We start from the raw sequence: 57,671 nt of genomic DNA on the forward strand, positions 1-57,671 counted from the left end.
CATGCCCAGAGTTCCTCACGTAAAATGTAATCATCCAGCAACTGCTTGCCGTCATCCTGAAAACTTCCATTTTTATTGATATTTTCCCCTACTTCTTCAAGTCGGTCGCGGGTATCCATCATGATCTTTCTTGGAGAAAGAAGTTTGCCGGTATTATTGGCAGGACATTCTGAAGTACATCTACCGCATTCTGTACAGGTGTAAGCATTTAATAACTGAACGCGATTAAGGTCAAATACATCTGAAGCTCCAAACTTCTCCGGTTCTCCTTCTTCCGAAGATTCTTCCTCGGCAGGTGCTGCGAAAGGATCGGCGTTGGGATCCATCATTAACTGCACTTCTTTAGTCACAGCATTAATATTGTCAAACTCTGCCTGAGGCTTTAATTTTGAATAATATACATTTGGGAATGCCAGAAGGATATGCAGGTGCTTTGAATAATAGAGATAATTCAAAAAGAAAAGGATTCCCAGTATGTGCAGCCACCAGGCTGCTCTTTCTATAATTATTAAGGTTGATACGCTAAGACCATCAAAAATGGGCAAAAGCACCTGACTTATTGGAAAATAGCCTGCAATTTGTCCTTCTTCAGCAATAGCATAATGCTCTGCTCCAATAAGTTGTAATTGAAGATCTGCTCCATTCATGATAAAAAACAGCATCATGAGTGCCATTTCAAAATATAAGATATAGTTGGCATCGTTCTTTGGCCATGAAGTCATTTCCCGGGACATGAACCTGTAGATGTTTGAGATGTTCCTACGGGTCCAGAAAATGATCACGCCTAGTAAAACAAGCAACGCAAGAATTTCAAGCGTACCAATTAAAAAGCTGTAAAATCCGCCAGTAAAAAATAAAACCCTGTGAGTTCCAAAAATACCATCAATAACGATTTCGAGAACCTCTATATTGATAATGATAAAACCAAGGTAAACGATAATATGCACAATCCCCGAAACTGGGCGACGCACCATTTTATACTGGCCAATGGCGATCTTTCCCATTTTCTTCCAGCGTGCCGCAGGATTATCACTGCGGTCTACTTCTCTTCCTAATTTGATATTCCTAATGAGACGCCGAACGTTTCTCGCAAAAAAGCCTATTCCAAAAAGGAGAGCAATTACGAAAATAACTTGTGCAAAAATCTGCATATATTGGTTGGTTGTTGTTTATTCTTCTTCCTCGGGTGGTGAATACGGCCCGGGATTCTTTCCAAAGACTGAAAAGTGTACGTAACGTTTTGGATTAAGCTTTACATCTTCAATTAATTGATCAAGCTGCCGTGTTGCTTGCTCCAGATTATCGTAAATACTTGGATCATTGATTAATTTAGCCATTGTTCCATCTCCATTATTGATCTCGTTAGCAACATTTTCAAAACTGGCAACCGCATGCTCAAGATCATTCACTATTGTTGCAATGTCGACCTGAGTCAAAGTATCAGAAAACTTGTTGAGATTGGTAGACATTTCGTCCAGGTTAGTAAACGTTCTGTTCAACTTTCCTGAATTTTCATCAAGAATACCATTAATTGATTGGGCTGATCCTCTTAAAGAATTTGCTGTAACGCTAATATCCTCAAATGTTTTTCGTATATTATTTCTAGTGTCAGAATTGAGTATCTGGTTAAAAGACATAATAAGAGAATCTGCATTAACAATAGCATCTTCAACTTTCTCCTGAAGCGGAGTGAGACGGTCATTCACAAGCTCAAGCAAACCTTCTTCTATCTGGCTTGGGAGTGTATCTCCAGATTGCGCTAGTTTTCCAGGTTCATACTCTGGCAGGATTGCAAGACTCTTACCGCCTATAAAACCCCCACCATATATTTGAGCAATACTATTTTCAGAAAAAGGAAATTCATTATCCACACTAAAGGTTACTATTAATTGCCCCGAAGTGTTCAAAAAACCTATTTCCTGCACACTTCCCACTCTTAAACCATTAATAGTAACAGCCGATGAGGGCGTGAGTCCTTCTACGTCATTGTACACAGCATAAAAAGTCCTGCTGGAACTGAGTAAATTTTGTCCTTTTAGAAAACTGTATCCAAATATCAATAGAATAACAGCAGTAATTGCCAGGAGCGCAGTTTTAACCTCTTTAGTAAATTTCACGAATATCCCTTCTTTTTTTGTGGAAGCACAAATTTAGAAATAAATATAGAAAAGTAACGGCAAATCACTTTTGTTTTAACGCGTCATTAACGCTAATCTTAGTCCCATCTTTAAAAGCAACAATATAACTGGTACGATATCCTCTGTTTTTGGCTTCTTCATGAAGTTCCTTGATCTTAAGGTAACTTGAAGTTGCTCCATAGTAATACTTGAACAATTTACCTTCTTTATTTCTCGTAATGTTCGCAAGTCCTTTAAAATTCTTTGGAGCAGGATCTAATTTACGGCTACTTGCAGCCAGTTGCACTTTAAAGGTAATGCCGTCATAAACTTGTACAGGAGCCTCTTTGGTGGAGGTTAATAGATCAATATCAGTTCTTTGAGAAAGATCCTCGAGTACGTCCAGGTTCAGGCTGTTCTTATAACTGTTGACCGCCTTTACCACGGCATCAGAAATTTTATCCTGGCCTGACCGACTGTTGAGATAGGCTCCTTCTTCATTATTTGAAAGAAATCCTGTTTCAATAAGTACGCTGGGCATATAAGTTTGCCGCAATACAAGGAAACCGGCCTGTTTTACCCCCCTGTTCTTCCTGCGAAGGTCATTCGTAAATTTTTTCTGAATAAAATCTGCCAAAAGTATGCTTTGGTCCAAATATTCTTCCTGCATGAGCGTAAGACCTATATAAGATTCGGGGGAATTGGGATTGAAGCCGTCGTAGGTAGCTTCATAATTTTCTTCCAAAAAGATTACAGAGTTCTCCCGCATTGCCACTTCCAGATTATCTTCATTCCTATGCAATCCAAGTACAAAAGTTTCGGTTCCCGAAGCTTGGGAGTTATGAGCATTACAATGTACAGAGATAAATAAGTCGGCATCTGCATCATTTGCAATTTCAGCCCGGCCTGCGAGGGTAACAAATACATCTGTCTTACGAGTGTAGATCACTTCTACATCTGGCAGTTTTTCAAGTTCTGCACCAATTTTGAGAACAATATTCAGCGCAATATCTTTTTCAAAATAACCATTACCTCGGTTTCCCGGGTCATCTCCTCCATGACCTGCGTCGAGTACGACTACAAATTTTTCCCGGGGAGTAGAATTATTTTCAGCAGCAAAACCAGTACAGAAAATTCCAGTGAATAATAAGACTAAAAGTGTTAGCAGGTTCGTTCTCATACAGAAGTAACGCTTCTTTAGGATTGATATTTTATTTTTCTTTAAACCGAAAAGGTAGCTTAAAAAATATATGTAATTTTGGAACTCCAAAAAATGAGCCACAGGTTACAAAATTAGCACATATAGCATTGCGAACAAATATACATTATACTCTTTCCTGCTGTATTTTTCTACTATTGAGCTGCATCAATGCAACAGCGCAGGAAATAGAAGAAAATGAAGGAATTCGCATTCCTGCAGAAAGAGCACCTGTAACACCTATTTTAGATTCTATTAGAATCCAGGCTCCTATCCCGGTGATCAATCCAGTGGGAGCTAATGCTGTGGCAACAGATACTGTTCGTCCACAAAACCAACTGCTCACAAATAGGGTAGTTTATACCGCTCAGGATTATATGCGGCTTAGCCCAAAAGAAAACAGGATGTATCTATATGACAATGCAGAGATCACTTATGGTGATATAAATATAACCGCAGGGCTTATTATTCTGGATAATGAAAGAAATGAGGTATACGCATATGGTATTCCCGATTCTACAGGAGTATACACTCAGACTCCGGTATTTACGCAAGCTGAAAGCGTAGTTCGTCCAGATTCTATACGTTTCAATTTTGATACGGAAAAAGCACTTGTATTTAAATCAAGGACAGAGCAGGGCGAATTCAAGGTGCTTGGTGAGGTAACCAAGCGCCAGAACGATTCTGTATACTACATGAAGAATGTGAAATTCACCACTTCTGAAGATGCTGAAAATCCCGATTATTACTTTTTCGCCAGACGAATAAAATTTGTTCCCGATAAGAAGATCGTTTCAGGATTGGTGAACATGTATATTGCTGATGTGCCAACACCGTTAGGGCTTCCTTTTGGGTACTTTCCAATGACAGATGAAGAGACTTCAGGTTTTGTTATTCCTACTTTTGGAGAAGACAATAACCGGGGTTACTTTTTGCAAGGTGGAGGGTACTACTTTGCCCTAAGTGAATATATGGACCTCCTGGCTCTGGGAGATTACTATACAAATGGGAGCTATGGCCTGCGGCTGGAATCTTCTTATTCCGTACGCTACAGGTTTAGAGGGAATCTTAGCTTCAGGTATGAGAAATTGATTAACAGCGAACGTGGTTTCCCTGATTTTGCAGAAACAACTATTTATAACCTGCGCTGGCAACACAGCCAGGATTCCAAAGCCAATCCATCCTCCAGATTTTCAGCATCGGTGAACCTTGGAAGTAGCGATTATTATCAGGCTTCCACAAACCAGGTCAATGCAGGAAGCAGACTTACAAATACTTTAAGCTCCTCTATTTCCTATTCTAAGACCTTTAACTGGGTGCCACAGGTTAACCTTAGTATTGCCGCAACTCACTCCCAAAATACTAATACGCAGCAAATCAATATGACATTACCCACCGTACAGGCGAGTGTAGACAGGATCTATCCTTTTGAACCGGCCATAGGTACCAAGAAGGGAATTATTGAGAACATCAACCTGCAATATAATTTTAGAGGAGAAAATCGCTTTAACACCACAGATTCTTTGTTTTTTAAGCCAGAAATGTTTGAAGCTGCAATTCTTGGGGCTCAGCATAGTATTCCTTTAAGTACGAATTTCAAAGTTTTAGATTATTTCAGCGTTAGTGCAAACTCTACTTTTACTGAAAATTGGGTGTTTAAAACTTACGAACGTGCGTACGACGAAAACCTGGAAAGGGAGGTGGTAGATACCATTAATGGTTTTGACGCCTACAGGACCTACAATTTTAGCACCGGCGTAGGAACTACAATTTACGGAACCGTAAATTTTGATGAGGATAGTAAGATACAGGCGATAAGGCACGTGATACGACCCAGCATAAGCTACAACTACAATCCCGGCTTCGATTACTATTATGATAATTACATTATTCCAGAAGGCCCTGGCCGGGAAGAGAGAGAGGTCATTTATTCCCGTTTCCAGAATACACTTTATGGAGCACCGGGAAGGTTCTTTTCAAGTTCTATTGGCTTATCGCTAAGCAACAATTTTGAAGCCAAGGTGAGAGACTCAGTGGGGGCAGAACCGCGAAAAGTTGTTCTCTTAAACAACCTTAATGTAAGCACCGCCTACAACCTCGCAGGAGATTCTTTAAAACTTGCACCAATAAGCATTAGAGGAAGCATCCCGGTGATTCAAAATAAATTATCCATTAACTTTGGAACAAACCTCGATATTTATGCGCTTAACAATAACAACCGAAGAATAGATAAGCTCAATATCAACAACGGCGGAAGCCTTTTTAGAATGACCAATGCCAACGTGAGCTTTGGGTATTCTTTTGCCAGCACAGATTTTACAGGCGGTAGTGACAACCCAAACCGAATGGACAACGAAACTTATCGCAATGGCGGGCGACCAGATGATCTCTTTGGAAAAGGCATGGAGACCGATGGTACTTTCTATGACGAATTTGAAGACGAAAATGAAGAGGAGGAAACAGAAATTGAAAGTGAACTATACAATTACAAAATCCCATGGAATATAAGGTTGCAATATGCAATGAACTACTCTAATAATGCCCGGCAAAGCGATATTACCTCGCATTCGCTGATGTTCTCGGGCGATGTGGAACTTTCTCCTAACTGGACAGTAGGTGCTTCCTCGGGTTATGATTTCGTAAACAATGGTTTTACCCTCACACAATTAAGGTTCTCAAGAGATCTACAAAGCTGGCGCATGACTTTTAACTGGACACCCTTTGGAATTTATGAGCAATGGAATTTCTTTATCGGGATCAAATCGAACTTGTTGAGGGATATCAAATATGATAAACGAAGACAAAGAGACCGCCAACTATAAACTAATCGATATGAAAAAGATCATTAAAACCGACAATGCACCGGCTCCCATTGGTCCATACAACCAGGCCATCTTAACCGAAAACACTTTATATATTTCAGGGCAAATCGCGATTAACCCGGTAGACAATCAACTAGTAATGAGCTCTATAAAAGAGGAAACTGAACAGGTTTTAAGGAATTTGAAAGCCATACTTCAGGCCGCGGAAATGAGCTTTGAAAATGTCATTAAGAGTTCTATTTTTATAAGTGACATGAACAATTTTGCAAAGATTAATGAAGTATACGCGAAGTATTTTGATGAAGAAACTGCGCCGGCCAGGGAAACAGTTGAAGTAGCTAATCTTCCGAAGTTTGTAAATGTTGAAATAAGTATGATCGCGGTAAAATAGCTCCTGAAGAATGAACTGCAGAAAGACCTTCTAAAAAGGCATTTTTGACAGGTTATTCTTTGGAAGGTTACCTCCTACTTCAAAAGTTTATCTACCGTTCTCACCGGGAAATCTTATATAATCTGGAGCAAGATCTTTCTGCACTTCTCCTTCTTCCTCTTCTTTGCGAACGGGGCTTTGTTCAGCTTTGGTGATTTTCCGGATTAGTTCCTTGAAGGTATTGAAATCTACCTGATAAGAAAGCCCTACTCCCTGTGTAAAACCTAGTTCTTCCCCGAAATACTGAATGTTATTCTCCCTGTTAAAGATTTTTGCCCGAAGGTTTCCTTCTTCATTCAGAAGAAATTCAATTTCAATATTTCCTACGATTACTGTTTCGGTCACACCACCAACAGGCACTCCTACCTGGCCGTTGATCAAAACCCGCTCACTAATTTGTGTTGAAAGCGTGACACCAAACCTGTCGGCAGTAGTTTGCTCTGGAGTACGTGCGCCCTGTTCGTAATTCAAACCAACCTGGAAAACACCACTATCATCAGAAAGAAGGCTGTTAAAGAAACCTGAAGCACTTTCAAAGAGGTTTCCTGCCACCGCGGTTCCACTATTTCCTGCCAGGACATTTGGAGTATAAAATTGTCCCAAAGTGATAAGAGAAAAAGCCTGGATGTCTTTTGTTGTTCCTGTTTCAACCCTGTATTCCAGTTCTGAACTTACGGCCGAAGTCGCATTTGGATATTCGAGATCAAAAGTAATATCGGGTTGTAAAAGTTCTCCCTGTAAATTAATCACCACATCTACAGGAATCCTTCGGCTAATGGAAGGGTTGTCCAGGATGATGGCGGGGTTTGCATGCGCCTCATACACAGCACTAATGTTAAGGTCGGCCTGTGCAGGGTTACCGCTCCAGTTGATACTTCCACCCGGCCTTACGTCAAAACGTTTTTGCAAGGCTCCATAATTGAAAATATATTCCCCCGTGTTGGCAATAAAATCCCCCCACATCTTAAATTTTCCCAGAGTATTTATTTCTATAAGTAGGGTTCCTGCACCTTTTCCACGAAGAATACTTCCATCCAAATCCAGTTCAACAAGGGCATCATTGGTAACATCAAGATCAAAATTTAGCTCCAGTCCTTTTACCTCTTCGATCTCTATTTCACCTCCGGCAAGGCGTGCAGCTTTTTCCTCAGGACTTAAGAAGTGGATAAAGGAATTGTCTCCCACAGTTTCTGTGTCTGAAATAGGAATTTTAAACACCGTCCCATTTTCGGTTGCGCCAATCACATCAATCACCAGCTCATCTGTAGGTCCATAAATAGCGGCGTTACCACTTATAAAAGCTGTCCCGTAATAGAGCGCATCTTCACTCTGATTTGTGTTAAGCACCAGGAGCCTGTCTGTAGATATATTAAGGCCCAGGTTCCAGTCCGAAAAATTTTGATGAGAAATAGTTCCATCCAGGATGCCTCTTGTTCCGTATTGCGTGTCGGTCATCTGGATTTCTTCAAAAATAAACTGCTGCTCAGATAAATTGACTACACTGTTTTCTTCAAAATCCAGGTCTACATTGAGGTAAGGAATACGAAGTCCTGCATCCTGCAGCAACAGGCTTCCAGAAATATCAGGATTTTTATAGTTTCCCGTGACATCGGCATTTCCTGAGACCATTCCGCGGATATTATCTAACGCCACGCCACCCAGCGGACTAAAGGCCGATAAATCAAAATTGCGAAGGGAAACGTCCAGATCAATTTCGGGCGTTTCACGGTCTACAACAATTTCCCCAATAGCCGATAAAGATTCCATTCCTTCATTCCGAAGGGTGGTATTAACGTTATAGAAGGTAAGGTCTTTATTTCCCATAACGTCCAGGAAAAGATCCCCTACTATTTCATCGTTTATCTCGAGATCCCGAATAGTGAGGGAAGTATTGGGATAATATGCACCATTTCTTTGCAGCAGGTTCAGGGTGCCATCAACAACCCCGCCTAAAGCAAGATTCGTAATATCGGGAGTGATCTTACCAAGATTCACCTTATCAAATTGCATTTTAATATCTTTGTAGGTAGAATCACGTAATTGACCATTAAGCCTAATTTCTTCATCCTGGTGGCTTAATACAAGAGAATCAATACGTATATCCTTAAGTCCGTTTCTTAATATCACCCTGTTTGAACGGTTGCTGTCTTCATTCAAATACCAAACACTTTCTTTAAACTTTATATCAGATCTTTGAATTCCAACTACGGAATTGTTTTCTTCATTAATTGTGTGGTACAGGTTCAAATTGTAAATATCATCATCCTTTGGCCCTCCCCTGAATTCAGATCTAACGAATAAGGTGTCGTTCATGGTAACATTAATCAGGTTGAAATCTGAAAGATTATAAACCCCGGTCGCCACACTGTCAACCTCTATAAAGGTGTTGTAAAGAGGGTTCGTATTATCTACCTGCACGTTCACCTGTTGCAACATGTTATTAAATGCGTTAATTTGAGGGGAACGAAAAGTAAGCCTGAAATCAGACTCATCTGATTCGACCCTGCCGCGAATAAATGTATTTGGCGCCAGAACGATTTCAGGAAAAAATACCTCCACGATCTTATTGTAAATATCGAAATCAAATTCCAGGTATTGATTCGTGGTAAGCTTATTAGGCCGGTAGTTGGTATATAAACTTCCTACAGCATTTTCAAAAAGGGCCTGTACCTGGTTCACCTCAAAAACACCTGTAATAGTGCCGTTAATTACATCGGGGGAATTTACCTCTATGGTTCTTACAGGACCTTCAAAACTGGAGGTAATTCTTAAATCGTCAAAATAGTAAAGATCGTTCTCATTTCTATAGGAAGTATTCAGCAAAAGTATTGTCCCGGCAGCATCATTTACATTTGTCCCTCTTAGATTCGTAATGACATCTCCTTTGAAAATGGCAACACTGTCTCTTTTAATGAAATTTAGTGCGGCTAGATCTGCATAACCTACAGAAGCTTCAAAATCATACACATTGGTCTCCTGTGAAAAATCTGCAAGTCCATTGAATTCCAGGTTAAGGTTGGGATCCATGGAAACGAAATTTCCGTTGAAAACAGGAGCGCGCAAAGTCCCCCTCACTTTTATGTTGTTGTAGGTGTAACCGTTATACCCTAACTTACTTATAGCGCCCCTAACATCGGTATTGAGAGTTTCAGTTGTGAATCCGCTGCCGTCAACATCAATATCAAAAGAAGTTTTTCCGAGAGCTTCATTATTTATTAATTTTCCAATGTTAAAATCTGTCACCTTAAGATTTCCTTCGTAAGATGCACGGTTCGAATCTCCAAAATTTTTCAGCAGCATATCTACATCTGCATTTCCCAACTGACTCGCAAGTAGAACATCGGCCGTTAAAGAATTTGCCGTGACAATGGCATTTCCGCGTAGCGTAACATTTCCAAATCTTTGCAGTTCTACCGGCAGTGGTTCTGCCAACACGCCCGGAAGTAGATTGACGAGATCATAATAGTTGGTGGAAAACTGTTGCAGGTTACCGCTAATTATAAAAATTTCTTCGTCGGAAAAAAGGTCTTTTATCATCATTTCGCCGTCAAGAACGCTACGATCCATCCCGGTTAGGTAAAAATCCTCAAGCCGAAAGTCATTCATTGTGCCTTCCAGAGTTGTAGAAAAATTAAGCTGCTGGTCATGGCCAAATTTATCGTAAAATGGCTGTAGATCGTTTGTTGAAAGCGATGCTTCCTCAAAGCTGGCCACAATCTCTACCGAATTAAAGAAATCGCCAAAACCATCACGCGTATTAAAAAAGATTTCACCATTCAAATTAGACTGCGGCGTTTCGAGTTCAAAATCTGACAGCTCCATGGAATTTGAAGTATAGGAAAACAGAGTACTCAAAAATGACACTTCCAGACCTCTTTTTTCAAGCCCGGAAATCTTCTGAATCTCCACAGCAACATCAGAACCGTCCAGCAGGAAATTTTCAGCATTGATGTACAAAGGATCAAAAACAAGAATCTCGGGATTGTTGAGATTTTCATTCAGGTAGCAAAAAGAACCGTCTATAATTTCAATATTGCTGGCGGTAAGCCTGAACGGATTTTTATTTCCACTAGGTTTTGCAGGTTTAAATTTGTCTACAAAAATGCTAAGATTGTCTTTACTTTCTCCTTCATATATCTTCATATTGACTTGCGCATCTTCCAAAATGGTACTTCCAAACCTCGGTTTCACATCCATCAATGCCGAAAGACTTAATATGGAGGTCCGCATCTCCCGGGTGTAAATAAGCGTATCCTGATGGTAATCCCTAACCAGTACCTCCTCCAGTTTGATCCTGCCAGAATAGGTAAAATCTACCTTACCAATGGACATATCAACGTTGTACTGGGTATTCAGAGAGTTTGCGATGCGATTGGCCACAGAAGTTTGAACCGCAGGAATGGAAAATACGATTAGTAAAATGAGAAAAAACAGCAACAGCCCAATGACCGTTCTGCCCAATATTTTCCAGAATTTTTTGATACGTTTTTTAGTTTTAACTTTGCCGACAATATTAACAATTTTCAGGCCTAAAACATAGCAATGGCTACACAAAATATCTATATCCTCGGCATTGAATCTTCCTGTGATGACACGGCTGCAGCTGTTTTATGTAACGGAGAAATTCTATCGAATGTTGTCGCCACACAGGAAATCCATGAAAAATATGGAGGAGTTGTCCCTGAACTTGCTTCAAGGGCACATCAACAAAACGTGGTTCCTGTGATACACGAAGCATTAAAACGGGCAAATATTTCCAAAAATGATCTTACAGCCATTGCTTTTACGAGAGGCCCAGGGCTCATGGGCTCTCTTCTTGTAGGAACATCTTTTGCAAAATCAATGGCACTGGGTTTGAACATTCCGCTGCTTGATATCAACCATATGCAGGCGCATATCCTAGCACACTTTATTGAGGAAAAGGGATTTGAAAAGCCGAAATTTCCTTTCCTTTCTCTCACCATAAGTGGTGGTCATACCCAAATCGTAAAGGTTTCAGATTATTTCGAGATGGAAGTTATTGGTGAAACTATGGACGATGCCGTGGGAGAAGCATTCGATAAAAGTGCTAAGATTCTTGGACTGCCATATCCCGGTGGCCCGTTGATCGATAAGTATTCAAAAATGGGAAATCCAAAGGCATTTCCCTTTCCAAAGCCAAAAGTGGGCGATTTAAATTTCAGCTTTAGCGGTCTCAAAACCTCTATTCTATACTTCATTCAGAAAAAGGTAAAAGAAGACCCTGATTTTATAAAGAACAATCTGGACGATATTTGTGCTTCCGTTCAATTTACCATTGTTAATATCCTGATGGATAAGCTGAAAAAAGCCGTCAAACAAACCGGCATCAATCGCATTGCAATTGCCGGAGGAGTTTCGGCAAACAGTGGGATTCGGGAGGCACTTGTAAAGGCAGAAAAAAAGTATGGATGGGAAACTTTTATTCCGAAGTTTGAATATACTACAGATAATGCTGCGATGATCGCCATTGCAGGGCATTATAAATTCCTGGCCGGAGAATTTGCAGATATGTCTATTACCGCCAAAGCGCGAATCAAATTTTAAGAAAATGCAATTGTTCTATCATCCTGAAATTACTGAAGACAGTGTAGAAGTCCATTTTCCAAGAGATGAAAGTAAACACATTGTAAAAGTGCTGCGGAAGAAAGAAGGAGATTTACTGCATCTCACCAACGGCCGCGGATATTTATTTGAAACGGAAGTAATTTCTGCTAATCACAATAATTGCGTGGTAAAAGTGCTTTCAGCAAAAAAGCAGCCCGCGCCGCCTTACAAATTACACCTGGCTGTTGCACCCACAAAAATGAACGATCGCTACGAATGGTTTCTTGAAAAAGCTACAGAGATGGGCATTCATGAGATCACACCAGTAATATGCGAACACAGCGAGCGAAAAACCGTAAAATTAAACCGCTTTGAACGGGTGATTCAAAGCGCGGTAAAACAGTCTTTGAATACACATTTTCCGGTGTTAAATGAACCGCTAAGCTTTTCTGAATTCCTTCAGAAGAAGCATTCTTCACAGAAATTTATTGCCCATTGCGAGGAAGGAAAAGAAAGGTTTTCTTTAAAAAGCCAGGTGGGAATAAATTCTGAAGTTATCATCCTCATAGGTCCTGAAGGGGATTTTTCTTCACAAGAAATTGAACAGGCGCTGCAAAATGGCTGGAAACCCGTACGTCTTGGTCAAAGCAGGTTGCGAACCGAAACTGCTGCCATCGTTGCCTGTCATACGGTGGCACTGGCACATGAAGATTAAGAAAAATAAGTTTTTCCTGCAGAGGTTTTGTACTTTTACTTTTTCAGAATCTATGAAGCACAAGCTTTTCCTCTTAATTATTTTTACAAGCAGTTGCATTGCTACTGCACAGGAAATTGCTGTTTTAAAATATAAAGGCGGCGGTGACTGGTACAGCAACCCCACTTCCCTGCCTAATTTGATCAATTTCTGTAATCAAAATATTGGAACTTCTATAAATTCCAAACCTGAACAAGTTGAGGCCTCAAGCCCTAAAATATTTCAATATCCTTTTGTGCACATGACCGGTCATGGTAATGTGTTCTTTAGCCAAGAGGATGTAGAAAACTTAAGAATGTACCTGCTTTCCGGAGGATTTCTCCATATTGACGACAACTACGGAATGAACGAATTCATTCGTAGGGAACTCAAAAAGGTGTTTCCAGAGAAAGATTTTGAAGAACTTCCGGCCAGCCACCCTATTTTTGAAATTGCTTATCCTTTCCCAAACGGGTTGCCTAAAATTCATGAACATGATGGTTTGCGGCCCCAGGCCTTTGGTTTGTTCGAAAAAGACCGACTTATTTGTCTTTTCACCTACGAAACCGATCTTGGTAACGGCTGGGAAAATGAAGAGGTACATAACGATCCTCCCGAAGTACGGCTAAAAGCACTGCAAATGGGCGCAAACATCATAAAATACGTTTTTCAGCATTGAGCCAGCTTTCACATTACACTACAAATTTTGAGGAAAAGAGATTTCCGGTGGTACTTATCCTGGATGGTCTTACGAGTCCGGCGAATGTTGGTAGCATCTTTCGGCTGGCCGACGCCTTTAACATTGAAAAAATACTTTTATGTGGGTCGCAGCCAGACATGAAGAGCAACAGACTTACAAGAACTGCGCGTTCTACAGTCGAAAAAGTAGTTTTTGAAGAAGATCTTGATACCGCATTGGTGTGTAAGAACTACCTGGAAATGGATTATACGCTACTTGCGCTGGAAATCACCAGCAACAGTATTCCTATAAATACCTTCTCTTTTTCAGGTTCTTCTAAAATTGCGCTTGTAATTGGAAATGAACGCACAGGAATTTCAGAAGAAATTCTTGAATTAATTCCGCAAAAACTCCATATAGAAATGTTTGGAAAAAATAGTAGCATGAATGTGGCCCAGGCGACGGGAATTGCTTTGTACGAAATTACCAAAGGACTTCCTCACATTTAAATAGAAATAATATCTTTACCCGGTGAACGCAAAAGAATTTTCCTACGGTATCCTACGCGCCATAGCTATCCTGCTGGGTGTGTTTTTTCTATTGTACTTTTTGTACGAAATCCAGTCTGTACTTATTTACATTGCCATTGCGGCTGTAATTTCGCTTATTGGAAGACCTGCAGTGATCTTTCTGCGAGACAAGCTAAGAATACCCAATAAAATCGCAGTAGTCATGGTTTTATTACTGGTACTAGGCATTTCTGTGGGGTTAATTGCCATTTTTATCCCTATTGTAGTTGAGCAAAGTAAGAATTTAGGGCAAATAAATATGGATGCTTTTACCCGTGATCTTAATGAATTAAACCAGCAGATCAATAATTATCTTGGGGTAGAAGAGATCAATATCATTGAAGGTGTTAAACAAACAGAATTTTTAAGATCCTTTGATATTTCTACCATTCCACGATATCTAAATGATTTCTTCGGGATTATTGGTGCCGGTTTTATTGCGCTTTTTTCGGTGATCTTTATTTCGTTCTTCCTATTGAAAGATTCGAAACTTATGCTGAACAGTATTCTGGTTTTTGCTAATAAGGGAGATGAAGGTAAATTTCAGCGGGTTTTCAATAAGATTAAAATTCTTCTTTCACGGTATTTTGTGGGCCTAACACTTCAAATAACTGTACTTTTTGTCCTATACAGTATATTGTTGTCTATTTTTGAGATTAATAATCCTATTGCAATTGCATTTATTTGTGCATTTTTGAATATTGTGCCTTACCTCGGACCAATTTTCGCCGGAATTTTAATAGCGCTTTTTGTCATTTCAAGCAATCTGGGAGCAGATTTCCAGGATGTTATTCTTCCGCAGTTGAGCTTTGTAATGTCCGGGTATGTATTTTGTCAGCTTTTGGACAACTTCTTTTTTCAGCCGCAAATATTTGGGGTCAGTGTAAGATCGCATCCGTTAGAGATATTTCTTATTATTTTGATAGCCGGCCTTACCCTGGGAATTACCGGAATGGTGGTAGCCGTACCACTTTATACAGCCGTGAAGGTGATCGCAAAAGAATCTCTTAGCGAATACAAGATTGTTAAACGTTTAACACGAGATCTTTAATTGAATTCAGCGCTTTTAAAACCGGACGTGCAGGATTTTATCCGGAAGAATTTTAAGGCTGATGTTTCAAAAATAGCATTTAAGGGCAGTCCTTTTAAAGACATTTCTACCCGTGAGCTGGCAGAACAGCTTTCCGGAAGGAGAAAAGCTGAAAAAAAATTACCAACCTGGTTTAAAACGGAAAGAATTGTTTTTCCCCCTTCTGTTAATCTTGAGCAAACTTCTTCTGAAACCACGGCAGCCTATAAAGCTTCTCTCGTAAGCGGGAAAAATCTTGCAGATCTCACCGGCGGATTTGGAGTAGATGCATACTTCTTCTCCAAAAAGGTGGAAAACGTGCGTCATTTTGAATTAAATGATTCCCTTTCTCAAATTGTAGCTCATAATCTTAAAGTCCTGGAAGCGCAAAATATTGAAGTAAAATCTGGAGATGGCCTCAGCTTTCTTGCCCAAACAGCCTTGGAATTTGACTGGCTTTACCTCGATCCTTCACGTCGAACAGATGCCGGAGGCAGGATTTTTCAGCTTTCAGATTGTCTTCCAAATGTACCCGAACACCTTGACCTGCTTCTTAAAAAGAGCAGGAACATTTTGGTAAAGACTTCTCCCCTGCTCGACCTGCAGGCGGGACTTCGTGAACTAAAGAACGTTGCTACCATTCACATCGTAGCAGTTGAAAACAAGGTTAAGGAATTACTTTGGATTCTTCACCAGAGCACTAACTCTACTGAAGCAACAAAAATCGTCACAGTTAATTTACGAAAGAAAGGAAACGAGCATTTTGAAGGCATTTTTGGAGCGTATAGTAATCCGTTTTACAGCAAACCGCTTTCCTGGCTCTACGAACCAAATGGCGCCATCATGAAAAGTGGTCTTTTTGATCCTCTTTCTGAAGAATTTAAAGTTGCTAAACTTCATCCAAACAGTCATCTTTTCACTTCTGAAAACCTGAATGAGAATTTCCCCGGAAGACAATTTGAGATCATGGAAGTATTGCCTTATCAGCGAAAAAAATTAAAGGCTGCACTAAAGCTTAAAAAAGCCAATATTACAACACGCAATTTTCCGGAGTCGGTTGAAAATCTAAGGAAAAAGCTGAAAATAGAAGAAGGCGGTGAACATTATCTTTTCTTTACTACTACCGGTAAAGATGAGAAGATTTGCATCGTATGTGCTAAAGCATGATTTAATTTTTCTCCTTCAACGATGATAAACCAGCTTTTGAAAAACAGGATTTTCCCACAACTTTCTTTGGACGCATGACCTTTCTAATAAAATTCCTGGGAACAATGTAAAAAACTGCTATGCCCACCAACCATATGTTAAGCAGGGTAATCCTTACCACATCCTGAAATGGTCTAAAATGAGTTACCCTTTCCTGAGGATCGTACAGCACTTTCACCGGAAGATTCTTCACCTCCACTCCCTGCCAGGCAGCTTTTACGATCACCTCTATTTCAAACTCAAACTTTGATGTGTAAAGATTCAGGGAATTCATTATTTTCAAGGGATAAAGTCTATAACCGCATTGGGTGTCACTTAAATCAATTCCGGTCTCCACCCAAAACCAGAAAGTTGAGAAGCGATTGCCAACACTACTCTTCTCCGGAATTCCAGGTGCATCCATTTTTCGGGATCCTATTACCAGTTGTTCCTTACCATTAACAGCTTTATTTTCTAAGGCATTTAAAAAAACCGGAAGATCATTTGCATAATGCTGTCCATCAGAATCCATCGAAATAGCGTATTCATAACCTAACTTTTCAGCTCTTTTAAAACCAGTTTTTAAGGCATTACCTTTCCCAATATTTTCAGAAAGGCTAATTATTTCCAAATTCTCGTATTCACTTAAGAGTTTAGAAGTAGAATCTGTTGATCCGTCGTTGATTATTAAAATATTAGAAGTGTACTGCAATACTTCATCAAGTACTCCCGGTAAGGTGTTTTCATTATTAAAAGTGGGGATGAGCACGCAGCATTTTAAGTTCCTAAATTTTTCTTGATATGATGGTGGATATGGCAAAATGAGCTTTTAAGGTAAATTTAAATAATTTGATTTGAAATTACTGTTTTCAGCAAAGAAAAGGTGTTGGCGAATAGCAGCATTGGAAAAATTTTTAATACATCCCTCTTCCTATTTTCTTTAAATGCAACAATCTGATCTAAAGAAACTTGAGTAAATCATCTATTTTTTTATGTAAAAAACAAGGAAAAGGTTTGCAGGAAAGGATATGAAAACTTAGATTTGCATCCGCAAAATAATTGCAGAAGTTCTTTAAAACGGAGAGTTGCCAGAGTGGTTAATGGAGCAGTTTGCTAAACTGTCGACGAGCAATTGTCGCATGAGTTCGAATCTCATACTCTCCGCTGAGAAGTTCATGGTTTGAAGTTTTGGTTCTCCTTTTGGAAACCTGAAGATTACAACAATCTTAGACTTTAAATTTTGAACATTGAATTAAGAGCGTAAGCTCTTACTCGGGGTGTAGCGTAGCCCGGTTATCGCGCCTGCTTTGGGAGCAGGAGGCCGCAGGTTCGAATCCTGCCACCCCGACCAAAAGCCTTGTTCATCATATGATGGATAAGGCTTTTTTTTTTGAAAGGTATTAAATACCTGTAAAGAATTAAGAACTTCTTTTGACATTTGACCAAGGAAGTCCAATTTCTATTCTTCTTCGGATAGTGTTAGCCTCTCTTCCTGCTTAACTTCCTTTATCTTTAACACAGTTTCTTAAAATGTTCTTTATAAAAGATCAGAAAAGACGGGCATAAAAATGAATTAATTAACTTAGGACCACCACAACCAGTGGTTCTAAAATTTTTAATGTATGTCTATTTTGCCCGGCCGACTTACCAGATATCAAAAGTTTTTGACTTTTATGCTCAAATACTGGAATAGTGATTTGTTAAATGAAACTGCTTCAAATGCTTTTGATAATATTTCTAATGATAATCTTTCAGATTTCGATCAAACTCCTGAAGAAGTTGTTGAAGATTTAAAAAAAATGGGGCCTACTTATATTAAGTTAGGTCAACTACTTTCTACTCGCCCTGACCTGCTACCCGATCGTTATTTAAAAGCACTAACAACGTTGCAAGATGACCTTCCCACAATTCCCTATGAAGAAGTAAGGGAAATTGTAGAAGAGGAAATTGGAAACAGAATTTCCAAAGCTTTTAATTGGTTTGAAGAAAACGCACTGGCAAGTGCTTCCATTGGACAAGTGCATTTGGCAGAATTACGATCTGGTAAAAAAGTAGCAGTTAAAATCCAGCGTCCGGGTATTAGAAAGAAGTTTTTAGAAGATCTAGAGACTTTGGAAGAGATGGCCGGCGTAGCAGTAAAACATACTGAAATTGGTAAAAAATACGCATTTTCAGATGTGTTAGCTGAGCTAAAACGAATCATGCTACATGAGCTGGATTATCTTCGGGAAGCTGAAAACCTGGTCACCCTTGGGACTAATCTTAAGGAATACAAAAGGCTATTAGTTCCACAACCCATCCCAGACTATACCACCTCCCGAGTATTGACTATGGAGTATGTCAAAGGGGAAAAAGTTACTAATATTTCTCCATTGAGAAAATTAGAAGAAGACCATACCGCTTTAATTGAAGAATTAATTGAAGGTTACCTCAAGCAAATTGTGATGGATGGTTTTGTACATGCAGATCCTCATCCGGGAAATATTCACCTTCTTGAAAACAATAAAATTGCCCTGATGGACCTTGGGATGGTGGCCCAGTTTTCCAAAAGAATGCAGGAATACCTTTTGCGACTTTTGGTTGGATTAAGCAAGAACGACGGAGAAGAAATAGCTGGAATTTTATTAGAAATGAGCGAGAGAGATGAAGAATCTTCAGAAAAGGAATTTCTACGCCATATCGTCCACATGGTGAACGATAGCCGACATAGTACAGCAGAAGATATGCAAACGGGTAAACTTTTAATTCAAATGAACCGTAGTGCAGCCCAAAATGGTATCCATCTTCCGGTTGAAGTGAATATATTAGGCAAAATACTGCTGAATATGGATCAAATCATTTTTGCTCTGGCTCCTAATTTCGACCTTAGAAAAGCGGTAAGAAAATATGTTTCTGAAATTATGCAGAAAAAAGCCATTAATGAACTTTCTCCTGAAGATATGTTCTCAGCACTTTTGCAATCTAAAAAACTTGCCGAAAATCTTCCTGAACGTATTAATAAAATAACCGACAATCTCGCAAAAAACAACTTCAGTTTTAAAGTAGATGCATTGGATGAGAAGCGACTTACCGATGGATTTCAAAAAATTGCCAATCGTATAACGGTAGGCATTATCATTGCTGCTATGATCATTGGTGCTGCCATGATGATGAGTGTACCTTCGCCTTTCACTATTTTTGGATACCCAGGACTGGCAATGATTTTCTTCCTCATAGCGGCTATAGGAGGAATTGTTCTTAGCTATTCAATCTTATTTATGGACGAATAAAAGCTGAGAACAAGATATAATAATTCCACTTTCTAAAAATGGATTAAAAGATGTAGTTTTACCCAAAAAGTTATGTTTTCATTTTTTAAGAAAAAGGTGTTTTTAAAAGATTATCTCAAAGGTTTTGTAGATATACATAATCATATTTTACCAGGAATAGATGACGGAGCATCAAACGTTGAAGATTCAATTTCGCTGATAAAAAGATTCTCGGAAATTGGGGTAAAATCATTCATTGCTACACCTCATATAATGAATGACTATTATCCCAACACCCCAGAGACAGTAAACAATGCGCTGGAAGTATTAAAACAGGGCTTAAATAATTCAGGTTTACGAAATATACAAGTAAAAGCTGCTGCTGAATATATGATGGATCAATCATTTTTGGAGCACATAGATAACGGCCAACTCCTAACACTGAAGGATGATCTTGTTTTAGTTGAAATGTCCTATTTTCAAGCTCCTATCAATCTGAATGAAATACTTTTTCAGTTACAAACAAAAAAGTACAAACCTGTTCTTGCCCATCCTGAACGCTATGCTTTCTTCCACTCCAAAAGCCTGGAAAAGTACAAGGAATTAAAAGACAGGGGGTGTTTCTTTCAACTTAATATTTTATCGATCACTGGTCACTACGGTAAAAACATTCAGGCGACGGCCTTTCAACTTTTGGATGCGCAGTTAATAGATTATATTGGAACTGATACACATCAAATGCGACATTTGGATAAGTTGTGGAATTTCAAGATCGATGTAAAAAGAGCCGAGCAATTAAAGCTTATCATTAACCGAACAAGTTCTACTTTTGAAAGTTAACTTTTAAATTTCCCGAGAACTCTTGAAAAGATAGATTTCTTTTCTTCATCTGCACCATATCCATAGCCATAGCCATACGCGTAGCCATACTTAGCTCCATATGAGAATTTAGAATAATCTACATCATTCAATACAATAGCGACACCTTTAAGCTTTCCTTGCTTCTTTAGATCCTTTGGAAAATCAAGAAGTTTTTTCTCCGTGTAGCCTGCTCTAGTAACATACAGAGTAGTATCTGCAAGAGGGCTAATTAATAGAGTGTCCGTAACGATCATTGTAGGCGCCGTGTCTACTATTATATAATCATAATTTTCTCTCTCCTCGTTCAAAAGGAATTCCATTCTGTCGTTCATAAATAACTCTGCAGGATTAGGAGGAATCGCACCGGAGAAAATAAAATCAACAGGAATACCTTCTTCATTTGAAGAAGTAATAACATCTAATGATTCCAGATCATGATTATATAGAAAATCCGATAATCCTTTATTCTGGAGTGAAGCCTTTGAGAACCGATGTAATTTTGGATTTCGAATATCAGCTCCAATTAATAAGACCTTTTTTCCCGTACTTGCCAAGGTTCTGGAAAGATTGTAAGATATAAAAGTTTTTCCTTCCCCTTTAATGGTTGAAGTGACAAAAATTACTTCAGCTTTATCTTTATTCCGAGATTGCACAAGATAAGCAAGATTTGTCCTTAAAATTCTAAAAGATTCGGCAAGAGGTGAACGATCATTCACCTGAATAGTTTCTAGTGCATCTCCAGAAACTCGAGGAATTTCACCTAAAAAAGGTATTTCCTTGGTTATTTTGAAAAGATCTCCCTTATGGTGCACCTTAGTATCCAGAAAATTTCTCACAAAAACTATTAAAAGAGGAATCAAGAAACCTATAAAAAACCCGCCTAATAGAATAAGCCATGGTTTAGGATCTACTGGTTCACCTTGAGTGAAGGCAGGATCTATAACTTTAGCTACGGGAGAGGTGGCTGCATATGAAATAGCAGATTCCTCCCTTCGTTGTAACAAGAACAAATATAATTGTTCTTTTATCTGCTGCTGCCTCTCGATACTCCTAATTCCTTTTTCCAAACCTGGAAATGTACTAAATTCTCCTGCGGCCCGCTGATCTAGTTGATTTAATTCTCGTAATCTAATCTCATAGGAGTCAATTGAGCTTTTTATATTGTCAAGTAAATTCTCTTTTAAAGAATCTAACCTTTCTGTCAAGACTATAACTGTAGGGTTCTGAGGTGTGCCAGATTCTAAAAGGGCATTTCTTTCAAGGACAAGATTGTTATATTGATTAATTAACCCTGACACACCCCCTCCCTCTATGCCCAAATCAGCAGGTAGTAACCGATATGGTCTAGTTGAATTGAGAGTTTCACTCAGGGAACGTATGATCATCAGTTGAGTTTCTAAATTAAAAATTTCTTCTTCGGCCATTGTAGATCTTGACAAGGACTGCCCTGCTCTCGTTCCCACATCCATGATCTGATTTTCCCTTTTAAAGTCAGCAATACCTCCTTCTACAGAATCTAACTCTTCGGAAATTAATGTTAGACGGTTCTGAATAAAATTGGCAGTACTTTCTGCTACCTGACGTTTATCCGTCATTCCATCAATGTTAAAATTAGTCATTAAAGTATTTAGAAAATCCTGAGATTTTTCCGGAACTTCTCCAGTGATTGAGAGGGATAGAATATCCTTTGCCCTTCCCTTAGGCTCGACTTCCAGTTTTTGAATATAATTACTAACAACCTGCCTCAAAGGATTGATGCGGATATTGACTGTATTATTATTTTCGAGAACTTCACCTCTTAATTTTATAATGAATTTTACACTGCCATGCGAAATGACTTCTCCAAAATTAAAAACTCCTATATCTACGGAATTAGCATCTGTTAAACGGTAAGAATCTGAAGACTGAGGAGTAACATAAAAACTTTTAGAAATATCATGTACAATAGAATCTGGTGTGACAAAATTCACTACAACCGAACTATTTTCATAGGCTTCTACAGTTATTACCTTTCCTTCGTTATAATAAGAAATATTTAAATCTAATTCATCTACTACTCCACTTATGAGACGTTTTGATCTTAAATTCTCGATTTGATTTTGGAGATTGGATTCATCCACCGCAAGTATGGAAGCTCCACCTGAAGGAAGTGCACTAGCAACTGATTTATCTTCATTTAAAATCATCATAGAAGCTACTGTTTCATAGGCTGGAATGGTATACCTATTATAAAGAAAGGCAATTAGGAGCCCTAGTAGACTTCCTAAAAGAAGCCATTTCCAATACGTAAGGTACTTATAAATTTCAGCTTTTAAATCAAAAGTAGATTCTTCTTTTTCTGAAAACTCTTCAAAATCCTCCATTAAATATTATTAAACAGAACAAATAAACTAAATGCAGTAGTAATTATTGACACTAATCCCTGCCAACTTGTAATAAAGCCAGCTGATTTAACTTTTCTATATGTAGGTTCAACGTAGATAATATCATTCTGTTTTAAATAGAAAAAGGGATTTTGAAAAACATCGGCATCCGTCAAATCTACTCTGCCATAGGAAATTTTCCCATTAAGGTTTCTAATCACTAAAATATTGTCCCTCTTTCCATCATATGTAATATCTCCAGACATTGCAATTACCTGAGGAACGCTAATCCTTCCATCTTGCACCTCAACCACAGAACTTCCAGTTTCCCCCATGACCGTAACCTTAAAATTCATAATTCTAACACGAACAACAACATCTGTAACAAATTCCTTAAGCTTATTTGTTAAGAATTTTTCTAATTCACTTCGGCTCATATTTAAAACATCAACTTCCCCTAAGACTGGAAAGTTAATAGCTCCATTAACCCCCACCAGATATCCATTGATCATTTGATTATTACCGCCAGCCCCTCCACCTCCTTGTTGGTTACTGGACAATTGAAATGGACGGACAACTTCTTCATTTAAGGAAGACACCTGAATATTAAGAACATCATTTATTTCTATTCGTGGTTCGAACTGTGCAATAGCTTGCATGTTGTCGATTTTTTCAAGATTCTGAAAATAAACTATTTCCTCTTTGCTAGAACAACTACTAAAAATTATTAAAGTTAAGAAGGCTAGATAAAAATACTTCTTCATAAGGAGTGCCAGCTGATTTACAAGTTTGATGCTCAAAATATTAAATAGCTTTTGGTTTTGGAAAAGGTTTTAAGTCTAAACTATCTTTATCTAATTCTTCAAAGGAAGAATTGTTACTTTTAAATTCAGGAACTAGCTTTTTTAACTTAGCCACAACTTTTTGGCTTTTCATTTTTTTTGCAGATTTTATGATTTTGTTTACTGCATCATTTACTTCTTCAAAATTCCGCACTTCATCTTCTGCTATCATAATTTTTTTATGATAGGTAGGTAAGGTTTTGCTTTTATCACTCAACAATTCTTCATATAGTTTTTCTCCTGGTCTAAGTCCGGTTATTTTCACCCCAATTTGTTCATGAGGAGTAAAGCCCGCTAGTTTAATCATTTTTAGCGCCAAATCCATAATCTTGACAGGTTCTCCCATATCAAAAATAAAAATTTCCCCACCATTCCCCATCGCACCCGCTTCTAGAACCAACTGACATGCCTCCGGAATTGTCATGAAATACCGAATAATATCAGGGTGAGTTATGGTAATTGGACCACCACTTTCTATTTGTTTTCGAAATAGCGGAACCACAGAACCATTAGAACCTAAAACATTTCCAAAACGAGTAGTAAGGAATTTGGTATATATTTCCTCCTGATCATGAAATAAGGATTGAACATACATTTCAGCTGCCCTCTTAGACGCTCCCATGACATTGCTGGGGTTTACAGCTTTATCCGTAGACACCATTACAAAATGTCCAACTTTATATTTAATAGCAAGATCAGCAAGATTCTTAGTTCCAAAGATGTTTACAGAAACAGCTTCATGAGGATTTTCTTCCATTAGAGGCACATGTTTATAAGCTGCAGCATGATAAACTACATCAATATTCTCGCTTTTAAACAGTAATTCTAACCTGTCTACATTAGTTACATCACAAATTATACTTTTAAAGTTAAGATTTTCAAATTTTGTTTGAATTTCCAACTGGAGGTTGTGAAGTGGAGTTTCTGCCTGATCAAGTATAAGCAATAGTTTAGGTTCATATTCTGCTACCTGTCTTGCTATCTCACTTCCAATAGAACCAGCACCTCCCGTAACCAGAATAGTTTTCCCAGTTAACTGCCTTTTCTTATTTTCCTTATTTAACAAAATAGGTTCTCTATCCAAAAGATCTTCAATCTCCAAAGATCTTATTTTATGTGAAACTGCCTTTTCATCTTCATAATTTGAAATAATTGGTGCATTAAAAACCTGAATGTCATTTTCTAAACAATCTTCCACTACAGAAAACTTTTCTTCTGCGGTAAGTGTATGTTCTGAAAGAATAATTGCTGATGCCCCTAGTGCTAAAACTTCATCACTCATTTTTCTACCATTATAGATGACCGGTTTATCTAAGATTCTAATCTTTCTTCTTGAGATATCCTTTGTGACAAAGCCCCTAATTTCGAATCTTTTTGGATGCTCAATTTCTAAAGCTCCTGCCACAGAAATGGCATTTTCATCAGCACCCAGAATAACCACCCTCTGCAAATTTTGTGATTTCTGAGCTTTTTTGAAATACTCATAAACCTGTTTAACACTTAACCTGAATAAAAAGAGAAGTGAAAATGAAATAAGAAAATAAAAAATTAATCCTGCTACCAAATATACTTTTTGACCAACAAGAGCGTAGGTTATGTAATTAATTAAAAGTAAAGTAATAAAAGTACTAAAACAGGCCAGCATTAATTTTAAAGCATCTATATATGAAGAATGCCTGATCAACCCTGCATAGGTCCTGTACAAAAAAAAGAACACAATATTCACCGCAAGAAGAAGTACAATTCTTTCGGGTAAACTCAACAGCGTATAAAACCGATCCGTTAAGTCGTTTAAAGCCATGACCGTTAGGATGGATGCCATAATTGCAATACCAATATCAATTCCCAAAATTGCCCACCTTGGGAGATACCGAATGTTGCGTATATCCAATCGATTTTCTCTAGAGAGAATTTGTTTTAAAGCTCTGTCAAGTTTTCCACCCATGCGTAACTTCTTAGCTAAATATTAAAAAAGGACTTCACTGCGGCTCCAATTCTTTCTTTATCTTCATCACTAAGATTAGAACCTGAGGGCAAACAGAGGCCGCTTTTAAAAGCGTCTTCAGCTACTGTACTTCCATAGAAAGGAGAGCTTGCAAAAACAGGTTGTAAATGCATTGGCTTCCATAAAGGTCTACTCTCAATATTATATTCCAGGAGATGCTCCCTTAGCCTTTCACTTGTCCATTCCATATTATTATTTGAATCAATGGTTATTACGGTTAACCAATGATTACAAAAGTACTGTTTTTCAGGTTCACAAAATACTTTCACCTCTTCTACTTCTTTAAAAAGGTTCCTATAGAATTTATTATTTTTTCGTCTCAAATTTACATGAGCATCTAAAACTTCCATTTGTCCTCTACCGATGCCAGCAGAAACATTACTCATGCGGTAGTTATACCCTATTTCACTATGCTGATAATATGGTGCATCGTCTCTAGCCTGGGTTGCCAGAAAGATAGCCTTTTCCTTTAGTTTCTGATTTTTGGTGATAAGGGCACCTCCTCCTGAAGTGGTAATAATTTTATTGCCATTAAATGAGAATATGGCGAAATCTCCAAATGTTCCACATTTCTGGCCTTCATAGGAGCTACCTAAAGCTTCTGCGCTATCCTCAATTATCGGAATATCATATTCCCTGGCAATAGCATGAATTTCTTTTACTTTATATGGCATACCATACAAATGTACGGCAATAATTGCTTTTGGCTTTTTTCCCTTTTCCATCCGCTTTTGCACTGCCTTTTTGAGATATTGTGGTGAAATATTTAGCGTTTCCTTCTCACTATCAATGAAAATAGGAGTTGCCCCGACATAATTTATCGGGTTTGCCGAAGCCACAAAAGTCATACTTTGACATAAAACCTCATCACCAGCTTTTACTCCTGCCATTAGTAGGGCCAAATGAAGTGCTGCTGTTCCAGAACTAACAGCCGCTATGAAAACGTCTTCTTTTAAATAATCTTTTATATCCTGTTCAAAACCTGTAACATTAGGTCCTAATGGAGCTATCCAATTTTCTTTAAATGCCCTGTAAATATATTGCTGTTCACTTCCACCCATATGTGGAGAGGATAACCATATTTTATCTTTATTCATCCAAATATTTTATAATTTTTCCAGGATTACCAACAACAACGGCAAAGTCTGGAACATCTTCAATTATTACGGCTCCGGCACCAATAGACGCCCATTTGCCTATTTTAATTCCCGGGATAACTGAAGCTCCTGTTCCCACCTGCGTCCCTTCCGCAACACTAACATTTCCAGTGAGTACCGCATTAGGTGCTATATGCACAAAATCGCCAAGGTGCACATCGTGTTCAACAACCGCACCAGAATTTATAATACAATGTTTTCCTATTCTGGAACCTGAATTAATAATAGCTCCAGCCATGACTACGGTCCCTATCGCAATTTTTATATTTTCGGAAATTACCGCGCTAGAATGACTGGTCGCCTCTGAGATTACCCCGGTAAACTTATTCGCAATTTGTTTTCTGATCGTATTATTTCCAATAGCTAAAACCGTAGGGTTCTTAAGTTGATCTTCATTCGGCTTATGAACTACACGGAAGCCAAGGAATTCTTCAAGATCACGATTGTCATCAAATACCGAATCTATTTGAATATTTTTACTCTTCAGAATATCAAAAACGACCTTCCCGTGACCACTGGCTCCGTAAATATTCATTTCAATTTTTTCCGTTAAAAGCTTCCGTAGTTGCCATATTGGCTGTATTTATCCCTTCAGAAATCACCACTTTTTTTATCGTTCTTATTATAATTTTCAAATCTAATCCAAAAGACAGGTTTTCCACATACCAAACATCATATTCAAACTTTTTGGTCCAACTAATTGCATTTCTACCATTAACCTGAGCCCATCCAGTTATTCCAGGTTTTACATTGTGTCGTTTTCTTTGTCTTTCAGAATATAAAGGTAAATACTGAGGTAATAAAGGCCTGGGGCCTATTAAGCTCATATTTCCTTTTAAAACATTTACCAACTGCGGAATCTCATCTATAGAGGTTTTTCTAACAAACTTTCCAACCGCGGTTAACCTCTTTTCATCCGGAAATAAATTTCCATTTTCATCTTTCTCATCAGTCATTGTTTTAAACTTAATGATATTGAAAATACGCTCATTTTTCCCAGGTCTCTTCTGAAAAAAAAAGGGTTTCCCTTTATTCGCCAAAGCTAATAAAACTGTAATTGGGATTAATAATGGACTAAGCACTAATAATGCCGTAAAAGCAATAAAAAAGTCAAATAGTTTTTTAAAAAGGTGCTTGTACATAAAGGAATTGAGACATTTATGCCCATCAAAATTAGGCTGTGCAAAACTATGATTTTATATATTCCTTTTCTAGATTTTTGTATTCCTTTAACAGAATTTGCCAAAATTCTTTGCGCTCATAATATTTACAAATTTCATCCCTGGCGTTCGATGAAAGCCTACTGGTATAATTCTTATCCTCAACAAACAACTCCATTGCTAAAATTAAAGCAGATGTATCTTTAACTGGAATTATAACCCCATTAATTCCTTCTACTATAATTTCATTACATCCGTTAATATCGCTTACTATTGCCGGAAGGTTCATAGCACCGGCCTGCAACACCACATTTGGAAAGCCTTCGCGATAACTGGGGAATGCCAATGCGTTGGCAATTGCAAAATAAGAACGAACGTCTTCCTGGTACCCGGTAGTGATAATCTTCTCGTGGTTTTTTATACTATTAAACGTATCTTGCTTTAAAGGATCCAGTTCTTTTTCAAAAGGTCCTACCAGCAGCAGGGAAACATTCTGATTTTTCTTGTGTAGCTTTTTAAAGGCATCTACCAACTCATTTATACCTTTTTCACTAACCAACCTTCCAATAAAAATAAAAATAAAATCCTCCTGAGGAATCCCAAGCGATTTTCTTTTATTTTTCTTCTGGTCCTCTTTAAAACAGTATGGATCAAAATATTTGGTGTCAATTCCGTTGGAACTTCCCTTTCCTAACACTTTTAATTTATTTTCCTCAGCAAAACCTTCCTTAAGAATAATCTCTTTGAGGCCTCGCGAATTCGGAAAAACTTTTGTAGCCAATTTATAGGTGAATTTCTCCACCTGGTCTAATATTTTTCGCTTTGTTCCGGTAGTCTCCATAAGCGGTAGTCCAGCTACCGTATGCAAGCGCAAAGGAACTCCAGCTAGTTTAGCGGCCAGCATTCCGACAATTCCCGCTTTTGGAGTGTGCGTATGAACAATTTCCGGCTTTTCCTTTTTAAAAAATTTATACAGCTTCCAAACCGCTTTTAGATCTTTTACAGGTGTTATTGCCCTTGTCATTTCAACCCAAAAAGTCTTTACCTTGTTTTTTTCTCCGTACTTTTTCAGCCTTTCCTTTTCAGCTGCAACAGCGGTAACCTGGTAATGCTGGTTCATATATGTAAGCTGACCTTCCAGGAGTTTTTCTAGGGAAAGTGGGATTGTGGTTATGCGGATGAGTTTTTTCATTGGTTAAAGATTCAAATAAGTTTCTTTATACCATTTTTGAAAACAGAAGAAAGCCCATACTCTAAAAGTATTATCCTGTTTTCCTGTGATATGATTTTCTACTAGATTCCGTACAAACTCTTTCTCGAATAAATTCTGTTTTTCTAAAAAGTTATTCTCTATATAAGATTCCAACTCAGGTTTCAAGTATCCTCTAAGCCAATCTCCTACAGGAACTCCGAAACCTTTTTTAGATTTATTCAGAAAGTCTTTAGGGAAATATGCTTTGAAAGCTTCTTTTAAAATGTATTTCTTATCCCATCCCTTCATTAAATAATCTTCCGGTAACTGACCAGTAAAATCCCAAAGTTTTTTATTTAAAAAAGGAGCCCTGGACTCCAAAGAAGTTAGCATACTGGTACGATCTACTTTTACCAGCATATCCCCTTCCAGACTTAGAATCCTATCGATATTACGAAAATCTGTTAGATTTTCAGCTTTATTATAAACAGTGTTTTTGTAAGTTTCAAAGATTTCTGATTTCACCCATTTTTCTTTCAGCAATTGCGACACATCTTCCTGTTGAAAAGCGAGGGAAATAATATTATAATAAAAATCACCTTCATAATTAATCGCGTTCATCAATTTCCTCATTTTAAACCGTGTTCCGCGCTTATCGTCTTTTGTACTTAGTAACTTATTTGCCGCCCCTTTTAGTTTGTTATGAAAAGTTTTTGGCACAACTGACGAGTATTTTTCGTTCATTTTACCGATATAATACTTGTTGTATCCACCAAAAATTTCATCCCCGCCATCTCCGGTGAGGGCAACTTTTACGTCCTGTCTGGTTTTGTTGGCTACAAGATAAGTAGGCAAGGATGAGGAATCGGCAAAAGGTTCATCAAAATTTAGCAATATTTTATCCAGATTTCCTTTTAAGTCATTTACTGAAATAATAAACTCATGATGATTACTATCAATAAGATTTGCTACAGTTCTTGATTTATCGGTCTCATCAAAAGATTTTTTTTCAAAACCTACCGAGAAAGTGTCAATCTTACTATCCAACTGCTTAGACAAGGCAAGGGATACGACAGAGGAATCCACGCCTCCAGAGAGAAAAGTACCTAAGGACACATCGGCCACAGACCTGCTTTTTACACTCTCCAACATCAAATCATGAGTTAGTGTTTTTGCCTCATTAAAAGGTATCTTAGGATCTACAGTTATACTTTTTTCATTTTGAATAGGAAATATTTGCATTTCGAAATTATCTAAATGCAATTCCATATAATGGTTGGCCTCAAGTTTATAGATACTGTCGTAAATTGAATAAGGCGCAGGAATATAGGTTAACCTAAAATAAAGATTTAAACCTTCTTTTGAAATCTGAGGTTTTTCAGGTAACATCTGCACGAGAGATTTTAACTCTGAGCACCAAATTATTTGATTATTGGTTTTTGTGTAATAAAGAGGCTTCTCACCGAAAAAATCCCTTGCAATAAATATTTTATTTTTGGTTTTATCATAGATGCTAAAGGCAAACATGCCATCTAACATTCCAAAACTTTCTGTCCCCCACTCTTCATAGGCTTTTAAAATTACCTCGGTATCTGAAATGGTTTTAAACTCATGCCCTTTTGCTAACAGCATCTCTCTAAGTTCTCGATAATTGTATATTTCACCGTTAAAGAATATAAGAAGATCTTCAGATTTATTAAAAATTGGTTGAGCTCCTGTGCCTAAATCGATGATTGAAAGTCTTCGCATAGCCATTGCTACCGAAAAAGAAGAATTCGATTCGGTAAAGAAACCATCCTGATCTGGACCCCTGTGAATAATTTTTTTATTCATTACCTCTAGCTGCCCTCTTAAATCTTCTAGACTAATCTGACCTTTTGTAATAAAACCGTTAATTCCGCACATAAAAAATTTTTAAAGCCCACAAATATATAAGCATAAAGCTAAATTGTAATTTTATTGAGTGACAAACTTACCCGTTTCCAGCATATTTAAGGATAGGTAGCCATATTTTTCTTTTAAAGTGGTAAAATAAATTAGTAGCTCCTCGAATTCCCTTAAATTTTCTTCAGGATGATCTCCAAAATTATGCGGATGCCACCATAGATGATAAAATTCATTGGCTTTAGCAGCTTTAGTCATCTCAGACTTAATCCTCTTTAATTTTATAGAATTCAATTTCTTACTGGGAGAATAAGGTCTTAATAACCTACTTGCCTTTTGAGAAAACGGCTGTTCTAATAGTGTAATACTTTCAGGTAACTTATAGGATTTATCTGATGGACCAAGATAAGCATCACCTGTTCTAAAGATTTTATTAACTAAAGAGTCATTTTCGGTATTCCTCCAATACCAATTGATTGGGTTAGAACGAACATTGTCAATTCCCAGTTTTTTACAAATCGTTAAATATTCTTGATTAAATTGATTCCTTGGAAAAACGAGCGATTTCATTTCAACTCCAATCTTGTTAGCCATCATAATAGATTGTTTCAGATCATATTCAAAACTTTCCAGGTTTTGCCCTTTTTCGAGACAGTAATAATGTGAATAGGTATGAGTAGCCAATTCTTGTCCGGGAGCATCTTTTATAAGTTTAACAAGTTCCGGAGCAAAGCAAAATTTTTCAGTTTCTTTAGACTGAATAGTCTTACCATATTTATAGGCAGAAAGTGACTTGTTAGCATACTGAGGCAATATTTCAGGAATATTGGAATTCCATTCCTCCCAGTTATTATTAAATAGCATACCAACAGATGCCCAGGTACAGGAAATTTCATATTTCACGAAAAGCTGAATCAATTGAGGAATAAGTTTTCGGGTATTCTGAAAATATAGTCTCTTTTCTTCTAAATTGACTTTATCAAAAACTCCCCAAAGAAGCTCAAAATCAAGTGAAATTACCAAGGCTCCGTTTTTCATACTTAATATCTATCTTTAAAATCTACAGTAATAATTCTATTGTACCAATCAAGTTTATAAAACCCTTTCGTAAATAGAAAATACAATATCAAACTGTTGCTACTTCATTCTTTCTGCGCTTCTGTCTAAGATGTTTGATTTTAAGCATCTTTTTATATCTTTTCTGAGCGAGGTAATAGTATATAACAAAGAAAATATAATACATCACCATAGATTTTTGTCTCATAATTATTCCAAGGTTGGACATTACAAAAGTCATCGCAAAAGATGTACTTATAAAGATTACGAAACTCATTTTAACTACTGCCGGTGATTTCTTTATAAATTTTATAAAATCTTTCTTCATGATTTTCAAGAATAAGAGAAAGTAAATTAAATTCTCAAATGAGGTTATAATTCCTAAAATATTTGGTGCATCTATAAACAAGGGTCTAAACCAAAAGGTAAAAAGCTTAAAAGGTAAAGGGTAAGAAGACATATCTACACCGGATCCAGATTTACTCAAATCTTCTGAACGTTCTTCAGACTGTGCCTGAAAATCTTCTATTATATTTTCCGAATTTTGCAAATTCATTACTGCCAAGATCTGATCTTGTACCAAAAGTAATCCTCCCCCTAAAGAAATAAAAACAAGTGCTTTTTGCCACATGGGAATTTTCTCTTTACCACTCATATATCCCAATACTGTGCCCACCGCTACAAACATAAAAACATGAGGACGGATATAATATATTATAACTGAGCCTAGAAAAAGAAGAAACAACCTTGATTTGGGCTTTATAACAGCATAAGTATACATCATTAGCCCTAAAAAAATAGCAGAACCCTTTCCCAGAGAGGCAGTCCAGAAATGCATATTAGGAAAGAAAAGAATCAACGAAAAGAGATCAATATTCTTAAATATAGTAACTTTAATTGGAATTTTTTCCCTGAAGAACATATAAGCATATACAAAGCCCAAATATCCAAACCAGGCAAAGGTTAGCATTAGCATATCATAGGAGAATCCTATTGAATAAAAGGGATAACCAAGGAAATGTATAAAAGCGGTATCAGTACCAAACAAATCAAACCAACTTCCCTGGTGGATTGAAATTATTTCAAAATAATGAAGAGAATCGGAAGCATTGTTTCTAGCATACCAGGTATAAACTCCGTAGAAAAATAAGTGATAGAGATATAATAAATTGAGCTTCTTCTTATCAAAGAAAGCATGACGCTTAGAGTAAGCTCCAAAAATTCCTTGATTGAGGATGAAGAATAAAATTATTAAAAAGAAAACTCCTAACATATCAAAATAATTCCAGGTCTCCTAAGCTATTTTTCCAGTTGCTAATCTTTAAAGAAAATTCAATTTCATCATCGCTCAAATTCAAAACATTGAAAGTAAGCATTGGCCCAAGATTTCCCTTTTTAGCGTTTAGATCTAAGAGGCTTGGCGAAAAACTTATTAGATGGCAGCTGAACTTCGATATAACCTTTTTAATGATTTTATTAAGTTCTTTTTTATCTAGTAAGTTTTGATCATAAATATATTCAGATATCCTAAATTCCTTAAACCTGCCTCTTTTTTTAATGTAAGCAGCCAAATAATAACCCTTACCCGCAATTACCTCATAAGATTGTAAAGGATTTTCTTCATAACGCCATCTCAACATTTCAGCGGATTTAGGGGTGAATAAACCTGGCTTAGCCTCCAGCGTTTTATTCCAATTCGTGCATAAAACCTCTATTTCAGTTTGAGAAATATTCTTTTTAATACTATAAGCTTGTTGAGATTTTCTAGGCTTTAAAAAAGATAAGCTTGGTTTTAAGCCAACATAAATTTTTCCAACCTGCTTCCATCCCATCTTTAAATAGCCGGGTCTACTTTGATCATTAGGGGTATTAAAGATAAAATTATCATTATTTGATCTGGCCAAATCTACAGCCTTTAAAGTTAGTTTTTTAAAAATACCTTTTCCCTGGTGCTCAGGATGTGTTGCAGTATCCACAGCTCTTAATGCCCTATATTTATTTGACTCATATTCCCATTCCCAACGCATAAAGGCACGAACCCCTATAATTTTTTCATCTTCTACAGCTATTAATACAATAGATTTTCCAAAAGGATTATCTATATGTTTGTATTGCCATACTTTTTCTGAAAGCTCTATTTGATCTTCTCCAAGGCTGGCTTTTAGAACCTTTACAATTTCAGAGATATCTGTTTCGTTAGCTTCCCGGATTTCCATGTTATTCTTCGTTTGTATTATATATTTTTATTCTTACATCTCATCCTATCCTAATTTCATCTCTAGCAAAGTACGTGTTAATGAGAGCAATATATGTCTAAGAACCTTCCAAATCCTTGGCATAACTTTCTAAATTGATTGCCTATAAACAATTAATCAATTAAATCAAGATAGCACTTCTCGAGTTCTTTCACCATCTTCACAAGACTAAACGATTTAACTACTCTTTTTCGCGCAGCTTCCTGAAATTCTTTTCTTTTTTCAGTATTCTCCAAAAAGTTTAAACAGTTTTTGGCAAGAGCATTTGCATCACCGACTTCACTTAATAAACCATCTTTTTCATTTCTTACTACTTCCACTACACCGCCCGCTTTGGTAGAAACAATAGCGCAACCGATGCTCATCGCCTCCAGCAAGGCTATTGGAAGACCTTCAAATTGTGAACTCATCATAAAAATATCCATTGTAGATAAAAAGTCTACAGCATTAGTTTGCAGCCCTGGTAGGATAATTCGGCGGCCTAAGTTGCATGTTTCAATAAGGCTTTTTATCTCTTCTTCTTTAGGGCCGGCGCCTACTAATATGCCATACACTTCTGGAAATGAATCATTAATTAGTTTGAATGCCTTCACCCAGGCAACAAGATCCTTTTGCTCTCTAAAAACGGCCAGGTTACCCACTACTAATGCCTGACTCGGAATGTTGTATTTTTCCTTTATCGCTGCAGCAGCAACTTCATCTTTATAAAAACTTTGGGTATTAACTCCATTGAGAAGAGTTTGTACAGGAACTTTCGGGTTTATATTTTCTTTAATTGAACGACTAACATCTGCCGAAACCCCCAGTGCTTTACTTTGCCAATTAAAAGTAATTGCGTTTAACCTCCTGGTAGCAAAATGATAACGCTCTTGTATATTATGTTCAGTGTAAATGACAGGAATATCGGTATTTTTGAAAACAAACCTGGAAAGAAAACCGGACCAGGGTAAATGAGAATGAATTAAATCAATATTATTTTCTTTGCAATAATTAGCAACTTCTTTATACCTGGAAATTAATGTTAGATTATTCCCGGCCTTCAAGCAACTTACAATACCACCGGCTTGCTTAATCTCCGCTACCATTTGATCTTTCCAGGGAAGAAAATAAATGAAGTGAAATTCAAATTTTTCCTTATTGTGCAATTTTAAGGTTTCCGGTAAAAGCGTTTCCGCACCACCTCTACCCAAAGATTTTATAATATGAAGTATTCTAATTTTTGACATAAAAGCAAATAAAGTCGCAAAGTTAAGCCATTTCAATTCTTTACCAATCAATTCAAAATCAATTAAGACCTTGATACTATTCGGAATCAATTTTGCTCTAATAATTAGCCTCAAAATTATATTTATATCCTTATTTAAGAGATAGAAAACTAAAAAGCGTAAATGAAATAAAATTTATTATTAAAACTTATTTTTTGATATTTTCATACTTCAAGGATTGCTCCCTGGCTTCACTTGAATTTTTTTCACCACTTTAGCAGGATTCCCAACTGCAATTGTCCAAGCTGGAATATCACTAAGCACTAGGGAATTTACCCCAACAATAGCTCCTTCCCCAACCGTTACGCCAGGCATAACTACAGAATTCATTCCTATTACGCATCCCTTTTTAAGAATAACTGGAGATTTATTATAATTTAAATCATTATAATCTACCCCTACATAATACTCTGAAAGATCCCTTTTATGACATAAAATGAGACACCTACTCGCAATCCAAACACCGTCTTCCACTTTTATATAAGAGGCATTGGAAACATCATAATATACATCATAGCCAATGGAGACATTTTTGCCTATACTGCATCCAGTCATTTTCCAAATTGCAGGACGGACTCCCCTTCCTAACCTGTTTAGTATGATCCAATTCTTGGCAATTTTGAAGAGATACCAAATAAGGATTAACCTAATTTTTAAAAATAAAATTACCGGTATTTTTTTTAGAAAATATATAAAGCTCTTTTTTTGCACCTCCGTATTATTAAGTATTAAGTTTATTTTATTGAACTTAATTTTAATACTTTTTGATTAATTTAAAATACAAATCCTCAAATGTTTTAGCATTCTTTACAGGATTAAAATGGTTGACAACTTGTTTATATGCATTGGCTCCCAATTTTGTTCTCAATTTATTGTTTTGAGCTAGCTGTATTATTCTCTCTTCAAATTCCTTTTTATTGAAATCATCAACGATAAAACCTGTTTTATTATTAATCAAAACTTCACTTACACCTCCAACATTGGTAGATATGGCGGGCTTTCCTTGACTTGCAGCTTCTAAAATCACTCCCGGAACACCTTCCACCTTACTACTAAGAACAAAAAAATCTGAACCTGCAAGTAGTTCATGTGTATCTTCTCTAAAACCTAAAAGGTAAACGTTTTGGGTCAACTTATTTTTAACTATACTTTCTTTAACTTCTTTAAAAAGTGTACCAGTCCCTAAACATACCAATTTGATGTGTGGATAATTTTTGCTGATAGATGTAAAAATTTCAATTAGAAATTTATGATTCTTCTCTGGGCTAAAATTCCCAATGTGCATGACAATTTGATCCTTTGATCCCAAACCTAATTCATTCTTTAAATGTATTGTAGCAGCCTGAATATTGACATTTTTTATTGGTATCCCCCTTCTAATAACCGAAGTTCGATTCTCAGGGTAATTAAATGTTTTTATAAAATCTGCAATAGCATTTTCACCTACGGAAGAAACATGAGATATTCTTGTAAATAGGTATTTGTAGATTAATCTTTTATAACCATGCGTCACCCATTCACTAATCATGCTTATATTTCTATAAAGGATTGGCGGAGTTTTTGATAAATAGGAAGCAGCAACCATATACTTAAGTGTATCGGAGCCGTTACATTGTATAATATCTGGTTGAATTTTCTTGATAAGATCATCTAATTTTCTCACTAGCTTCAAGGAAAGCGCTCTCGACCTACATTTCGAGAGATCTAAATTTTCCGCATCTTTAACCGTAAGTACATTTTCGCCATTCTCATATAGACCTACAAAAAAAATGGAGTGACCTAAATTAATTAATTCTGAGCTTAGATTAGCAGCAAAAACTTCTGCTCCCCTATATTGTCTTTTTGTAACTAACTGAAGTATTTTCATGAAAAAGAATTAGGATAATACTTCCCGGTACATGTCAAGCATTTTAGCATTTATTTTTTCAATTCTAAAATTAGACTGGAAACGATTATAAACATAGTTTGCCAGTTTAACCTGTAAATTTTGGTTTTCAATTAATATCTTAATATTATCACCTAAAGTCTCAAAGTCACCAGGAGGAGAAAATAAAGCACCCTCCTCAGAACCTACAACCTCTTTTAACACTGGTATATCTGAACAGATACAAGGTAATCTGGCTGCAAAGCCTTCCAACAAAGCTCCCCCCAAACCTTCGTAGTAGGAGGGGAAAATAAAAGCGTTTGCTTGCACTAGGCGCTTTTGTACATCAGTGACAAAGCCACGTATGCTTACCTGGTCCTGCAGTGAATTTTCGTCAATATACTGTTGAAGAATATCTGAATAAGAACCAGGACGTCCTAATATTTCCAATTTAATATTATCTATACCATACTTATTTCGAATATATACAAGTGCCTTAAGAATGTCAATCTGACCCTTTGCGAATTCCTGTCTTCCCGAATTTATTAGGGTGAACTGTTTGGTTTCTCCTGACTTAGGTAGTTCATCAAGATAAGGATTTTCATATCGCCCCCTATAGATGACCTTAGAATTTTGTTTAAAATTAAAAAGCGGCTTGTAATGTTCTAATACTCTATCAGTTATAGCATGAAAGAAAATTTGGGACGTAGAACGCGCAGTCCAAATATCAAATTGCTTTGCCAATTGAAATTTTTGCCAGGAAAGTTTACTATCTTTTTTACGTTCAAGGGAATATGCCGTATTTACAAGACTTTGTATTAGCTTACCTTTAGAATAAAATTTTCTTGATAATCTAGTAACTATATTGGCCTCGGTTAAAAGGGAATGTATAATTTGTGGCTGTTCTTTTCTAAATATTTTTACTAAGAATTTGGTCTTAGCCAAGTACCCCCCATCTTTTTCAAAATAAATAACGGGAATGCCTAAAGCTTCCACATCTTTTTCTACACCAATTTTTTTATGTTCCAAACATACAAATTTCACAATGCTGTCCTCTCTACAATGAAGAAATTTGGCAAACTCTAGCATAGAGCGTTCTGCTCCTCCTGACCCTAATGTATTAATTACAATGATAGCTTTCATTTAGCAATTTTTTTTAATTGAAGCTTATTTAATGATTTTTTAAATTAAAGACTAGCCTCTAGGTCCCCCAGGGAAAAACGAATATTCCTGTTAACATTTAATTTATCTTTATTGAAAACCACCACCGCTTCATTTCTTTTAACGCAAAATAGAGAATGCAAATTAAATTGTTCATTTAGTAAAATGTAGAAAAGAAAAACTTTAGTTTTTGTGGCCAAAACTTTTAAGGCTTTCTTGAAGTAGGCAGCATTACCCATAATTTCTTCGATAAGAATATATTTTATCCCATATTTAGATTGGAATTTAAAAATAATATTCATCTTATAGCCAGCAATGTCAACCTCAACTGCATTATAACTATCGCTAGCAAATCTCCATTTAATGTAAGCATTTGACAAAGCAGTTCTGAAAAAGGAAGAACTAGAAGAAGTACTATCTCCAAGTTTAAAGTTATCTATACTAATAAATCGTATCTCTCCCGATGTGAAGGTATAAGGCCAAAAAAAAACCGCATAATAATTGAACTTTTGTTCAAACCTATTCCACCCCATTTTTAAATTACCGGATAAGCTATTTGAATTAGGGGTATTGAAGATAATATCGTAAGAATCTTTAAATTTTTCTAAACCCATATGAGTTAATTTTTTAAATAATCCTTTTCTACGATAATCCTGGTGTATCACCGTGTCAACAGGTCTTAAAGCTTTAATCTTTTTTCCATTTCTTTGCAGGTTCCATTTCATAAACATTTTAACTCCCACGATCCTTTCATCATCAAAAGCCAATAAACCTAGAGATTTTCCAAATGGATTTTGCACATGTTTCCACAGAAATAATTCATCAGAATGATGTTTCCCAAGGCTTAACTCCAATAAATTGTTAATCTTGTCGATGTCTTCGGCATAATTAATTTCTCTAATTTCCATTTTATTTTAATCCTAAATAATGTTGCTTAAAAAACATTAATTTAGAATGTAAACCCGAAACTTTCGCTGTAAATTCATTTATTTCTAAATTTGAATCTACCCTTAACCTTGAAATACGCATTGGATTTATTTTTTTTGCATTAAGTTTATGGTCAAATAGAAATGCCATTTCAATACCTTCTTCGTATAAAATTTTTTCAGTTTTTTCATTCCAATTACCATTCGGGTAAGCAAATATTGGATAGCCCCTTAAATTCCATTCTTTGAATTTCTTTCTGGTATTCTTTAATTCTATTCTTATTTCACTTTCGGTACAACGATCTACCATAGGATGAGTATAGGTATGGTTAGCAATAAACATCTGTTTTCTCTGCATTTCTATTAACTCAGTTGTGGTTAATTGACGAGTCTGTAGGTGAGGTAGCTCATTCAAATAATTAATTCTTTTTTCATTTGGCTTCAACTTTAATTCACTTATTTTTTTACGAGCATCTGCATAACTATATCCATCTTCCTGAAAAACTTTTTCCACTTGTTTCCACCAAAACATGTTTTCAGAATCTATTAATGCTGTAATTACAAAAAGTACAGAAGGTAAATGATATTTATCTAGTAGGGGTAAGCCCTTCTTATAAACGCTAATGTCGCCATCATCGAAAGTTATTAAAAGCGGTTTTTTAGGAAGTTTTTTAAAATGGAAGAGATGATCCTGTAAATCTGAAATTCCTATGATATCATAATTTTTTACAAGATATTTTAGTTGGTTTTCGAATGCCGCTTCGTCTGGAACTGTATGGTAAGCCAAAACTCTTAAAAAATCATCCGAATTTGATTCCATAATGGCATCAACCTTATTCAAAACTTTGTACATAGATGATTTCATGAATGCCATTTATTTTACACTTATTATTTAAAGAAAAAATCCTGTGCCTTTTCTATTTTCTATGATCTCTTTGAAAAATTCACCTGAAACTGTTTATCAATTCAAAAAATAAACTATTCAGGTCTAATATTTTTTACACTTTCGTAACAGAATAAAACAACTTAGAAATATTACAGTATATATTTTTTATTTTTTTTTATTAAGTGATTCAAAATTCAAACGGTCACCACACTGCAAATCTTTTTTTACAGTTCTCCCTATAATTTCTTTTAAATGTTTCGGGTGCAATCCAAAACCAGGCCGTACACTTCTTACATTTTTCTCAGTTATAATTCCCCCAGCTTTAATATCCTCTGCTATGTATAAGGAACGGCTAAAATTTCTACCTTTTTTTTGTTTTTCAGTCAAAGTATAATCAACTTTCCCAATAGCTTTCTCTGCTTCTCGTACAGACTTTACCATTTCAGAAAATTCCTTTTCATCCATAGAAAATGAAGCATCAGGACCTCCTACAGATTTATCCAGTATGAAGTGTTTTTCAATAATTTTAGCTCCCATAGCGGTTGCCACAATTGGCACAGTGTTGCCCATTGTATGATCTGATAAACCTGATATCACATTAAATCTCTCAGCCAGGTCTTTAACCATTACCATATTAGCATCTTCAATAGGTGCCGGATATTGTGAGGTACATTTTAATAAAGCCACATCATCATTCCCCATTTTTCTGCAAGCATCTAATGCTAATTCAATATCCTCCTGCCCGGCAATTCCTGTTGAGATTATTATCGGTTTTCCTTTGGAAGCGGTATATTCAATAAGCGGAATATCCGTGACTTCAAAAGAAGCTATTTTATAAGCCGGTACGCTTAGTTTTTCTAAAAAGTCTACCGCAGTTTTATCAAAAGGTGAAGAAAAACAAATTAAGTCTTCTTCTGCGGCAGCTTTAAATATTGCTTCGTGCCATTCCCATGGAGTATAAGCCTCCCAGTAAAGATCGTAGAGCTTTTTTCCTTCCCAAATGGTTCCTTTAATAAGGAAATCATCCTTATCTGAATTCAATGTTATGGTGTCTGGGGTATAGGTTTGTAATTTAATACAATCGGCTCCAGCTCTTTTTGCAGCTTTAACTGTTTTTAAAGCAGTATCCAAACTTCCATTATGATTTGCTGAAAGTTCAGCAATTATAAAAACGGGGTGATCCCCTCCAATAATATTATTCTCTATTTTCATTATATACGCTTTTCAAATTTTAATTCTGAAGTATCCTCTGATACTTTCTTAAAAGATAATTTTTCAAATATTCTAATTGAAGCTAAATTTTCTTTTAATACAAAACCGTATACCACCTGTATGGAAGGTCTATTTTCCTTTAAAAATGTTATGCCATTTTCGAGCAAATAAGTTCCCAGACCTTTACCAGTAAAACATGGATCTAAAAGATAATTTATTTTCGCAAAATGATTTTCTTCTATATCAAACCTGATAGATCCAGCAGGATTTCCGTATATTTCCAGAATATAATATTGGCAATTTGCACTTTCCAGTTTATCACAATACCAATTTATATGCTCTTTATAAGAGATTTTTTCTTTATTATAGGAAAATGCCCTTACTCCTGGAATATTGGCCCAGTTAAAGGTCAAATTAGCATCTGATAAATTTGCAATCCGAAATTGCCTTCTTTTATTAAATTTTGAATGAATTTTAACATCAATATAATTTCCTTCAAAAAAAGAGTGTTCTTTTAAAATGACTTCAAGGGCAAAACCAGCTCTTGTTAAGGCCGGATAAATATGAGGCCGTAAATCAAAAGCATAGGTATAAATTTTATGCAAATTTAATTCCTTCCATGCAACCTTTTCCAAGAGATCTAAAAAACTGGCCCAGTGAAATTCGAAATTATCCGTTTCCAAACCAGTCTTCATAATAAAAGAAATTTCCGCGTTCTTGTCGATCCAATTAATATGAACTAAACCTCCATAACCTATACATTTTTCTCCTTTTAAATATGAAAAAAGAATTTGTGAAGGCTTGTCTTGTTCAAATAATTTTGAAATAATGGAATCAAAATAGACATCTTGTTTTTCTTTAGTTAGAGGCTCATGTTGACGCAAATGATACATTTGCTCATTGCGCCATTCCATAATCACATAGCGGTCTTCTGAACGAATTGGAACGATCGAAAACTCTCCACAGTCAAATTTTTGCTGTTCTAAGGATTTATATGATCTCATACTTCATTTTCACTTTGAAGATTTTTCATAAAATAATTGGCCATTTCTAAATCTTCATATTCATCTATATCGATAGCTTTGATCCAGTGAACAGGAAAAAAAGAATAATTCGCTCCGTAAAATGTTTCTGTTTTAAAAAGCTCATCTTTTTTTGATATCCAAATAGCGCCAGTAGGACAATATAGATCTGGCTGATCCTGCGATCTTTTCATTCTTTCTTTTTCTTCAAAAACCGGAATAGCTTTTCCACCAGCATCAAGTTTGTGGGCCCACCAGGGATTCATCCAACCATATTTGAAGCAACTGATTTGAAAATCTAAACTCTTTTGAAAGAAATTTTCAATAGCCTCATCGATGTCGTTACCATTTCTTAATGGACAATTAGCCATCAATTGCACTACTACTTCCTGTTCTTTGAGGCCACTTTCTTCCCACTGCTTAAGTGCTCTAACAGTTGCCAAACTTATTGGAGAATGGTCATCTGCATTAGCATTTCTTAAAAAAGGAACTTTTGCACCATAATGTTTGGCTATCTCCGCTATTTCTTCATCGTCGGTGCTCACCAAAACTTCATCAATATACTTTGATTCCAATGCTGCTTCTATAGTCCAGGCTATCATTGGCTTGCCATTAAGATTGACTATATTCTTTTTTGGTATCCTTTTAGAACCACCTCTGGCAGGTATAACAGCAATTATATTTTTATTTACCAAATTGTCCATCCTCCATCAACTTTTAAATTTTGACCGGTCATATCTTTAGAACTTTTTGAAATTAGAAAATTAACGGGACCTATTACGTCTTCTTCCTCGAGCATTTTTTGTTGTGGAGTAAGATTTTTATATCTCTTCTCAAAATTCTTGTTAGTTCTACCCTTTATACCTCCAAAACTCACACAATTAACTCTAATCTCAGGAGCCAAACGTACCGCAAGCTCCTTAGTGAGGTGAATTTGAGCTGCCTTGGAAACTCCGTAATGAATGGCAGAGGAATTTTCGAAATCATCATAAAGCGCCGGTGTTGGTGCTACCACCCCATACATCGATGAGATAAAAATAATATTCTCTAACTTATGAGCCATTTGATTTTTAACCGCCATAGATAGCTGATATGGAAAGACTACATCCATATAAAATTCTCCTGAAAAATTTTCACTGGATATTGTTTTATCCTCTTCCATTTTTAGAAAATTTAATGAGCGCGCGTTATGGATAATATCAGTTAGAAAAAGCTTATTGCTTTTTAAATATTCTATTATAATATTTACTGCATTTTCGGTATTAAAATCAACTTCAATTAATTCTAAAGTATCAAGCTTATGACCACCTAATTCTTTTTTCTTATTATTAAGAAAACGTTCCTTATTAGTTGTAGTAGTTATAACTGTAAATTCTTTTTCTAAAAAGTGTTTTACCAGCTGAAACCCTACTTTTCCGCTGCCTCCCGTAATTAAAATATTTTTCATCTTCTTCCTTCTTCCAGGATTTTAATTATTTCTAATGTTTCATGCCTATTAATATTTTTCTCTTTGCCCTGTATTACATTTACAAACCTATGAAGGGATTTTTTAAAACATGTGAAAGAATCTTTAAACTCCTTTTTAACCACCCCATTTTCTCCATAAAAATTAATACCAATGGAGACAGGTATTTTTCCGGTTACTTTAAGATAGGCGGTAGCATTGTCCCATTTTATGAGGCAATTGGCAATAGAATTACTGTGTAAGCTTTGAACATTAATTAAAGCACCTCTGTGAGGAAGTCGTGCTACTACTGGTTCAATAAGGTGGATCGCATAAGTATCCCATTTTTTAGGAATAGCTGCTTCAATGTGCACAATTTTTCCAATTTCCTCCTTTTCAGAACTTTTTAAATTTAGCTCCTCGGCAAAACGAATGGAAGAACAGGAAAAAATTTGATTTTCATATTGCTGTTCATTTAATATTTTTTTAGCTTCTTCTACCGATAAAGCCAATGGTTTATCAATAAAAACCGGAAGACCGGCTTTTATAAAAGGAAGTGCCATTTTAAAATGATTCTCTGCATCGTCACGAGCTAAAAGTACAGCATCAACCGTGCCTATCATTTCCTCTGGCTTTTCAACTATATTTCTAATTTTGGAAGCAGCAGCAATATGTTTAGAAATTTCTATATCCTGAGTCCAAATATGAGTAACATTTCCCAATTCACTTAAACCATCTTCAGGAAAGTTTTGTTGAGATAAATAATCAGGAATCGCAGGGAAAGGACAATCCTGCATTGCTATTTTTTTATAACCATTAAAGATGGCGCTCCAGGAATAAGGATGACCATTCCCTTCACTCATGCCAATTACTCCAATATTTAATTTTTCGGCCATTTGGAAGGTATTAAAATGTTATCACTTATTTTACGTTCTAATTCCGGCAAAGATGAAGCTTTATCTAAATTTTCAATGTTTTGTACTAATTGTCTTTCATTTTCTATCCCAATAATTACCTTATCTATATATGATTTTTCAAGAACGAATTTTAAAAGAGCTCCGTTAAGTAGTTTCTCCTCTTGTAGATTAGCAATTATAGGCTTCACTTCATTAAAAAAATCATCTAGCTTCTTTGGATCCATAAAAAATAAACCTTGTAAAAAGGCTGATCGCGTATGAATTTCACAACCCTTATTCTTAAGTTTTTTTACAGCCGTTTCAAATCTTCTGTCAAAATAATTAAAAGGTACCTGAACTAAATCAGGAAGAAAATTTTTATCCAACAGTTGTGCTAATTCTTCTGGTTCGTTAAGTGAAAAACCAATTTTTTTAACTTTACCCGTTTCTTTAAACCTTTGCAGCTCCTTCCATTGCTCGGGTTCTTTTAAAATTTCAGCGGGACGATGAGCCAAGTAGCCATATAATGAGTTAAGTCCTAAAATTTTTAAGCTGTTGTCAAGTTGAATTGAGATTGATTCGTCTTGAGGTGGCATAAATTTAGAAATCATTTTAAAAGAAGAAAGATCGTTTTGGCCAAGTACATTCTCAGAATTTCCATAAGCACTTGCCGAATCTAAAACTTCTACCTTATAAGCTTTAGCAGTTCCAAGTATTTTACAAACTTCATCTGACGCAGTTTGACCGGCATTATTAGATATCCCATAAGGGAGACCAAACTGAACCGTTCCTAAACCTAGTTTTTCACTAATCTTCATAAAATGAATTAACCTTATCAATTACAAATTCCTGCTCATCTTCGGTTAGCGTAGGAAACATAGGTAAGCTTATGCAGTTTTTATAATACTGCTCTGCGACAGGCAAATCGCCTTCCTGCCATCCCAAATCTCGATAATAGGGCATTAAATGACACGGAATATAATGAATTTGAGCAAAAATTTTATTTTCCCTCAAATAATTATAAAGGCCAAACCTATTCTCCACCTCGAGAATAAATAAATGGTACGCATGCCCTTCAATTACTCCAGACTGCCCTTTTAAAAAATTTTTATTCTCAAATGCATTCTTATATTTGGAAGCTAGAGCTCTACGCTTCACTATGCCTTCATCTGCTCGTTTCAGCTGATTGTTTCCCAATGCCGCCTGAAAATCTGTCAACCGGTAATTATAGCCTAAATCTTGCATTTCCATATACCAAGCCGGATAGTTTTCTACTTCGTCCGAACTAACAGAAGAACCAACCGCAAAATCTATGGAATTCTGATATTTATTATCTTGCTTTACGATGCCATGTGTCCTTAATTGGAGAAGCTTCTCATAAAGTTTTTCATCATTTGTAGTAATCATTCCACCTTCTCCACTGGCAATATGTTTTACTGGGTGAAAAGAAAAAATTGCCAGGTCAGCAAAGTTCCCGTTCCCGCAAAATTGCTTTTGATTTTTAGAATCAGTAAAAAAACCTCCAGGCGCATGGCATGAATCCTCTATTATCCATAGATCATACTCTTCAGCAAGTTTTTTAAATGCCTCCAGGTCTACTGCTCTTCCGGCAAAGTCTACAGGAACAATTCCCTTGTAAGTGCCTTTAGGTTCAGCTTCCAAAAGTTTTCGTACATTATCTATATCGAGAAGGTAAGTGTCGGGGTCTATATCAGCAAAAACAACTTCTCCTCCACAATAACGCACACAGTTAGCTGAGGCGGCAAAGGTAATCGGTGTGGTAATTACCTTATCCCCGGGTTGAATATTCAAAGCCATCGCACAAAGGTGCAAAGCCGCAGTACCGTTAGAAACTGCTATAGCATATTCACTACCAACATAGTTGGCGAAAGCTTCTTCAAATTCAGTAATTTTAGGACCCTGTGTAAGATAATCCGACTTTAAAGTGGACACCACCGCTGCAATATCTTCTTCTGTGATATGTTGTCGACCATATGGAATTGGATTATTCATAAATTATACTTCAAAAGTTGGATCAACGTGTTCTTTAATTAAATTTCTAAGATTTTCGACCGTTTCCCAGTCTTCATTTTCTCCTGAATTATATTGAAAACCAGGAGCTACTTTCTTAGCATTAAATTTCTCAATAAAATCTTCTAATTTCCACTTATGAGTAGCCGGTAAAATAGTGTAGTATTTTCCTAAATCATAAGTATAATAAGAATCAGAATCTGTGATCATTTCTTCGTGAATTTTCTCACCGGGGCGAATTCCTACAACAGGTTTTTCGCAATTAGGCCCTATAGCTTCGGCGATATCTGTAATTTTATAAGAAGGAATTTTAGGTACAAAAATTTCACCACCCCAGGCGTTTTCCAAGGCGTGCATAACCATATCTACACCTCCTTGTAGGGAAATGTTAAATCGGGTCATAGTAGGATCTGTGATAGGTAATACTCCTTCCTTTTTCTTTTTAAGAAAAAATGGAATTACAGATCCATTTGAGCCCATAACATTACCATAACGTACCACAGAAAATTTGATTGGATTCCAACCAGTAATATTATTAGCAGCAACAAATAATTTATCTGAAGCTAGCTTAGTGGCTCCATATAAATTAATAGGGGCTGCGGCTTTATCTGTGGAAAGTGCTACAACACGCTCCACACTTGTTTCAAGACAAGCGTTAATTATATTCTCTGCCCCCATAATATTTGTTTTCACGCACTCCATAGGATTATATTCCGCAATAGGGACATGTTTCATTGCAGCTGCGTGAATAACATAGTCTATTCCTTTTAGTGCTCTTTTCACTCTAGCTTCATCTCGTACATCTCCAATAAAAAATCGCAATTGTGGATATTGACTTGAAGGATATTCCTGAGCCATTTCAAATTGTTTTTGTTCATCACGAGAGAAAATAACCAGTTTTTTTATATCTGGAGATTTTTTGAAAATATGAGCTGTTAAAGCTTTTCCAAGTGACCCAGTGCCACCTGTAATTAAAATTGATTTATCGTTTAAATTTAGCATTTCGAAAATTTATTTAATTATATCTCTTGCAATTCAACTAATTTTTTAAAATAAGGTGATTTACCTACCAAGTCCTCAAAAGGATCGATGTTTTCAATTTCTCCATTTTTCATGACCACTATTCTATCTGCGTTCTTAATGGTGGAAATCCTATGCGCGACTATTAAAATAGTATATTTACCTTTTAGCTCATCTATGTTTCTTTGAATTGCTTTTTCTGTTTCCGAATCCAGGGCCGAAGTAGCTTCATCTAAAATTAATATTTCCACCTCTTTATACAATTCTCTTGCGATAGATATGCGTTGACGCTGCCCCCCACTAAGATTCATCCCATTACTTCCTAAAATAGCATCTTCCTTTTCCTTCAATTCCTGAACAAAATCAAATATCGCTGCCTGCTTGATAGCCTTATTAAATTTTCGTAAATTAATGCGATTTTTTTTCGACCAAAAGGTAACATTATTAAATAAAGAATCATTAAAAATTACCGGGTCCTGGGTAATATATCCTATTTTGGCTTGAAGGCTTCTAATATTAAGATCTTCAACTCTATTTGAGTTTATTGCAAAACTACCCTTGCCTGGCGGAAGCAGTCCCGCTATTATATTCACCAATGTGGTTTTACCACTTCCACTTTCTCCCACAAAAGCAAGGGTTTCATTTTGTTTAATAGTCAAGGTTACATTATTAATAACCTTTGTAAGACCATAACAGAAATCTATATTTTTGAGTTTTAGTTGTGCTATTTTCCCATTTATATTTTGGTTTCCGGTCTCTTCTTTGTTTGCTTTCAATTCTCTTGTAAAAGAATCCATATTATTCAACGACCCAGACATACCCAGAAATTTATTCCAACGGGATTGCAATTGTAAGAGATAGCTCAAGGCTCTGTAAAAGAAGAACAAACTAAGCAATATAGGGCCCAGGGATGCACCAAAAAAAGAGGTCTGTATGTAAATTACGGCAACAACAATAATAATCAGTAAAGGTTCTCGTGCAGCTGTGAGCAATGAATCTAGTTGCCCTATCTTACGCTTATCGTCTCGAATTTTTAGTACAGATTTCTTCAGCTTCTCTCCGTATTTGCCTAAAGTGCCGGTGGCCTTTAAATATTTATAATTTGCCACGTTCTGTATGATTAAACTTTGAAAAACATTGTTCTCACCTGTAAGACTAATGGAAGCTCCTTTTGTCTTCGCATAAAGCCCTTTATACAAAAAGTTAGTAAGTCCTCCGCCTATGCTTACCAAAATAGCAAACTGTGCGTCCATGGTAAATGCAAACCCCATGTAAACGATAACAAGAACCCCTGCTTCCATTGCCTTAAAATAATTAAAATAGGAGCCTGCGACGCGGTCAACCTCACCGGTAAGAGTGTTTTGAATTCGACCAATATCAGAACCTACAAAATATTTGTAGGTAATGTTTTTTAAATGTTTTATATTTTTTAAGCGAAGACCCTTAACAAACCATTCCCGCACATTTACGCTATAGACTCCCGCCATGTAAACTGCCATTCCTTTCAGTATAAAAAAGACCATCATAAAAAGCAGTACTGACATTAGGGAAACACCGATACCAGAGTCATTTAATAATTCTACCAAAAATTGAAGTTTCCCCAATGATTCCGAATCTGTAGTATTATTTTCGTTGATCATTTGAAGAAGAGGAAGAAACATGGATAACCCAAAACCATCTAAAAGACCAATAAGAATACTAAGTCCTACCAAAATAAATATGCGATATCCAAGATAGGAATAGAAATAGGCAAAACTTTCGAAATATTTATTTAATATTCTTTTTATCAACTAATAATTTTTTTAATTAAAAAATATCAATCCCAATTTCCTTCTAAAATTGAGTTTTCAAGTCATTCAATTTGGCGAAGATAAATTTTTAATAGTGACTGGATGTTTAAAAAATAAAATTTAGCTAAATTTAAGAAATAACAACATAGAACGAGTTATCCATATATGAGACAAATAAAACCAAATACTTTACAATTGTGTTGAATTGATGACCTGAAATCTATAATTAGAAATATGATGAAAATATTCATAAATAGGGGCGACAAGTTTTATAAATCTAGAACCATTAATCTCATTTTTAGGAATTTCAATCGCTGTAAGATTAGATGGTGCATTTAAAAAGATCATATTTACCAAAACAGAACTGTACATAGAAATTATCTCCTTAGGAACAATTCTCAAGTGGAGATAATAATCTTCGAATATTACTTCAGGTACTTTTATTTCGAAAATTTTACTTACTTCGGCTACAATCTCTTTATTCTCCCGTGGATGTGGGAAATAAATTATTTTTTTTGAAGTATTGTTGTTCAGTTTCTTTAAAGTATTTATATAATATTCTGAGGAAATCATACCCACATTTGATAACGGCTGACCTATATAAAAAATAAGATTTTCATCTAAAATTTGAGGTTTAGAAATCTTCTCCCTTTTTAAAATCCTGATCCTATCCCTACCACCGGCTTTTAATTTTAACGGAGATATATAAATTATTTGGTCAATTTCTGGCTGCTTAAATCCAAGTAAATTATAAGCTCTAGGAAATTTTTTTTTATTCTCAGTTGATAATTTATTTCTGAAATAATTCACCGATACTAATTGCAAACCATCATATAATAAAATAATTGATGCTTTATGCTCAAATTCTGCCACAATACTTAATTGAATAATATTGGCGTAACTTCCAAAATATATACTATTCAAAGTAGAATATTTATATTTTAGCCTAAAAAGTTTTAATTTAAGCAAGAATAATTTATAATAAACCCGTCTATCTTCTGCTTGTGGAACTAGCCATATATAGACTTTTTTCCAACTAAAACCTTCCAAGTACTTTTGGATTTTTGAAGCTTCACCCTGAGTTTTTACAGTTATAATTAATATCGCATTTTGAGAAACCTCTGGGGTTCGAGATAGAAAAAAAGCTTGCGATGGAGTGGAGATAAGAACTAAGGAATAAGCCAATTCTTTAATTTTGATTATATATTAAATCGGAAGCTGCTTTTTTTATCGCGTAATGATATGAATTTTCATCTACGCTGTAGTTATCGCGCATATATTTCCTAATGAAATTGGAATAGGAAAAATCGTGGATTTTTCTGTCTTTCAAAATTGAGAAATCGTTCTCTCCCATATCCACTACAGGAAAATGTAAATTTTTTTCATAGGTTCCAATTGCATTCTCTATATGTGTAATCTCTCGTAAATGATCGTCGATTAATAATACCACTGGCTTTTTATAGTAAACGGCCATACCGATAGAGGTGCTGTAATGTGCAAATACAACATCTGCATTTCTAATAAGCTTTTGTGAATTTCTTCTGCTCCTTTCAAAATTTTGGTATCTTCCTTTTAGTTCATCTTTTATAGCCTCACTTTCTGGATGTTCTGAAATTATGATTTTATGTAGATTGAAATATTTCTCTAATTTTTTTAAAGTATTTTCGACATTCTCATAATATTTATCATGATCAATCATCCCTTGATAAGCAAATGGTAATACCTGATCAAGAAAAACACCAATTTTTTGCTCATGTTCAATCTCACTTTTATCTGTTACTATTCTGTTTACATCATCTGAATGAATAACCAAAATATTTTTCCGTTTTACAGTTAAATAAGCCTTTAATGGGAGGTAATAATTAGTGCTACACATGAGGTAATCTGGAGCATAATAGTTATGATTCAAATCATAAAATACTTTGAGCTTATGCCAAGGGAATAATTTAGTTTTTTCTATGAATTTTTTCAACCAAAAACGCAAACCACTATCCTCCTTATAAGCAAATATAGTAGCCTTGATTCTAAAAGAAATAAGCCTGTCCTGATTTCTTTTTATGATTTTAAAAATACCTGAAAGTTTTTGCAGATAAGAATCATTGGTTACAAAGATTACTGGACTATCAGGTAGTCCAGCTTTAAAATCATAAAGTTCTGTCATAGAATTAATTACTTTTCTATGCTTTAGCATGAAATCGTCATCTGCCGTTATCTCTTTACCGTGAAGCGTAAGTAAATCCAATAATATAATTTCATTTCCCTCCTGAACCAGTTTATCCAGTTCAAAAATTTGACGATGAGAATTTCGAAAAATCTTATAAAAACAAAAAATTATAGTCATTAATATTATCCTTTTACAATCGCTTCGGCAACTTTCCAGTCCAATTCTGTATCTATATCATGGGAAGAAATTTCATCCATGACATATTTTTTTATCTTGTGAAAATCACTGAATTTCTGCTGTTTCAATGAGGCTATGTTAATAATATATATTGCACCATTAAGCTCCCAGACTTTAGGACATTCCTGTCGGGTTACAAAATTCCCATTTTTTGATTTTCTCAGAAAACCTTTTTCATCCTCTTCCCATAAAACATAATAAGGATTACTTGCAGTTTCTTTCACGGAAACTATCATCTGGAATTCTTCAGAATATGTTTCAATTGCCTCTTGTATATGTCTTCCCGTTCTAAATGGAGATGTAGGCTGAAGTAATATTAAAATTTCTGAAGTATCACCCCTTTCTTCCATGAATTTATTTGCATGTACCAATACCTCATGCGTGCCTGCATTATCTGATGCTAATTCTACCGGCCTTAAAAATGGCACTTCTAATCCAATATTTTCTACCACTTGCTTGATTTCAGGACTATCTGTACTTACAATAATTTTCCTGTCTTCAAACACTTCACGTGCCGCTTCGATAGTGTATTGAATCAAAGGTTTTCCATTTAATTCTTTTATATTTTTCCCAGGAATTCCTTTAGAACCTCCTCTTGCAGGTATTACTACGAACATTATTCTATATGTTTAATAAATTCCTGGGCTTGTTTATAATCTACCGGACTTCCTATATCTATCCAATAACCAATTATTGGATTATGAACTAATTTACTACCATCAACCAATAGTTCCTCCATTAAATCGGTAATATCGTAATACTCATTTCTCGGAATTTTGGCGATCAAGTCTTTTTGAAACATATAAATACCCGCATTTGAATGATAAACATAGGATGGTTTTTCTATAAACTTAGCAACTTCTCTCTTTTCATTAGAATCAAAAACGGCATAGGGTACATCTACCTTATATTCTGTAGATGCTATAGCCATTGCAGCTTTTTTATTTACAAGTTCTAGGTAAAGTTCTTCGAAGTTTACATTTGTGAATAAATCACTATTCATAAGTAAAATTTGATCAGAGTCGAAATGTTCCACTAATGAAAGTGCCCCTGCAGTACCTAGAGGTTTTTCTTCTTCAATATATTCTATGTGAATACCTTTACTACTACCATCTCCAAAATATTCTCGAATCTGATCTCCCAAATATTTTATAGATATATATATTTTCTGAATTCCATAAGAAATTAATCGATCAATATTATGTTCTATGATAGGCTTATTACCTAAAGGAAGCATAGGTTTAGGAACAGAGTCGGTAATTGGACTTAACCTTTTCCCCCTTCCTCCAGCCATTATCATACACTCAATTGGCAATAGAGCTTTGGTTTTCTCAAGATCAATAATTCTTATTAATTTTTTATCTTTAGTAAGAATGGGCAGAATTTTTATATCTTTTTTACGATAAAGTTTAAGATCGAGATACCCCTCTTTTTCATATTCAAATACAAAATTGGGATTACAAACTGAAGATACTTTTTTATTAATATCACCGTCTTTTACTAAAGATCTTCTAATGTCTCCATCGGTCAATGAACCCACAGTATGACCATTATGGTTTGTTACAAATAGTATAAGGCGGCTTACGTCAGTTGTAAATAAGATTTTATTAAGTTTATCTAAAGCATCTAGAATGTTTGCATCCTCATCAATTAGGATATTATGAATTTCCATAATTAAAATTTAATATCATAAAAGCTTTTTTTTACTGAAGATAATGGAGTGACAATAATTTCCATAATCTTTTTTGTCGCATTCCCATTCCCATATATCTGCTTTTGCGATTTTACTCTCTCTAAAAACGAAGGATTTTGAGCTTTTTGTAGAGCACACAGGATATCTTCTTTAATGCATTGGGAGTGAATAACACTTAAGGGAGTTACTCTTCCTTTTTGCCTATCCCCTAAGTTTATGGTTGGAATATTAAAATAAGGCACTTCAACAATACCACTTGAGGAATTACCTACGACCAGATCCATAAACTGTAAAGATGAAAGATACCGAATTTGACCGAGTGATCGAAATGCAATGGCTTTATTCTTATTTTCAGACACGTAGTCTTCAATCATTTTGTTGATGATGCGGCCCTCCTTATCGGAATTTGCAAAGGTAAAAATAAATCGGGTGTCGCTTAGCTGATCTAAAGCACCTAAAATTTCTTTAAACTGTTTTTCGGCAGAATTATTTTCTAAAGTAACGGGATGGTAAGTGATCAAAATATTTCTCTTACCTAATTTGAACTTAATAGAATCTTCAAATTCTTTTTGAGTCAATAAGGTTAACTTCTTTATGGAATCTAAGCTTATGGCTCCAACATTAAAAACCCTTTCTGGCGATTCACCCATTTGGATTATCCTTTTCCTAGAACTTTCGGTAGAAGAAAAATGCCAATAACTCATTTTAGTTATCGCATGTCTAATCCCCTCATCATAAGCCCCTTCTGTAGTATCACCTCCATGAATATGTGCAATGGGAATGTTTGCAAGCATAGCTGCCGTAGCAGCAGCCAACATTTCTGACCTATCTCCTAGAATAACTACTAGATCAGGATTCAGTTCATAAAGTGCATCTCCCAAACCAATTAATGCTAATCCTACAGATTTAGTTACACCACTAGCAGAATCGGAAGAGAGAACACATTCAATCTTTTTATCAATCTGAAAACCATCTTCCATAATTTCCTCTACGGTGTAGCCAAATTCTTTCGATAAATGCATTGCAGTTACTACCAGCTGCAGAGTTTGTCTACTACTATCCTTTATTTCCTTCAGCATTGGCTTTAATAAGCCATATTCCGCTCGGGTTCCTGTAAACACTGTAATCTTCATAATTCTATCAATTCATCTTCATCAAAGTTCCTAGTAGCGAGCTTTCCTTCAACTTCATCCCATCTCATTGGGTTTAAACCAGTACCTGGCCTCTTAACACATAAATTCTCTTTAGAAAAAATATCCCCTTTTCTGATCTTTTTAGCGGCAACAATACTTTTTCTTGCTACCTCTTTATTTTTCATTTCTGATAGGGAAGGTTCTTTAATTCCTGAACCGCTTAGAGCCTTTTCGATATTTCTAATAGCAGATATCATTTTTCTTAGTTCATCCGGTTCCAAAGAAGCAGCATGATCAGGACCTGGCATACTTTTATCAAGTGTAAAGTGCTTTTCTATAAGCTTCGCTTTTAGTGCAACTGCAGCTATAGGTACTTCTATACCTAGAGTATGATCCGAATATCCAATACGGACATCTAACTCGTTCCTTATATGCAGCATTGCTTGTAAATTCACATCTTCCATGGGAGTTGGATATTCAGTATTACAATGAACTATAGAAATCTGTTCTTTTTTTAGCCCTTCCTTCTGAAGAATATTAAAAGCCCTTTTGACTTCATTAATGTCAGCCATACCTGTAGACATAACTACTTCTCTCCCAAAACTTGCCACTTTCCTTAAATAGGGTAAATTTGTAATCTCGCCAGAAGGAATTTTGAAAAAGGCAGGGTTCATACTATCCAAAAATTCAAGACTCGGCGCATCAAATCCCGTAGATAGAAACCCAATTCCTTTATCATCGCAACACTTTTTGATCTCGCTAAAATCTTTAAAGGATAATTCAAGCTTTTTCACCATATCATATTGCGATTCTTCCTTTCCCGTGCTTTTTTCTTGATAGCCCGCTTTCTTAGCCTCCCTCGTAAGATTGAGTTCAGTTTTAAAAGTTTGGAATTTCACAAAATCCGCACCGGCCGTAGCTGCAACCTCTACCAGCTTTTTCGCATTCTCTAAACTACCATTATGATTTACTCCTGCTTCTGCAATAATTATGACCTTTCCCATAGCTAATCTTTTAAATATAAAACAGTTGCCTCCCCATCAATTACTAATTCCTCATCCCTTGTGACGTATGTTCTTAATTTTATAATTGGTTTATCCCTCCTGATAGATTTGATCTCTACCGTAGCTGTAACCGTATCCTCAAGATATACCGGTGCTAGAAAATTCGTATTCTGATTCATGTAGATAGCACCAGCACCAGGTAGATCAGAACCAATAAGACCTCCAAAAAGAGAAGTTATAAATGGCCCTTGGACAATTCTCTTTTTAAACCTCGTATTTTTAGCATATTCTCTATCAAAATGAATAGGATTTTTATCACCCGAAAGTATAGAGAAATCTATTACATCTTTTTCGGAAAATGTTCTTACCTCATTTGCGGATTGGCCAACCATTAAATTTTCAAATATTTTATTTTTCATGTTTGGAAGCTTAGTATTTATAAATTAACATAATCAAAATTAGAAGGTTTTATGTTATTCTTTTTATAAATTTTCTCTTCCATAGAGAGAATGTTTTCCGAATTCCGTGAGCGTATTTTTCTAGCAGGAGCCCCCATATATATGCTCCAGGGTTCCAGATCTTTTGTAACCAGACTTCCACTTGCCACAACAGCTCCTTCCCCGATCGTTACTCCGGGATGTATAACGGCGTTCGTTCCAATAAAAGAGTGCTTCTTGCATACAACATGAGACCGGTAAAAAGATCGAAACTCATCTGAAACTAAGGGACTAGGAATACCTTTGCCGGTTATATCATCAGATCCTGTTATTATCCGAACACCGGCACAGACTCCCACAAAATCTTCTATAATACATACCCCCCCCCCAGCAATGGAAACATGGTTGGCCACGTGAACATAATTTCCAATATAAACCCCAAGCCCTCCCATAATAAGAGTAAACTCACTAAGTCGGCTATTATTTTTAATCGAAATTTTTCCTTCGTCAATAAGGGAAATAGGTTCAAAAATCTCGACATTTTCTCCAATTTCTTTAAATTCTCTCATTTTACTCTATTTTAGTGGTACACTACTGGAAATATTTACAATTCTATCTTCCAAAAACTCTGCATTCTTCTGTTCATCTTTAAAACAGTTCCGATACATAGGCAACTTATACATAAGCTGCCAAATCGGTCGCGTCATAACTTTAGCTTCATTAGTAGTCTTAAGAAATAGATCTCGTTGTTCCATATTCTCCAATTCTACCGCCATCAACCAATAATTAGCTTTGGTGCAAGGCACTTCCTTTTTAAATTTTATGTTAGTATTTTCAAAAAATTTAGCATAATTCTCTGCCAACTTTCTTTTTTTACTTAAGAATATATCAAGATTTTCCAGTTGTGCACAAGCTAAAGCCGCATTCAAATTGGGCATTCTGTAATTATAACCCAACTCATCATGCACATATTCATAGCTATGTGGTTTTTTTGCAGTAGTGGTCAGGTATTTAGCCTTCTTGCCCAATTCTAAATTATTGGTAACTATTGCTCCACCACCCCCACTTGTGACAATTTTGTTACCATTAAATGAAA

The 57,671-nt window shown here is 35.9% G+C and carries 50 protein-coding genes and 2 tRNA genes (2 of these 52 only partly in view); 12 read left to right on the forward strand and 40 right to left on the reverse strand.

All coding sequences use genetic code 11. From position 1 onward, the window contains the following. The 3 genes from ACOV1Q_RS06855 to ACOV1Q_RS06865 form a co-directional block, all read right to left on the reverse strand. Window positions 1-1,151: the 5' portion of a 4Fe-4S dicluster domain-containing protein gene (locus tag ACOV1Q_RS06855; protein ID WP_424493651.1), read on the reverse strand. Its footprint begins 202 nt before the window's first position; the window shows 1,151 of its 1,353 coding nt (coding positions 1-1,151); the start codon lies at window positions 1,149-1,151; its stop codon lies off the left edge, out of view. A gap of 18 nt (window positions 1,152-1,169) precedes the next feature. After that, the gene (locus ACOV1Q_RS06860) at window positions 1,170-2,117 is read right to left on the reverse strand and encodes an MlaD family protein (protein WP_424493652.1); all 948 of its coding nucleotides are present in this window, start codon (window positions 2,115-2,117) and stop codon (window positions 1,170-1,172) included. A gap of 64 nt (window positions 2,118-2,181) precedes the next feature. Next, a complete protein-coding gene (locus ACOV1Q_RS06865) occupies window positions 2,182-3,297 on the reverse strand; it encodes an N-acetylmuramoyl-L-alanine amidase family protein (protein WP_424493653.1) in 1,116 nt (371 codons plus the stop codon). Window positions 3,298-3,425: 128 nt separating this feature from the next. Between ACOV1Q_RS06865 and ACOV1Q_RS06870 the strand changes: the two genes are divergently transcribed. Next, complete coding sequence (locus ACOV1Q_RS06870; RefSeq protein ID WP_424493654.1) at window positions 3,426-6,137, forward strand: putative LPS assembly protein LptD; 2,712 nt, start codon at window positions 3,426-3,428, stop codon at window positions 6,135-6,137. Window positions 6,138-6,147: 10 nt separating this feature from the next. Then, complete coding sequence (locus ACOV1Q_RS06875; RefSeq protein WP_424493655.1) at window positions 6,148-6,528, forward strand: Rid family detoxifying hydrolase; 381 nt, start codon at window positions 6,148-6,150, stop codon at window positions 6,526-6,528. 87 nt (window positions 6,529-6,615) lie between these two features. Here ACOV1Q_RS06875 and ACOV1Q_RS06880 read toward each other — a convergent pair whose 3' ends face one another. Then, window positions 6,616-11,028: a translocation/assembly module TamB domain-containing protein gene (locus tag ACOV1Q_RS06880; protein WP_424493656.1), complete on the reverse strand. Its 4,413-nt coding sequence runs from the start codon at window positions 11,026-11,028 to the stop codon at window positions 6,616-6,618. A gap of 81 nt (window positions 11,029-11,109) precedes the next feature. Here ACOV1Q_RS06880 and tsaD point away from each other — a divergent pair, with 81 nt between their 5' ends. Genes tsaD through ACOV1Q_RS06910 form a run of 6 tightly spaced genes read left to right on the forward strand, consistent with a single transcriptional unit; the run spans window position 11,110 to window position 16,349 of the window. Then, on the forward strand, window positions 11,110-12,132 hold the full coding sequence (gene tsaD / locus ACOV1Q_RS06885) for a tRNA (adenosine(37)-N6)-threonylcarbamoyltransferase complex transferase subunit TsaD (protein ID WP_424493657.1): 1,023 nt from the start codon (window positions 11,110-11,112) through the stop codon (window positions 12,130-12,132). A gap of 4 nt (window positions 12,133-12,136) precedes the next feature. Next, window positions 12,137-12,847 carry a 16S rRNA (uracil(1498)-N(3))-methyltransferase gene (locus ACOV1Q_RS06890; RefSeq protein WP_424493658.1) on the forward strand — a complete coding sequence of 237 codons (711 nt, stop codon included), beginning with the start codon at window positions 12,137-12,139 and terminating at the stop codon, window positions 12,845-12,847. Window positions 12,848-12,899: 52 nt separating this feature from the next. Then, the gene (locus tag ACOV1Q_RS06895) at window positions 12,900-13,544 is read left to right on the forward strand and encodes a DUF4159 domain-containing protein (protein ID WP_424493659.1); all 645 of its coding nucleotides are present in this window, start codon (window positions 12,900-12,902) and stop codon (window positions 13,542-13,544) included. Beyond that, window positions 13,541-14,053 (forward strand): TrmH family RNA methyltransferase, encoded by a 513-nt coding sequence (locus ACOV1Q_RS06900; RefSeq protein WP_424493660.1) that lies wholly within the window; start codon window positions 13,541-13,543, stop codon window positions 14,051-14,053. The genes ACOV1Q_RS06895 and ACOV1Q_RS06900 overlap by 4 nt, the downstream gene beginning before the upstream one ends. Window positions 14,054-14,075: 22 nt before the next feature. Then, window positions 14,076-15,164, forward strand: a complete 1,089-nt coding sequence (locus ACOV1Q_RS06905) for an AI-2E family transporter (RefSeq protein WP_424493661.1) — start codon at window positions 14,076-14,078, stop codon at window positions 15,162-15,164. Further along, a complete protein-coding gene (locus ACOV1Q_RS06910) occupies window positions 15,165-16,349 on the forward strand; it encodes a THUMP-like domain-containing protein (RefSeq protein ID WP_424493662.1) in 1,185 nt (394 codons plus the stop codon). A 1-nt stretch (window position 16,350) separates the two neighbouring features. On the opposite strand, the gene ACOV1Q_RS06915 is transcribed toward ACOV1Q_RS06910, so the two are convergent. Beyond that, window positions 16,351-17,136, reverse strand: a complete 786-nt coding sequence (locus ACOV1Q_RS06915) for a glycosyltransferase family 2 protein (RefSeq protein WP_424493663.1) — start codon at window positions 17,134-17,136, stop codon at window positions 16,351-16,353. Between the two features lie 310 nt (window positions 17,137-17,446). Here ACOV1Q_RS06915 and ACOV1Q_RS06920 point away from each other — a divergent pair. From ACOV1Q_RS06920 to ACOV1Q_RS06935, 4 genes are all read left to right on the forward strand, one after another. Continuing rightward, window positions 17,447-17,531 (forward strand) — tRNA-Ser (locus ACOV1Q_RS06920). Window positions 17,532-17,640: 109 nt separating this feature from the next. After that, a tRNA-Pro gene (locus ACOV1Q_RS06925) sits at window positions 17,641-17,718 on the forward strand. Between the two features lie 271 nt (window positions 17,719-17,989). Then, a complete protein-coding gene (locus ACOV1Q_RS06930; protein WP_424493664.1) occupies window positions 17,990-19,636 on the forward strand; it encodes an ABC1 kinase family protein in 1,647 nt (548 codons plus the stop codon). 72 nt (window positions 19,637-19,708) lie between these two features. Beyond that, the gene (locus ACOV1Q_RS06935; RefSeq protein ID WP_424493665.1) at window positions 19,709-20,455 is read left to right on the forward strand and encodes a tyrosine-protein phosphatase; all 747 of its coding nucleotides are present in this window, start codon (window positions 19,709-19,711) and stop codon (window positions 20,453-20,455) included. Here the strand turns inward: ACOV1Q_RS06935 and ACOV1Q_RS06940 are convergent. From ACOV1Q_RS06940 to ACOV1Q_RS07110, 35 genes are all read right to left on the reverse strand, one after another. After that, window positions 20,452-22,839 carry a GumC family protein gene (locus tag ACOV1Q_RS06940; protein WP_424493666.1) on the reverse strand — a complete coding sequence of 796 codons (2,388 nt, stop codon included), beginning with the start codon at window positions 22,837-22,839 and terminating at the stop codon, window positions 20,452-20,454. The two genes, ACOV1Q_RS06935 and ACOV1Q_RS06940, sit on opposite strands and share 4 nt — an antisense overlap. Then, entirely contained in the window at window positions 22,839-23,603 is a 765-nt protein-coding gene (locus ACOV1Q_RS06945) for a polysaccharide biosynthesis/export family protein (protein ID WP_424493667.1), read from the reverse strand. Before ACOV1Q_RS06945 ends, ACOV1Q_RS06940 begins: the two co-directional genes overlap by 1 nt. Before the next feature lie 40 nt (window positions 23,604-23,643). After that, window positions 23,644-25,326 carry a polysaccharide biosynthesis protein gene (locus ACOV1Q_RS06950; protein WP_424493668.1) on the reverse strand — a complete coding sequence of 561 codons (1,683 nt, stop codon included), beginning with the start codon at window positions 25,324-25,326 and terminating at the stop codon, window positions 23,644-23,646. Window positions 25,327-25,640: 314 nt separating this feature from the next. After that, complete coding sequence (locus ACOV1Q_RS06955) at window positions 25,641-26,783, reverse strand: DegT/DnrJ/EryC1/StrS family aminotransferase (RefSeq protein WP_424493669.1); 1,143 nt, start codon at window positions 26,781-26,783, stop codon at window positions 25,641-25,643. Further along, window positions 26,776-27,378: an acetyltransferase gene (locus tag ACOV1Q_RS06960; protein WP_424493670.1), complete on the reverse strand. Its 603-nt coding sequence runs from the start codon at window positions 27,376-27,378 to the stop codon at window positions 26,776-26,778. Before ACOV1Q_RS06960 ends, ACOV1Q_RS06955 begins: the two co-directional genes overlap by 8 nt. A gap of 1 nt (window position 27,379) precedes the next feature. Next, on the reverse strand, window positions 27,380-27,985 hold the full coding sequence (locus tag ACOV1Q_RS06965) for a sugar transferase (RefSeq protein WP_424493671.1): 606 nt from the start codon (window positions 27,983-27,985) through the stop codon (window positions 27,380-27,382). A gap of 46 nt (window positions 27,986-28,031) precedes the next feature. Then, window positions 28,032-29,195, reverse strand: coding sequence for a glycosyltransferase family 4 protein (locus ACOV1Q_RS06970; RefSeq protein WP_424493672.1), 1,164 nt, complete (start codon window positions 29,193-29,195; stop codon window positions 28,032-28,034). A gap of 3 nt (window positions 29,196-29,198) precedes the next feature. Further along, window positions 29,199-31,100: an asparagine synthase (glutamine-hydrolyzing) gene (gene asnB, locus ACOV1Q_RS06975; RefSeq protein ID WP_424493673.1), complete on the reverse strand. Its 1,902-nt coding sequence runs from the start codon at window positions 31,098-31,100 to the stop codon at window positions 29,199-29,201. A gap of 51 nt (window positions 31,101-31,151) precedes the next feature. After that, window positions 31,152-32,117, reverse strand: a complete 966-nt coding sequence (locus ACOV1Q_RS06980; RefSeq protein ID WP_424493674.1) for a polysaccharide deacetylase family protein — start codon at window positions 32,115-32,117, stop codon at window positions 31,152-31,154. Between the two features lie 88 nt (window positions 32,118-32,205). Further along, entirely contained in the window at window positions 32,206-33,408 is a 1,203-nt protein-coding gene (locus ACOV1Q_RS06985) for a hypothetical protein (protein ID WP_424493675.1), read from the reverse strand. A gap of 1 nt (window position 33,409) precedes the next feature. After that, on the reverse strand, window positions 33,410-34,351 hold the full coding sequence (locus tag ACOV1Q_RS06990) for a GNAT family N-acetyltransferase (protein WP_424493676.1): 942 nt from the start codon (window positions 34,349-34,351) through the stop codon (window positions 33,410-33,412). Between the two features lie 152 nt (window positions 34,352-34,503). After that, window positions 34,504-35,730 carry a glycosyltransferase gene (locus tag ACOV1Q_RS06995; RefSeq protein ID WP_424493677.1) on the reverse strand — a complete coding sequence of 409 codons (1,227 nt, stop codon included), beginning with the start codon at window positions 35,728-35,730 and terminating at the stop codon, window positions 34,504-34,506. Between the two features lie 96 nt (window positions 35,731-35,826). Beyond that, window positions 35,827-36,366 carry an acyltransferase gene (locus ACOV1Q_RS07000; protein WP_424493678.1) on the reverse strand — a complete coding sequence of 180 codons (540 nt, stop codon included), beginning with the start codon at window positions 36,364-36,366 and terminating at the stop codon, window positions 35,827-35,829. 43 nt (window positions 36,367-36,409) lie between these two features. After that, window positions 36,410-37,522: a glycosyltransferase family 4 protein gene (locus ACOV1Q_RS07005; protein ID WP_424493679.1), complete on the reverse strand. Its 1,113-nt coding sequence runs from the start codon at window positions 37,520-37,522 to the stop codon at window positions 36,410-36,412. 9 nt (window positions 37,523-37,531) lie between these two features. Then, complete coding sequence (locus ACOV1Q_RS07010; RefSeq protein ID WP_424493680.1) at window positions 37,532-38,662, reverse strand: glycosyltransferase family 4 protein; 1,131 nt, start codon at window positions 38,660-38,662, stop codon at window positions 37,532-37,534. Between the two features lie 44 nt (window positions 38,663-38,706). Then, on the reverse strand, window positions 38,707-39,588 hold the full coding sequence (locus tag ACOV1Q_RS07015; RefSeq protein WP_424493681.1) for a GNAT family N-acetyltransferase: 882 nt from the start codon (window positions 39,586-39,588) through the stop codon (window positions 38,707-38,709). 1 nt (window position 39,589) lies between these two features. Then, complete coding sequence (locus ACOV1Q_RS07020) at window positions 39,590-40,471, reverse strand: polysaccharide deacetylase family protein (protein ID WP_424493682.1); 882 nt, start codon at window positions 40,469-40,471, stop codon at window positions 39,590-39,592. A gap of 186 nt (window positions 40,472-40,657) precedes the next feature. Further along, window positions 40,658-41,704: a pseudaminic acid synthase gene (gene pseI, locus ACOV1Q_RS07025; protein ID WP_424493683.1), complete on the reverse strand. Its 1,047-nt coding sequence runs from the start codon at window positions 41,702-41,704 to the stop codon at window positions 40,658-40,660. Further along, the gene (locus ACOV1Q_RS07030) at window positions 41,704-42,708 is read right to left on the reverse strand and encodes a GNAT family N-acetyltransferase (protein ID WP_424493684.1); all 1,005 of its coding nucleotides are present in this window, start codon (window positions 42,706-42,708) and stop codon (window positions 41,704-41,706) included. Before ACOV1Q_RS07030 ends, pseI begins: the two co-directional genes overlap by 1 nt. Next, window positions 42,705-43,430, reverse strand: a complete 726-nt coding sequence (locus ACOV1Q_RS07035; RefSeq protein ID WP_424493685.1) for an acylneuraminate cytidylyltransferase family protein — start codon at window positions 43,428-43,430, stop codon at window positions 42,705-42,707. The genes ACOV1Q_RS07030 and ACOV1Q_RS07035 overlap by 4 nt, the downstream gene beginning before the upstream one ends. Continuing rightward, window positions 43,415-44,173, reverse strand: coding sequence for an SDR family oxidoreductase (locus ACOV1Q_RS07040; RefSeq protein ID WP_424493686.1), 759 nt, complete (start codon window positions 44,171-44,173; stop codon window positions 43,415-43,417). The genes ACOV1Q_RS07035 and ACOV1Q_RS07040 overlap by 16 nt, the downstream gene beginning before the upstream one ends. Continuing rightward, window positions 44,170-45,066 (reverse strand): Gfo/Idh/MocA family oxidoreductase, encoded by an 897-nt coding sequence (locus ACOV1Q_RS07045; RefSeq protein ID WP_424493687.1) that lies wholly within the window; start codon window positions 45,064-45,066, stop codon window positions 44,170-44,172. Before ACOV1Q_RS07045 ends, ACOV1Q_RS07040 begins: the two co-directional genes overlap by 4 nt. Next, the gene (locus ACOV1Q_RS07050) at window positions 45,051-45,884 is read right to left on the reverse strand and encodes an aldo/keto reductase (protein WP_424493688.1); all 834 of its coding nucleotides are present in this window, start codon (window positions 45,882-45,884) and stop codon (window positions 45,051-45,053) included. Before ACOV1Q_RS07050 ends, ACOV1Q_RS07045 begins: the two co-directional genes overlap by 16 nt. After that, entirely contained in the window at window positions 45,874-47,079 is a 1,206-nt protein-coding gene (gene pseC, locus ACOV1Q_RS07055; RefSeq protein ID WP_424493689.1) for a UDP-4-amino-4,6-dideoxy-N-acetyl-beta-L-altrosamine transaminase, read from the reverse strand. The genes ACOV1Q_RS07050 and pseC overlap by 11 nt, the downstream gene beginning before the upstream one ends. A 3-nt stretch (window positions 47,080-47,082) precedes the next feature. Beyond that, window positions 47,083-48,099: a UDP-N-acetylglucosamine 4,6-dehydratase (inverting) gene (gene pseB, locus ACOV1Q_RS07060; protein ID WP_424493690.1), complete on the reverse strand. Its 1,017-nt coding sequence runs from the start codon at window positions 48,097-48,099 to the stop codon at window positions 47,083-47,085. Between the two features lie 17 nt (window positions 48,100-48,116). Beyond that, window positions 48,117-49,907, reverse strand: a complete 1,791-nt coding sequence (locus tag ACOV1Q_RS07065) for an ABC transporter ATP-binding protein (RefSeq protein ID WP_424493691.1) — start codon at window positions 49,905-49,907, stop codon at window positions 48,117-48,119. Between the two features lie 189 nt (window positions 49,908-50,096). Next, on the reverse strand, window positions 50,097-51,092 hold the full coding sequence (locus ACOV1Q_RS07070) for a polysialyltransferase family glycosyltransferase (RefSeq protein ID WP_424493692.1): 996 nt from the start codon (window positions 51,090-51,092) through the stop codon (window positions 50,097-50,099). Window positions 51,093-51,096: 4 nt separating this feature from the next. Beyond that, window positions 51,097-52,248 carry a hypothetical protein gene (locus ACOV1Q_RS07075; RefSeq protein ID WP_424493693.1) on the reverse strand — a complete coding sequence of 384 codons (1,152 nt, stop codon included), beginning with the start codon at window positions 52,246-52,248 and terminating at the stop codon, window positions 51,097-51,099. Between the two features lie 5 nt (window positions 52,249-52,253). After that, entirely contained in the window at window positions 52,254-52,925 is a 672-nt protein-coding gene (locus ACOV1Q_RS07080) for an acylneuraminate cytidylyltransferase family protein (RefSeq protein WP_424493694.1), read from the reverse strand. Further along, on the reverse strand, window positions 52,925-53,980 hold the full coding sequence (locus ACOV1Q_RS07085; RefSeq protein WP_424493695.1) for a nucleotidyltransferase family protein: 1,056 nt from the start codon (window positions 53,978-53,980) through the stop codon (window positions 52,925-52,927). The genes ACOV1Q_RS07080 and ACOV1Q_RS07085 overlap by 1 nt, the downstream gene beginning before the upstream one ends. 2 nt (window positions 53,981-53,982) lie before the next feature. Further along, complete coding sequence (neuC, locus tag ACOV1Q_RS07090) at window positions 53,983-55,134, reverse strand: UDP-N-acetylglucosamine 2-epimerase (protein ID WP_424493696.1); 1,152 nt, start codon at window positions 55,132-55,134, stop codon at window positions 53,983-53,985. Then, window positions 55,131-56,138: an N-acetylneuraminate synthase gene (gene neuB / locus ACOV1Q_RS07095; protein ID WP_424493697.1), complete on the reverse strand. Its 1,008-nt coding sequence runs from the start codon at window positions 56,136-56,138 to the stop codon at window positions 55,131-55,133. Before neuB ends, neuC begins: the two co-directional genes overlap by 4 nt. A gap of 2 nt (window positions 56,139-56,140) precedes the next feature. Beyond that, the gene (locus tag ACOV1Q_RS07100) at window positions 56,141-56,557 is read right to left on the reverse strand and encodes a MaoC family dehydratase (protein ID WP_424493698.1); all 417 of its coding nucleotides are present in this window, start codon (window positions 56,555-56,557) and stop codon (window positions 56,141-56,143) included. A 17-nt stretch (window positions 56,558-56,574) separates the two neighbouring features. Beyond that, window positions 56,575-57,144, reverse strand: coding sequence for an acyltransferase (locus tag ACOV1Q_RS07105; protein WP_424493699.1), 570 nt, complete (start codon window positions 57,142-57,144; stop codon window positions 56,575-56,577). Between the two features lie 6 nt (window positions 57,145-57,150). Continuing rightward, window positions 57,151-57,671, reverse strand: partial view of a LegC family aminotransferase gene (locus ACOV1Q_RS07110; protein WP_424493700.1) — the final stretch only. The gene runs 628 nt beyond the window's last position; the window shows 521 of its 1,149 coding nt (coding positions 629-1,149); its start codon lies off the right edge, out of view; it ends in the stop codon at window positions 57,151-57,153.

It is taken from the genome of Salinimicrobium maris, assembly GCF_049680855.1.
In the GTDB taxonomy this organism is placed as follows: Bacteria; Bacteroidota; Bacteroidia; order Flavobacteriales; family Flavobacteriaceae; genus Salinimicrobium.

What these genes read in the sequence shown, in the direction of transcription:
- ACOV1Q_RS06965 (WP_424493671.1), bottom strand. Translation starts at nt 27,985, where the DNA reads ATGTACAAGCACCTTTTTAAAAAACTATTTGACTTTTTTATTGCTTTT.
- ACOV1Q_RS06980 (WP_424493674.1), bottom strand. Translation starts at nt 32,117, where the DNA reads ATGAAAAACGGAGCCTTGGTAATTTCACTTGATTTTGAGCTTCTTTGG.
- pseI (WP_424493683.1), bottom strand. Translation starts at nt 41,704, where the DNA reads ATGAAAATAGAGAATAATATTATTGGAGGGGATCACCCCGTTTTTATA.
- ACOV1Q_RS06930 (WP_424493664.1), top strand. Translation starts at nt 17,990, where the DNA reads ATGTCTATTTTGCCCGGCCGACTTACCAGATATCAAAAGTTTTTGACT.
- ACOV1Q_RS07015 (WP_424493681.1), bottom strand. Translation starts at nt 39,588, where the DNA reads ATGGAAATTAGAGAAATTAATTATGCCGAAGACATCGACAAGATTAAC.
- ACOV1Q_RS06945 (WP_424493667.1), bottom strand. Translation starts at nt 23,603, where the DNA reads ATGAAGAAGTATTTTTATCTAGCCTTCTTAACTTTAATAATTTTTAGT.
- ACOV1Q_RS06990 (WP_424493676.1), bottom strand. Translation starts at nt 34,351, where the DNA reads ATGGAAATCCGGGAAGCTAACGAAACAGATATCTCTGAAATTGTAAAG.
- ACOV1Q_RS07040 (WP_424493686.1), bottom strand. Translation starts at nt 44,173, where the DNA reads ATGAAAAATATTTTAATTACGGGAGGCAGCGGAAAAGTAGGGTTTCAG.
- ACOV1Q_RS06890 (WP_424493658.1), top strand. Translation starts at nt 12,137, where the DNA reads ATGCAATTGTTCTATCATCCTGAAATTACTGAAGACAGTGTAGAAGTC.
- ACOV1Q_RS06985 (WP_424493675.1), bottom strand. Translation starts at nt 33,408, where the DNA reads ATGTTAGGAGTTTTCTTTTTAATAATTTTATTCTTCATCCTCAATCAA.
- ACOV1Q_RS06955 (WP_424493669.1), bottom strand. Translation starts at nt 26,783, where the DNA reads ATGAATAAAGATAAAATATGGTTATCCTCTCCACATATGGGTGGAAGT.
- neuC (WP_424493696.1), bottom strand. Translation starts at nt 55,134, where the DNA reads ATGAAGATTACAGTGTTTACAGGAACCCGAGCGGAATATGGCTTATTA.
- ACOV1Q_RS06940 (WP_424493666.1), bottom strand. Translation starts at nt 22,839, where the DNA reads ATGGAGGATTTTGAAGAGTTTTCAGAAAAAGAAGAATCTACTTTTGAT.
- ACOV1Q_RS06950 (WP_424493668.1), bottom strand. Translation starts at nt 25,326, where the DNA reads ATGCTGGCCTGTTTTAGTACTTTTATTACTTTACTTTTAATTAATTAC.
- ACOV1Q_RS06970 (WP_424493672.1), bottom strand. Translation starts at nt 29,195, where the DNA reads ATGAAAAAACTCATCCGCATAACCACAATCCCACTTTCCCTAGAAAAA.
- ACOV1Q_RS07005 (WP_424493679.1), bottom strand. Translation starts at nt 37,522, where the DNA reads ATGAAAATACTTCAGTTAGTTACAAAAAGACAATATAGGGGAGCAGAA.
- ACOV1Q_RS06865 (WP_424493653.1), bottom strand. Translation starts at nt 3,297, where the DNA reads ATGAGAACGAACCTGCTAACACTTTTAGTCTTATTATTCACTGGAATT.
- pseB (WP_424493690.1), bottom strand. Translation starts at nt 48,099, where the DNA reads ATGCTAAATTTAAACGATAAATCAATTTTAATTACAGGTGGCACTGGG.
- ACOV1Q_RS07050 (WP_424493688.1), bottom strand. Translation starts at nt 45,884, where the DNA reads ATGAAGATTAGTGAAAAACTAGGTTTAGGAACGGTTCAGTTTGGTCTC.
- ACOV1Q_RS07020 (WP_424493682.1), bottom strand. Translation starts at nt 40,471, where the DNA reads ATGAAATCATCTATGTACAAAGTTTTGAATAAGGTTGATGCCATTATG.
- ACOV1Q_RS07085 (WP_424493695.1), bottom strand. Translation starts at nt 53,980, where the DNA reads ATGGAAATTCATAATATCCTAATTGATGAGGATGCAAACATTCTAGAT.
- ACOV1Q_RS07080 (WP_424493694.1), bottom strand. Translation starts at nt 52,925, where the DNA reads ATGTTCGTAGTAATACCTGCAAGAGGAGGTTCTAAAGGAATTCCTGGG.
- ACOV1Q_RS07100 (WP_424493698.1), bottom strand. Translation starts at nt 56,557, where the DNA reads ATGAAAAATAAAATATTTGAAAATTTAATGGTTGGCCAATCCGCAAAT.
- asnB (WP_424493673.1), bottom strand. Translation starts at nt 31,100, where the DNA reads ATGTGCGGAATTAACGGTTTTATTACAAAAGGTCAGATTAGTCTAGAA.
- ACOV1Q_RS07105 (WP_424493699.1), bottom strand. Translation starts at nt 57,144, where the DNA reads ATGAGAGAATTTAAAGAAATTGGAGAAAATGTCGAGATTTTTGAACCT.
- ACOV1Q_RS07030 (WP_424493684.1), bottom strand. Translation starts at nt 42,708, where the DNA reads ATGAGATCATATAAATCCTTAGAACAGCAAAAATTTGACTGTGGAGAG.
- ACOV1Q_RS07045 (WP_424493687.1), bottom strand. Translation starts at nt 45,066, where the DNA reads ATGGCCGAAAAATTAAATATTGGAGTAATTGGCATGAGTGAAGGGAAT.
- ACOV1Q_RS07035 (WP_424493685.1), bottom strand. Translation starts at nt 43,430, where the DNA reads ATGGACAATTTGGTAAATAAAAATATAATTGCTGTTATACCTGCCAGA.
- neuB (WP_424493697.1), bottom strand. Translation starts at nt 56,138, where the DNA reads ATGGGAAAGGTCATAATTATTGCAGAAGCAGGAGTAAATCATAATGGT.
- ACOV1Q_RS06895 (WP_424493659.1), top strand. Translation starts at nt 12,900, where the DNA reads ATGAAGCACAAGCTTTTCCTCTTAATTATTTTTACAAGCAGTTGCATT.
- ACOV1Q_RS07075 (WP_424493693.1), bottom strand. Translation starts at nt 52,248, where the DNA reads ATGACTATAATTTTTTGTTTTTATAAGATTTTTCGAAATTCTCATCGT.
- tsaD (WP_424493657.1), top strand. Translation starts at nt 11,110, where the DNA reads ATGGCTACACAAAATATCTATATCCTCGGCATTGAATCTTCCTGTGAT.
- ACOV1Q_RS07010 (WP_424493680.1), bottom strand. Translation starts at nt 38,662, where the DNA reads ATGAAAGCTATCATTGTAATTAATACATTAGGGTCAGGAGGAGCAGAA.
- ACOV1Q_RS06875 (WP_424493655.1), top strand. Translation starts at nt 6,148, where the DNA reads ATGAAAAAGATCATTAAAACCGACAATGCACCGGCTCCCATTGGTCCA.
- ACOV1Q_RS06960 (WP_424493670.1), bottom strand. Translation starts at nt 27,378, where the DNA reads ATGAATATTTACGGAGCCAGTGGTCACGGGAAGGTCGTTTTTGATATT.
- pseC (WP_424493689.1), bottom strand. Translation starts at nt 47,079, where the DNA reads ATGAATAATCCAATTCCATATGGTCGACAACATATCACAGAAGAAGAT.
- ACOV1Q_RS06935 (WP_424493665.1), top strand. Translation starts at nt 19,709, where the DNA reads ATGTTTTCATTTTTTAAGAAAAAGGTGTTTTTAAAAGATTATCTCAAA.